General features: G+C 43.4%; 70 protein-coding genes and 1 other annotated feature (1 of these 71 cut by a window edge). All 70 genes read left to right on the forward strand.

What is annotated here, in order from left to right; all coding sequences use genetic code 11:
- Positions 1–185 precede the first annotated feature (185 nt).
- Entirely contained in the window at positions 186–647 is a 462-nt protein-coding gene (locus GC093_RS06420) for a CtsR family transcriptional regulator (RefSeq protein WP_171651054.1), read from the forward strand.
- Between the two features lie 13 nt (positions 648–660).
- Positions 661–1,176 carry a protein-arginine kinase activator protein McsA gene (gene mcsA, locus GC093_RS06425; RefSeq protein ID WP_171651055.1) on the forward strand — a complete coding sequence of 172 codons (516 nt, stop codon included), beginning with the start codon at positions 661–663 and terminating at the stop codon, positions 1,174–1,176.
- An 83-nt stretch (positions 1,177–1,259) separates the two neighbouring features.
- Positions 1,260–2,327 (forward strand): protein-arginine kinase McsB, encoded by a 1,068-nt coding sequence (mcsB, locus tag GC093_RS06430; protein ID WP_171651056.1) that lies wholly within the window; start codon positions 1,260–1,262, stop codon positions 2,325–2,327.
- A 75-nt stretch (positions 2,328–2,402) separates the two neighbouring features.
- On the forward strand, positions 2,403–4,844 hold the full coding sequence (clpC, locus tag GC093_RS06435) for an ATP-dependent protease ATP-binding subunit ClpC (RefSeq protein WP_171651057.1): 2,442 nt from the start codon (positions 2,403–2,405) through the stop codon (positions 4,842–4,844).
- 159 nt (positions 4,845–5,003) lie between these two features.
- Positions 5,004–6,371 carry a DNA repair protein RadA gene (gene radA / locus GC093_RS06440; protein WP_171651058.1) on the forward strand — a complete coding sequence of 456 codons (1,368 nt, stop codon included), beginning with the start codon at positions 5,004–5,006 and terminating at the stop codon, positions 6,369–6,371.
- A 451-nt stretch (positions 6,372–6,822) separates the two neighbouring features.
- Entirely contained in the window at positions 6,823–7,902 is a 1,080-nt protein-coding gene (gene disA, locus GC093_RS06445) for a DNA integrity scanning diadenylate cyclase DisA (protein WP_171651117.1), read from the forward strand.
- A gap of 73 nt (positions 7,903–7,975) precedes the next feature.
- Complete coding sequence (pssA, locus tag GC093_RS06450; protein ID WP_171651059.1) at positions 7,976–8,710, forward strand: CDP-diacylglycerol--serine O-phosphatidyltransferase; 735 nt, start codon at positions 7,976–7,978, stop codon at positions 8,708–8,710.
- A 180-nt stretch (positions 8,711–8,890) separates the two neighbouring features.
- A complete protein-coding gene (locus GC093_RS06455) occupies positions 8,891–9,988 on the forward strand; it encodes a PIN/TRAM domain-containing protein (protein ID WP_171651060.1) in 1,098 nt (365 codons plus the stop codon).
- A 72-nt stretch (positions 9,989–10,060) separates the two neighbouring features.
- Positions 10,061–10,759, forward strand: a complete 699-nt coding sequence (gene ispD, locus GC093_RS06460; protein ID WP_171651061.1) for a 2-C-methyl-D-erythritol 4-phosphate cytidylyltransferase — start codon at positions 10,061–10,063, stop codon at positions 10,757–10,759.
- 2 nt (positions 10,760–10,761) lie between these two features.
- Positions 10,762–11,247, forward strand: a complete 486-nt coding sequence (ispF, locus tag GC093_RS06465; RefSeq protein ID WP_171651062.1) for a 2-C-methyl-D-erythritol 2,4-cyclodiphosphate synthase — start codon at positions 10,762–10,764, stop codon at positions 11,245–11,247.
- Positions 11,248–11,309: 62 nt separating this feature from the next.
- Positions 11,310–12,767: a glutamate--tRNA ligase gene (gltX, locus tag GC093_RS06470; RefSeq protein ID WP_171651063.1), complete on the forward strand. Its 1,458-nt coding sequence runs from the start codon at positions 11,310–11,312 to the stop codon at positions 12,765–12,767.
- A 447-nt stretch (positions 12,768–13,214) separates the two neighbouring features.
- The gene (cysE, locus tag GC093_RS06475) at positions 13,215–13,874 is read left to right on the forward strand and encodes a serine O-acetyltransferase (RefSeq protein WP_376768634.1); all 660 of its coding nucleotides are present in this window, start codon (positions 13,215–13,217) and stop codon (positions 13,872–13,874) included.
- A complete protein-coding gene (gene cysS, locus GC093_RS06480) occupies positions 13,855–15,252 on the forward strand; it encodes a cysteine--tRNA ligase (RefSeq protein WP_171651065.1) in 1,398 nt (465 codons plus the stop codon). Before cysE ends, cysS begins: the two co-directional genes overlap by 20 nt.
- Positions 15,252–15,674 carry a Mini-ribonuclease 3 gene (locus GC093_RS06485; protein ID WP_171651066.1) on the forward strand — a complete coding sequence of 141 codons (423 nt, stop codon included), beginning with the start codon at positions 15,252–15,254 and terminating at the stop codon, positions 15,672–15,674. The genes cysS and GC093_RS06485 overlap by 1 nt, the downstream gene beginning before the upstream one ends.
- A 78-nt stretch (positions 15,675–15,752) precedes the next feature.
- Positions 15,753–16,502, forward strand: coding sequence for a 23S rRNA (guanosine(2251)-2'-O)-methyltransferase RlmB (gene rlmB, locus GC093_RS06490; protein WP_171651067.1), 750 nt, complete (start codon positions 15,753–15,755; stop codon positions 16,500–16,502).
- Between the two features lie 14 nt (positions 16,503–16,516).
- Positions 16,517–17,035 (forward strand): NYN domain-containing protein, encoded by a 519-nt coding sequence (locus GC093_RS06495; protein ID WP_171651068.1) that lies wholly within the window; start codon positions 16,517–16,519, stop codon positions 17,033–17,035.
- A gap of 132 nt (positions 17,036–17,167) precedes the next feature.
- Positions 17,168–17,812, forward strand: a complete 645-nt coding sequence (gene sigH, locus GC093_RS06500; RefSeq protein WP_171651069.1) for an RNA polymerase sporulation sigma factor SigH — start codon at positions 17,168–17,170, stop codon at positions 17,810–17,812.
- A 240-nt stretch (positions 17,813–18,052) separates the two neighbouring features.
- Positions 18,053–18,202 (forward strand): 50S ribosomal protein L33, encoded by a 150-nt coding sequence (gene rpmG / locus GC093_RS06505; protein ID WP_028552031.1) that lies wholly within the window; start codon positions 18,053–18,055, stop codon positions 18,200–18,202.
- A 17-nt stretch (positions 18,203–18,219) separates the two neighbouring features.
- Positions 18,220–18,420, forward strand: a complete 201-nt coding sequence (gene secE, locus GC093_RS06510) for a preprotein translocase subunit SecE (RefSeq protein WP_171651070.1) — start codon at positions 18,220–18,222, stop codon at positions 18,418–18,420.
- Between the two features lie 27 nt (positions 18,421–18,447).
- A complete protein-coding gene (nusG, locus tag GC093_RS06515; RefSeq protein ID WP_171651118.1) occupies positions 18,448–18,981 on the forward strand; it encodes a transcription termination/antitermination protein NusG in 534 nt (177 codons plus the stop codon).
- A 43-nt stretch (positions 18,982–19,024) separates the two neighbouring features.
- Positions 19,025–19,450: a 50S ribosomal protein L11 gene (gene rplK / locus GC093_RS06520; protein WP_171651071.1), complete on the forward strand. Its 426-nt coding sequence runs from the start codon at positions 19,025–19,027 to the stop codon at positions 19,448–19,450.
- Between the two features lie 176 nt (positions 19,451–19,626).
- Positions 19,627–20,319, forward strand: a complete 693-nt coding sequence (gene rplA / locus GC093_RS06525) for a 50S ribosomal protein L1 (protein WP_171651072.1) — start codon at positions 19,627–19,629, stop codon at positions 20,317–20,319.
- 48 nt (positions 20,320–20,367) lie between these two features.
- Positions 20,368–20,528 (forward strand) — a sequence feature (ribosomal protein L10 leader region).
- A 135-nt stretch (positions 20,529–20,663) separates the two neighbouring features.
- The gene (rplJ, locus tag GC093_RS06530; protein WP_171651073.1) at positions 20,664–21,173 is read left to right on the forward strand and encodes a 50S ribosomal protein L10; all 510 of its coding nucleotides are present in this window, start codon (positions 20,664–20,666) and stop codon (positions 21,171–21,173) included.
- 54 nt (positions 21,174–21,227) lie between these two features.
- On the forward strand, positions 21,228–21,590 hold the full coding sequence (gene rplL / locus GC093_RS06535; RefSeq protein WP_171651074.1) for a 50S ribosomal protein L7/L12: 363 nt from the start codon (positions 21,228–21,230) through the stop codon (positions 21,588–21,590).
- 422 nt (positions 21,591–22,012) lie between these two features.
- A complete protein-coding gene (locus GC093_RS06540; protein WP_171651075.1) occupies positions 22,013–22,609 on the forward strand; it encodes a class I SAM-dependent methyltransferase in 597 nt (198 codons plus the stop codon).
- 330 nt (positions 22,610–22,939) lie between these two features.
- A complete protein-coding gene (rpoB, locus tag GC093_RS06545) occupies positions 22,940–26,476 on the forward strand; it encodes a DNA-directed RNA polymerase subunit beta (RefSeq protein WP_171651119.1) in 3,537 nt (1,178 codons plus the stop codon).
- A 78-nt stretch (positions 26,477–26,554) separates the two neighbouring features.
- Positions 26,555–30,175: a DNA-directed RNA polymerase subunit beta' gene (gene rpoC, locus GC093_RS06550; RefSeq protein WP_171651076.1), complete on the forward strand. Its 3,621-nt coding sequence runs from the start codon at positions 26,555–26,557 to the stop codon at positions 30,173–30,175.
- A gap of 160 nt (positions 30,176–30,335) precedes the next feature.
- Positions 30,336–30,587, forward strand: coding sequence for a ribosomal L7Ae/L30e/S12e/Gadd45 family protein (locus tag GC093_RS06555; protein ID WP_171651077.1), 252 nt, complete (start codon positions 30,336–30,338; stop codon positions 30,585–30,587).
- A gap of 125 nt (positions 30,588–30,712) precedes the next feature.
- Positions 30,713–31,135 carry a 30S ribosomal protein S12 gene (gene rpsL / locus GC093_RS06560; RefSeq protein WP_171651078.1) on the forward strand — a complete coding sequence of 141 codons (423 nt, stop codon included), beginning with the start codon at positions 30,713–30,715 and terminating at the stop codon, positions 31,133–31,135.
- A gap of 45 nt (positions 31,136–31,180) precedes the next feature.
- Entirely contained in the window at positions 31,181–31,651 is a 471-nt protein-coding gene (gene rpsG / locus GC093_RS06565) for a 30S ribosomal protein S7 (RefSeq protein WP_171651079.1), read from the forward strand.
- Between the two features lie 37 nt (positions 31,652–31,688).
- On the forward strand, positions 31,689–33,764 hold the full coding sequence (fusA, locus tag GC093_RS06570; RefSeq protein WP_171651080.1) for an elongation factor G: 2,076 nt from the start codon (positions 31,689–31,691) through the stop codon (positions 33,762–33,764).
- 39 nt (positions 33,765–33,803) lie between these two features.
- Complete coding sequence (gene tuf, locus GC093_RS06575) at positions 33,804–34,994, forward strand: elongation factor Tu (RefSeq protein ID WP_171651081.1); 1,191 nt, start codon at positions 33,804–33,806, stop codon at positions 34,992–34,994.
- Positions 34,995–35,240: 246 nt separating this feature from the next.
- Positions 35,241–35,549, forward strand: coding sequence for a 30S ribosomal protein S10 (rpsJ, locus tag GC093_RS06580; RefSeq protein ID WP_005544556.1), 309 nt, complete (start codon positions 35,241–35,243; stop codon positions 35,547–35,549).
- A gap of 50 nt (positions 35,550–35,599) precedes the next feature.
- Positions 35,600–36,223, forward strand: coding sequence for a 50S ribosomal protein L3 (gene rplC / locus GC093_RS06585; protein WP_171651082.1), 624 nt, complete (start codon positions 35,600–35,602; stop codon positions 36,221–36,223).
- A gap of 22 nt (positions 36,224–36,245) precedes the next feature.
- Positions 36,246–36,869: a 50S ribosomal protein L4 gene (rplD, locus tag GC093_RS06590; RefSeq protein ID WP_171651083.1), complete on the forward strand. Its 624-nt coding sequence runs from the start codon at positions 36,246–36,248 to the stop codon at positions 36,867–36,869.
- A complete protein-coding gene (rplW, locus tag GC093_RS06595; RefSeq protein WP_171651084.1) occupies positions 36,869–37,159 on the forward strand; it encodes a 50S ribosomal protein L23 in 291 nt (96 codons plus the stop codon). The genes rplD and rplW overlap by 1 nt, the downstream gene beginning before the upstream one ends.
- A 31-nt stretch (positions 37,160–37,190) precedes the next feature.
- Positions 37,191–38,021 (forward strand): 50S ribosomal protein L2, encoded by an 831-nt coding sequence (gene rplB, locus GC093_RS06600; RefSeq protein WP_171651085.1) that lies wholly within the window; start codon positions 37,191–37,193, stop codon positions 38,019–38,021.
- Between the two features lie 39 nt (positions 38,022–38,060).
- Positions 38,061–38,342, forward strand: a complete 282-nt coding sequence (gene rpsS, locus GC093_RS06605) for a 30S ribosomal protein S19 (RefSeq protein WP_171651086.1) — start codon at positions 38,061–38,063, stop codon at positions 38,340–38,342.
- 40 nt (positions 38,343–38,382) lie between these two features.
- On the forward strand, positions 38,383–38,718 hold the full coding sequence (gene rplV / locus GC093_RS06610) for a 50S ribosomal protein L22 (RefSeq protein WP_171651087.1): 336 nt from the start codon (positions 38,383–38,385) through the stop codon (positions 38,716–38,718).
- Between the two features lie 13 nt (positions 38,719–38,731).
- Entirely contained in the window at positions 38,732–39,397 is a 666-nt protein-coding gene (rpsC, locus tag GC093_RS06615) for a 30S ribosomal protein S3 (RefSeq protein WP_171651088.1), read from the forward strand.
- 2 nt (positions 39,398–39,399) lie between these two features.
- Positions 39,400–39,834 (forward strand): 50S ribosomal protein L16, encoded by a 435-nt coding sequence (gene rplP / locus GC093_RS06620; protein WP_171651089.1) that lies wholly within the window; start codon positions 39,400–39,402, stop codon positions 39,832–39,834.
- Complete coding sequence (rpmC, locus tag GC093_RS06625; protein WP_171651090.1) at positions 39,824–40,024, forward strand: 50S ribosomal protein L29; 201 nt, start codon at positions 39,824–39,826, stop codon at positions 40,022–40,024. Before rplP ends, rpmC begins: the two co-directional genes overlap by 11 nt.
- Before the next feature lie 24 nt (positions 40,025–40,048).
- Positions 40,049–40,312 carry a 30S ribosomal protein S17 gene (gene rpsQ / locus GC093_RS06630; protein ID WP_171651091.1) on the forward strand — a complete coding sequence of 88 codons (264 nt, stop codon included), beginning with the start codon at positions 40,049–40,051 and terminating at the stop codon, positions 40,310–40,312.
- A gap of 41 nt (positions 40,313–40,353) precedes the next feature.
- Positions 40,354–40,722 (forward strand): 50S ribosomal protein L14, encoded by a 369-nt coding sequence (gene rplN / locus GC093_RS06635; RefSeq protein WP_171651092.1) that lies wholly within the window; start codon positions 40,354–40,356, stop codon positions 40,720–40,722.
- A 122-nt stretch (positions 40,723–40,844) separates the two neighbouring features.
- The gene (rplX, locus tag GC093_RS06640; RefSeq protein WP_216624528.1) at positions 40,845–41,198 is read left to right on the forward strand and encodes a 50S ribosomal protein L24; all 354 of its coding nucleotides are present in this window, start codon (positions 40,845–40,847) and stop codon (positions 41,196–41,198) included.
- A gap of 32 nt (positions 41,199–41,230) precedes the next feature.
- On the forward strand, positions 41,231–41,773 hold the full coding sequence (gene rplE / locus GC093_RS06645; RefSeq protein WP_171651093.1) for a 50S ribosomal protein L5: 543 nt from the start codon (positions 41,231–41,233) through the stop codon (positions 41,771–41,773).
- Between the two features lie 35 nt (positions 41,774–41,808).
- Positions 41,809–41,994, forward strand: a complete 186-nt coding sequence (locus GC093_RS06650; RefSeq protein ID WP_171651094.1) for a type Z 30S ribosomal protein S14 — start codon at positions 41,809–41,811, stop codon at positions 41,992–41,994.
- A gap of 31 nt (positions 41,995–42,025) precedes the next feature.
- A complete protein-coding gene (gene rpsH / locus GC093_RS06655; RefSeq protein WP_171651095.1) occupies positions 42,026–42,424 on the forward strand; it encodes a 30S ribosomal protein S8 in 399 nt (132 codons plus the stop codon).
- Between the two features lie 31 nt (positions 42,425–42,455).
- A complete protein-coding gene (gene rplF / locus GC093_RS06660; RefSeq protein ID WP_171651096.1) occupies positions 42,456–42,998 on the forward strand; it encodes a 50S ribosomal protein L6 in 543 nt (180 codons plus the stop codon).
- 55 nt (positions 42,999–43,053) lie between these two features.
- The gene (rplR, locus tag GC093_RS06665; RefSeq protein ID WP_171651097.1) at positions 43,054–43,422 is read left to right on the forward strand and encodes a 50S ribosomal protein L18; all 369 of its coding nucleotides are present in this window, start codon (positions 43,054–43,056) and stop codon (positions 43,420–43,422) included.
- 26 nt (positions 43,423–43,448) lie between these two features.
- Positions 43,449–43,946 (forward strand): 30S ribosomal protein S5, encoded by a 498-nt coding sequence (gene rpsE, locus GC093_RS06670; protein WP_094018036.1) that lies wholly within the window; start codon positions 43,449–43,451, stop codon positions 43,944–43,946.
- Between the two features lie 11 nt (positions 43,947–43,957).
- On the forward strand, positions 43,958–44,146 hold the full coding sequence (gene rpmD / locus GC093_RS06675; protein WP_171651098.1) for a 50S ribosomal protein L30: 189 nt from the start codon (positions 43,958–43,960) through the stop codon (positions 44,144–44,146).
- Positions 44,147–44,184: 38 nt separating this feature from the next.
- Complete coding sequence (gene rplO, locus GC093_RS06680; protein WP_171651099.1) at positions 44,185–44,625, forward strand: 50S ribosomal protein L15; 441 nt, start codon at positions 44,185–44,187, stop codon at positions 44,623–44,625.
- Positions 44,625–45,926, forward strand: coding sequence for a preprotein translocase subunit SecY (gene secY / locus GC093_RS06685; RefSeq protein WP_171651100.1), 1,302 nt, complete (start codon positions 44,625–44,627; stop codon positions 45,924–45,926). The genes rplO and secY overlap by 1 nt, the downstream gene beginning before the upstream one ends.
- A gap of 84 nt (positions 45,927–46,010) precedes the next feature.
- Complete coding sequence (locus GC093_RS06690; RefSeq protein WP_171651101.1) at positions 46,011–46,661, forward strand: adenylate kinase; 651 nt, start codon at positions 46,011–46,013, stop codon at positions 46,659–46,661.
- Positions 46,661–47,413 (forward strand): type I methionyl aminopeptidase, encoded by a 753-nt coding sequence (gene map / locus GC093_RS06695; protein ID WP_171651102.1) that lies wholly within the window; start codon positions 46,661–46,663, stop codon positions 47,411–47,413. Before GC093_RS06690 ends, map begins: the two co-directional genes overlap by 1 nt.
- A gap of 8 nt (positions 47,414–47,421) precedes the next feature.
- Positions 47,422–47,730: a KOW domain-containing RNA-binding protein gene (locus GC093_RS06700; RefSeq protein ID WP_171651103.1), complete on the forward strand. Its 309-nt coding sequence runs from the start codon at positions 47,422–47,424 to the stop codon at positions 47,728–47,730.
- 2 nt (positions 47,731–47,732) lie between these two features.
- Positions 47,733–47,951, forward strand: coding sequence for a translation initiation factor IF-1 (gene infA / locus GC093_RS06705; protein WP_009676800.1), 219 nt, complete (start codon positions 47,733–47,735; stop codon positions 47,949–47,951).
- Positions 47,952–48,037: 86 nt separating this feature from the next.
- Positions 48,038–48,151: a 50S ribosomal protein L36 gene (gene rpmJ / locus GC093_RS06710; RefSeq protein ID WP_003333770.1), complete on the forward strand. Its 114-nt coding sequence runs from the start codon at positions 48,038–48,040 to the stop codon at positions 48,149–48,151.
- A 16-nt stretch (positions 48,152–48,167) separates the two neighbouring features.
- Complete coding sequence (gene rpsM, locus GC093_RS06715; RefSeq protein ID WP_171651104.1) at positions 48,168–48,536, forward strand: 30S ribosomal protein S13; 369 nt, start codon at positions 48,168–48,170, stop codon at positions 48,534–48,536.
- A 21-nt stretch (positions 48,537–48,557) separates the two neighbouring features.
- Positions 48,558–48,953, forward strand: coding sequence for a 30S ribosomal protein S11 (gene rpsK, locus GC093_RS06720; protein WP_089201728.1), 396 nt, complete (start codon positions 48,558–48,560; stop codon positions 48,951–48,953).
- Positions 48,954–49,077: 124 nt separating this feature from the next.
- Positions 49,078–50,022 (forward strand): DNA-directed RNA polymerase subunit alpha, encoded by a 945-nt coding sequence (locus GC093_RS06725; RefSeq protein WP_133236160.1) that lies wholly within the window; start codon positions 49,078–49,080, stop codon positions 50,020–50,022.
- A 33-nt stretch (positions 50,023–50,055) separates the two neighbouring features.
- On the forward strand, positions 50,056–50,421 hold the full coding sequence (gene rplQ / locus GC093_RS06730; RefSeq protein WP_171651105.1) for a 50S ribosomal protein L17: 366 nt from the start codon (positions 50,056–50,058) through the stop codon (positions 50,419–50,421).
- Positions 50,422–50,552: 131 nt separating this feature from the next.
- A complete protein-coding gene (truA, locus tag GC093_RS06735; protein ID WP_171651106.1) occupies positions 50,553–51,311 on the forward strand; it encodes a tRNA pseudouridine(38-40) synthase TruA in 759 nt (252 codons plus the stop codon).
- A gap of 227 nt (positions 51,312–51,538) precedes the next feature.
- Entirely contained in the window at positions 51,539–51,976 is a 438-nt protein-coding gene (rplM, locus tag GC093_RS06740) for a 50S ribosomal protein L13 (protein ID WP_171651107.1), read from the forward strand.
- Between the two features lie 21 nt (positions 51,977–51,997).
- Positions 51,998–52,390, forward strand: coding sequence for a 30S ribosomal protein S9 (gene rpsI, locus GC093_RS06745; protein ID WP_171651108.1), 393 nt, complete (start codon positions 51,998–52,000; stop codon positions 52,388–52,390).
- Positions 52,391–52,592: 202 nt separating this feature from the next.
- On the forward strand, positions 52,593–53,285 hold the full coding sequence (locus tag GC093_RS06750; protein ID WP_171651109.1) for a phosphoadenylyl-sulfate reductase: 693 nt from the start codon (positions 52,593–52,595) through the stop codon (positions 53,283–53,285).
- A 78-nt stretch (positions 53,286–53,363) separates the two neighbouring features.
- Positions 53,364–54,542 carry a sulfate adenylyltransferase gene (gene sat, locus GC093_RS06755; protein WP_171651110.1) on the forward strand — a complete coding sequence of 393 codons (1,179 nt, stop codon included), beginning with the start codon at positions 53,364–53,366 and terminating at the stop codon, positions 54,540–54,542.
- Positions 54,543–54,616: 74 nt separating this feature from the next.
- Positions 54,617–55,369: an N-acetylmuramoyl-L-alanine amidase CwlD gene (cwlD, locus tag GC093_RS06760; protein ID WP_171651111.1), complete on the forward strand. Its 753-nt coding sequence runs from the start codon at positions 54,617–54,619 to the stop codon at positions 55,367–55,369.
- Between the two features lie 59 nt (positions 55,370–55,428).
- A protein-coding gene (gene salA, locus GC093_RS06765) for an iron-sulfur carrier protein/transcriptional regulator SalA (protein WP_171651112.1) crosses the window boundary here: on the forward strand, positions 55,429–56,320 show its 5' portion. It continues 191 nt past the right edge of the window; 892 of the gene's 1,083 nt are visible here — the first part of the coding sequence; its start codon is at positions 55,429–55,431; its stop codon lies beyond the right edge, outside the window.

Raw genomic sequence — 56,320 nt, forward strand, 5'->3', positions numbered from 1 at the left:
AGAAAGAGCCTTTTTGGACTTAGTCCAGAAGGGCTCTTTTGTTGTATCCAGGCATAAAAACCGTCACAAAGCGAACAATAAAATGAATCAAGGCCGTAGTTGCAAATTATCTGAAAACTGCTATAATGATATTAAAGTCAAAGAAAGTCAAAGTCAATTTACTTCTTGACTAGGAGGTTGAATTGATGCGTAATGTTTCTGAGGTTATCGAGCAATATCTGAAGCAAATTTTGCAGCAAAGTAATGAAGGTATTGTCGAAATCCAACGTAATGATCTGGCCGATCAGTTCGACTGTGTACCCTCACAAATCAATTATGTTATAAGCACCCGATTTACTCTCGAGAAGGGGTATATTGTCGAAAGCAAGCGCGGGGGCGGAGGGTATATTCGTATCCAAAAAATCGAATTAAATGCGCATGGTTCAGTTCTTGACCATATCTCCAAAACAATTAGTGTCCAAATCGATCAAAGCGCCTCTGATGGGCTTTTGTATCAATTGGAGGAGAGCGGTTATCTGACATCAAGAGAAGCGGCTTTGATGAAAGCAGCAGTGTCTAGAGAGGTGCTGTTTTTGAAGCTTCCATTGAGGGATGAGATTCGAGCCAGAATACTTAAAGCTATGCTAATATCCTTGTTGAGTAAATAAGGAGGGAATGTCTATGCTATGTCAGGAATGTGGAAAGAAGCAAGCAACGCTTCATTTCACGAAAATTTTAAATGGTGAAAAGACGGAATTTCACATCTGTGAATCATGCGCCCGAGAGAAGGGTGAACTAATTCCAGGTACACCGAATGGCTTTTCTATTCATAATTTATTGTCAGGGCTGCTGGATTTCGATCCCTCACATGGTACTCTTACACCAAAATCGCAGCCAGGTCGCTGTGAGCAATGCGGGCTTACTTATAGTCAGTTCAGCAAAGTGGGCCGTTTTGGCTGCAGCTCATGTTATAAGCATTTTGAAGATAAGCTGGATCCTTTGTTTAAAAGGGTTCACGGAAATACATTTCACACGGGCAAGGTTCCTAAACGCTCAGGTGGGTTAATACAACATAAGAGGGAAATCGAGACCTTGAAAAAGGAGCTCTTGCTGCGAATTCAAGGTGAAGAGTTTGAAGAAGCAGCAAAACTTCGAGATGAGATCCGTCAGCTTGAGAAAAAGGTTGCTGAAGGTTAGTTTTGTTGAATCTCTTTGAATTGCAGCCGTTCATAGGGTAAGTATATTTAAGATAGAGGTTTCTTAGGGCAAGGAGGAAACTTATGACGTCGAATACGAATCGTTTTACACAACATGCTTTGAGTGACTGGATGAAGAGTGAGGGACCTGATTCGGATATCGTTATCAGCACTAGAATCCGTATCGCAAGAAATATACAGTCATACCCATTTCCGATGCTTTCTTCTAGCCCGCAATCCCATGAGGTGTTTGAGAAGGTATCCGGAATAATGGGGAATGAAGAACTCAGCACCATTAGTAACTTTTCTTTGCTGTCACTCGATGAGTTGGATGAACTCGAAAAACGTGTGCTTGTAGAGAAACATTTAATCAGTCCTGCATTAGCTAATGAGTCTCGTAATGGTGCGGTAATATTAAGCGATAATGAATCCATTAGCATTATGGTGAATGAAGAGGATCATTTGCGAATACAATGCTTGTGTCCTGGTTTTCAGATTAATGAAGCTTGGGACCTTGCAAGCCAAATTGATGACTTGTTTGAAACACAGCTGGATTATGCGTTTGACGAAAAACGGGGGTATTTGACCAGCTGCCCTACAAATGTAGGTACGGGGATTAGAGCTTCAGTAATGATTCATCTGCCAGCCTTAGTATTAACCCAACAAATTAATCGTATTTTATCAGCAATAACTCAAGTAGGATTAGCGGTTAGAGGTTTGTATGGCGAAGGTAGTGAAGCTTTAGGCAACCTGTTTCAAATTTCTAATCAGATTACATTAGGACAATCCGAGCAGGAGATCATCGATAATTTATATGGAGTGGTCCGGCAAATTATCGAGCATGAGCGGGCAGCACGCGAGAAGCTGCAGCTCGAGACAAGGCCCAAGCTTCTGGATCGTGTTAGCAGGTCATTTGGAATCATGTCATATGCGGCTATAATGGATTCCAAGGAAGCGGCTCAGCGGCTGTCTGATGTACGGTTAGGTATCGATCTGGGTATTATAAAGAATGTTCCCATACAAGTTATGAATGAGTTGATGGTGATGACCCAACCTGGTTTTTTACAGCAGTATGCAGGAGAAAAGCTAACCGCTGAAGAAAGAGACATAAGAAGGGCGCAACTCATTCGAGAGAAGTTTACATCTGAGTAGATAACAGCATCGTATGATTGCTCATTTAAAGTCAAACGTGCTTCGATAATTTTATTCTTTATGGAGGTGTTACGCATGATGTTTGGAAGATTCACGGAACGTGCGCAAAAAGTATTGTCCTTGGCACAGGAAGAAGCCGTTCGTTTAGGTCATAATAATATTGGAACTGAGCATATTTTATTGGGTTTAATTCGTGAAGGTGACGGTATTGCTGCTAAAGCTCTTATAGCTCTCGGTTTAGGTTTGGAGAAGATCCAAGACGAAGTGGAGGCACTTATCGGTCGAGGGCAAGAACAGCCCACCAACATTGCCTACACTCCCCGAGCTAAGAAGGTTATCGAGCTTTCGATGGATGAGGCTCGTAAATTAGGCCATACGTACGTTGGAACAGAGCATATTTTGCTTGGATTGATTCGCGAAGGTGAAGGCGTTGCTGCTCGTGTATTGAATAATCTTGGTGTTAGTTTAAATAAAGCGCGTCAACAAGTTTTGCAGCTGCTAGGTAGTAGTGAAGTTGTATCAACTAACCACGGTAATAACGCTAATGTAAACACACCAACCCTTGACGGATTGGCTCGAGATTTGACTTCTTACGCTAAAGATGGAAATTTAGACCCAGTTATTGGCCGCAGTAAAGAAATTGAGCGTGTTATTCAGGTATTAAGCCGCAGAACCAAAAATAATCCGGTATTAATTGGTGAGCCGGGTGTTGGTAAAACAGCGATTGCTGAAGGTTTAGCGCAAAAAATCATTAATAATGAAATACCTGAAACATTACGTGATAAACGGGTTATGACTTTGGATATGGGATCTGTTGTGGCAGGAACCAAATACCGTGGTGAATTTGAGGATCGTCTCAAAAAGATTATGGATGAAATCCGTCAAGCCGGTAATATCATACTGTTCATTGATGAGCTGCATACATTGATTGGAGCAGGTGGAGCTGAAGGCGCAATCGATGCTTCAAACATCCTAAAGCCGGCTCTAGCTAGAGGCGAGCTTCAATGTATAGGTGCTACAACATTAGATGAATATCGAAAATATATTGAAAAAGATGCGGCACTGGAAAGACGATTCCAACCAATTACAGTGGATCAACCCTCTCCAGAAGAGGCAATTCAAATCCTACACGGGTTGCGTGACCGCTATGAAGCGCATCACCGGGTAAAAATAACGGACGAAGCTATAGAGCAAGCGGTAAAATTGTCAGACCGTTACATTACGGACCGGTTCTTGCCGGATAAAGCAATCGACCTGATTGATGAGGCGAGCTCTAAGGTAAGACTTCGCTCTTATACGGTTCCGCCTGATTTGAAAAAGCTTGAGAATAAGCTAGAGGATATCCGCAAAGAGAAGGACTCGGCCGTTCAAAGTCAAGAATTTGAGAAGGCGGCATCATTGCGGGACACGGAGCAAAAGCTGCGTGAAGAGCTGGATACCACCAAGAACGAATGGAAAGAAAAACAAGGTCGCACGGATTCTGAAGTTACCCCTGAAGATATAGCTCAGGTTGTAGCAAGCTGGACTGGCATACCGGTAGTTAAGCTGGCTGAAGAAGAGACGGCGCGTTTGCTTAAAATGGAAGAGATCTTGCATGATCGAGTTATTGGTCAGGAAGAAGCTGTGAAAGCAGTAAGCCGTGCTATTCGTCGTGCGAGAGCAGGACTTAAAGATCCTAAGCGGCCTATAGGCTCCTTTATCTTCCTCGGGCCTACCGGGGTCGGTAAAACTGAATTAGCACGCGCTTTGGCGGAGTCGCTGTTTGGTGATGACAATGCGGTTATTCGTATCGATATGTCTGAGTATATGGAGAAACACTCAACCTCTCGTCTAGTAGGGGCTCCACCGGGATATGTTGGTTACGAAGAAGGCGGACAGCTTACTGAAAAGGTTCGTCGCAAGCCATATTCTGTAGTCTTGTTAGATGAGATTGAGAAAGCACATCCAGAGGTGTTCAATATCCTGCTGCAGGTTTTGGAAGATGGACGGTTGACCGATTCCAAAGGCCGCACGGTGGATTTCCGTAACACACTTATCATTATGACTTCTAACGTAGGCGCGGACATGATTAGGAAAAATTCCTCGTTAGGTTTCACGGCTGTTCAGGATGCAGGGAAAGATTACGGTAATATGAAAGATAAAGTAATGAGTGAGCTTAAAAAGAGCTTCCGTCCGGAGTTTTTGAACCGGATTGATGAAATAATTGTATTTCATTCCTTGGAAGAGGCTCATATCGCTCAGATCGTAACCTTGATGGCAGATGATCTCCGCAAACGGTTGAAAGAGCAAGATGTTGACTTTATTCTAACCGATAAAGCTAAAGCCTTTTTGGCCAAGGAAGGATTCGATCCTACCTATGGAGCAAGGCCGTTGCGCAGAGCCATTCAGAAGCATATCGAAGATCGGCTGTCTGAGGAATTGCTTCGCGGCATGATTACCAAAGGGGATACATTAACGATTGATGAGCACGAAGGAGCTTTGACTGTAGATCGCAGTCAAGGAGTCACTAGTCCTTAACTTAACTAAAGAACAAATGAAAGCATTCTATGGCATTAGGCCATAGGATGCTTTTTTTTCCATATTCAAGGAGAAGGGTTTTCATTGCAGCTGCAAAATGGTAAACTTTGTAGGCACGCGTTAAGATTCGGAGTGAATATACAGCTGGGAGAGTTTGGAATGGCTAAGCAAAAAACGAAGTTTTTCTGCTCGGAATGCGGATTTGATTCTCCCAAATGGCTAGGCAAATGCCCGGGCTGTCAGGCCTGGAACACATTTGTTGAGGAACTGGAGACAGTTACGAAGACACAGGGGATGCAATCTTCTCTTTTACGGACGAAAGAAAAGCCTATTTCCATCATAAATATTAAAGGTACGGAAGAGCAGCGAATTCAAACACGGAATAAAGAATTAAATCGTGTGCTCGGCGGTGGACTCGTTCCTGGTTCTTTGCTTTTAGTAGGGGGGGACCCAGGTATTGGGAAATCTACATTGCTGCTGCAAACATCCTTTGATTTAACGCAGAGCAATAAAAAAGTATTATACATTTCAGGTGAGGAATCAGTCCGACAAACCAAGCTGCGCGCGGATCGTTTGAATGCAACATCGGAGCTGCTCTATGTGCTGTGTGAAACCAACTTGGAGCAGATTGAGGCTGCGATTGAAGAGGTTCAACCTGATTTTATCGTTATCGACTCGATCCAAACCGTTTACCATCCAGCTATTTCGTCGGCACCGGGCAGTGTATCCCAAGTCAGGGAGTGCACAGGTCATTTTATGCGAATTGCCAAAATTAAAGGTATTGCAACGGTGTTGGTTGGTCATGTTACTAAAGAAGGTGCCATTGCGGGTCCAAGGATGCTAGAACATATGGTGGATTGTGTCCTATATTTCGAAGGAGAAAGACACCAGTCCTACAGGCTATTGAGAGCTGTTAAGAACCGGTTCGGCGCAACGAACGAGATCGGAATCTTTGAAATGCAGGAAGGCGGATTAGTTGAAGTAAATAATCCTTCTGAGCTATTTTTGTCGGAGCGTCCGCTCGGTGTGTCAGGTTCTACGGTAGTCGCAAGCTTGGAGGGAACAAGAACTGTACTTGTGGAGCTGCAGGCTCTTGTTACTACTACTAATTTTCCTTCCCCGCGGCGGATGGCTACGGGAATTGACCATAACCGATTGGCTTTAATTATTGCGGTATTGGAGAAACGTTTGGGTATGTTTTTGCAAAACCAGGATGCCTACGTGAACGTAGCAGGTGGGGTTAAGCTCGATGAACCAGCTGTTGATTTGGCAATAGCAGTCAGCATTGCTTCTAGTTTAAGGGAGCAGCCTACACAGCCCTATGATGTGGTATTTGGGGAGGTAGGATTGACGGGTGAAGTTCGTGGTGTTTCTAGGGTAGATCAAAGGGTGAAAGAAGCAGAAAAGCTCGGTTTTCGTCGTGTTATCCTTCCAGAAAAAAGCCTCAAGGGCTGGACTCCCCCGTCTTCCATCGAAATTATCGGCGTCAGCACAGTTTCGGAAGCTTTGAAAGCTGCGTTGGGGTAATTCATATGGTTATGGTTTGATGAAAGTTGATGTAAATATACTTTTGAAAATGACTTTACATAACTAAGAGCATCAATGTAAAGCGTGTCCCGCAGGGACGAAAGCGTGTAAGAACATCTATCGAAAATCCTTCCCTACTACGGGTGTTCAGAGGGCGGAGCCCTTGGGACCCTCCCGGCGGGGAGGGTGGGGTGGGGAGTACCATGAAAAGCGTGTAAGAACACCTGCCGAACTCCTTCACCATACGGGAGTCCAGAAGGCGGAGCCCTTGGGGCCATCCCGGCGGGGAGGGTTTGGGTGGGGAAGTACCACGAAAAGCGTGAAAGAATGCCTACCGAATCTCATTTCTCAAACATGTGTCCAAAGGGTGAAGCCCTTGGGGCCCTCCCGGGTGGGGAGGGTTTGGGTGAGAAGTAACGAGGGTTTGGGTGGGGGATATGGAGGGGACAACATGAGCAAGGAAGAAATAAAACGAGACGTTATGAGTCAGTTGCTGCAAATGGTAGCGCCAGGTACTCCTTTCCGAGACGGATTGGAGAATGTTCTGCGGGCCAAAACCGGGGCTTTAATCGTAGTCGGCTACAGCCCGGAAGTAATGGAGGTCGTGGATGGAGGCTTTTCCATTAATTGCGATTTCTCTCCTAATTACTTGTATGAGTTGGCCAAAATGGATGGCGCGATCATCTTAAGTGAAGATGTGAGACGAATTCTTTATGCTAACACTCAGCTTATTCCTGATTCATCCATTTCGTCTTCGGAAACAGGGATCCGGCATCGGACAGCCGAACGGGTTGCCAAACAAACCTCCAAGCTCGTGGTGTCCATCTCGCAAAGGCGTAATGTGATTACGTTATATCAGGGAAACCTTCGATACAGTCTAAAAGATATAGGTGTCATTCTTACCAAAGCGAATCAAGCCATTCAAACGCTGGAACGTTATAAGTCGGTGTTGGATCAAGCTGTAACCAATTTAGGAGCATCTGAATTTGAAGAACTAGTTGCTTTACATGATGTAACTAACGTCATACAACGTGTAGAAATGGTGCTGCGTGTTAATGCCGAAATAAAGCGCTACATCAACGAATTGGGCACAGAAGGGCGCCTCATCAGTATGCAGCTGGAAGAATTAATCGGTAATACCGAGATGGAAGTTCAACTTTTGCTAAAAGACTATGTAAAAGAACAAAATGATGATAGAATCAAGGATATGACGAATAGTCTCAAACGTTTAGCAGCAGAAGAAATTCTTGATCATTACCATATTGCCAGGCTGCTTGGCTATCAACATACCAATAACAGTTCTGAAGAAACAGTATCTCCAAGAGGGTATCGGGTGTTGAATAAAATTCCTCGTCTTCCTGCAGTAATTATTCACAATTTAGTGGAAAAATTCGGTAGACTCCCGCATCTAATGATGGCTACAATTGATGAATTGGATGAAGTTGATGGGATTGGTGAGGTTCGTGCAAGAACAATAAAAGAGGGTTTAAAACGAATTCAAGATCAAGTACTCATTGACAGACATATTTAACTTGCATACAATCAGATGGTATCCTAATATAATAAGAGTTATTAGGGTAAAGTAAACCAGAGGTGGACAAATAATGCTAACTAAATCTCTTCCCAATCTTTTTACTGTAGGGAACTTGTTTTTGGGAATTATTTCGATCATTCTCGTTTTTAATAACAAGCCCGAGCTTGCAGCTATTATGGTTATCGTGGCTATGTTGTTGGACGGATTGGATGGTAGTGTGGCGCGTGCTCTGAACGTCCAAAGTGAGTTTGGTAAAGAACTGGATTCTTTATCCGATGTTATCTCTTTTGGTGTAGCACCAGCTTTTATTATGTATGTGGTTGCTTTTACAGAGCTTAATGCAGCCGCTGCGTGGATTGTAACCGCAATTTTCCCGATTTGCGGCGCGCTTCGTTTGGCTAGATTTAATGTTGTGGCTGGAACTCCAGGCTACTTCATCGGTCTACCTATACCGGCAGCTGGCGGTGTATTATGTACACTTGCGTTATTCCAGAAGGAATTGAATACATTTGTATTGGTTCTTAGCACCTTACTGTTATCGTATTTGATGGTAAGCACTGTGAAGTATCCTAACTTCAAAAAAATAGGGATTCCGAAAGCTGCTATCTGGATTACACCGATCGTTGTTGTTATTGCGGTTGTAGTTGCGGTTCAGTTTCCAGGGACATTATCCAAAATGATTTTTGTACCGCTGCTTCTTTATGCGCTGTACGGCTTAAAAAAAAACGTTGAACGACTCTTTACAAGACGTAAAAGAAAGAATAAGTCCATAGATGAAGTGAAGTCGGAAACGACCCCATTGTAGAGGTTACTCTAATCTAAACTTATTTATAGTTTTAGGCGAAAATGAAAAGCATTTATTTTCCTTTAGAGGAAAATGAGTGCTTTTTTTGCATTTTCTTCAAAACTGACGATTAGGCAGGAAAGATTTGGTTCATAATTGTAACGAATCGAATTTTATAATTGAAGGTATGGAGGTGATTCTATGATGAAAAGATGGTTTCAAAGTTTTTTTGCAGTTATTGGAGGCGTGTTAGGTTATGGGTGGAGTGATACCGTCGGTCGACCATTTTTTAATTTCATAGAAACGGTTTTTGGTGTGAAAGAGGTTGTAGGCCAAGCTTATTGGCTAATGCTACTCGGCGTGGTTCTCTTTTATACGCTCAGCTCTTGGGTGGTTAACTATGGATTTAAATGGATGGAGAGGGGAGAAGAGAAAGTCGCTCATGTCCCCATTACTGACCTTCTAGCAGGTACGGGAGGAATGTCAATCGGATTGATGTTGGCAGTAATGCTTTTAACCCCATTCGGACAAGCCGGGTTATTCTCGCCCTTTCTGCATGTTATTTTTACGGCAATGCTCGGTATTGTAGGGTTCCGTTTGGGCTATGCAAAAAAAGAAGAGTTTATTGTACTTCTGACAAAAACACGTTCATCCAAAGAGCGGGGGGCATCAGGTGAAGTAAAAGGGTTTGAAGAGCATAAAATTTTGGATACTAGCGTGATTATTGACGGTCGCATTGCAGATATTTGTAAAACGGGATTTATCGAAGGCACACTGGTTATTCCCGAATTTGTACTGGAGGAATTGCAGCATATTGCGGATTCATCCGATTTGTTGAAGCGAAACCGAGGACGTCGGGGGCTGGATATACTTAATAAAATCCAAAAAGAGCTGGATGTTAAGGTTTTGATTTACGAGGGTGATTTTGAAGAAATTTCTGAAGTGGACAGCAAGCTGGTGAAGCTAGCCAAAGTGCTGCAAGGTAAAGTAATCACGAACGACTTTAATTTAAATAAAGTGTGTGAACTTCAAGGCGTGTCTGTCCTGAACATTAATGATCTGGCAAATGCGGTTAAGCCTGTCGTACTGCCTGGCGAGGAAATACTAGTGCAGGTCATCAAGGATGGTAAGGAGCATGGACAAGGCGTTGCTTATCTGGATGACGGGACTATGATAGTTGTTGAAGGAGGGCGTGACTTTATCGGCACCACTCTGGATGTACTGGTTACTAGTGTGCTGCAGACATCTGCAGGTCGGATGATCTTCGCCAAACCGAAACTATTGGAAAAAGCTCTCTAAAACGTATATGATAAGAGGAGTGAACGCACTAGTCAGATCGTGCGTAGATGGTAACTGGTAGGTGGGGATGCAATGGGGAAATTGGCAGTAGTCGTTGTAGCCGCGGGGAAGGGCTCGCGAATGAGGACAGAGGAAAGCAAACAATATTTGCAATTAAGTGGGAAACCCATTCTTGTACATACATTGACATTGTTTCAGCGGATCGAACAGGTGGATACAGTTGTATTGGTGACTGGTGCAGACGATGTGGAACGCTGCAGAGGTTACATCGAGCAGTTTGCGTTAAGCAAAGTGCAACACATTGTATCCGGTGGCAAGGAGAGACAAGACTCTGTTTACAAAGGGCTTGAAGCACTGGATCCCGATGTTGAATGGGTTATGGTACACGACGGCGTCCGCCCTTTCGCTTCGAAGGAGCATGTTCTGGCATGCTGGTGCAAAGCGATAGAGGCGGAAGCTGCTGTTCTTGCGGTTCCGGTTAAGGACACGATCAAGATTGTCAACAACGAAGGAACGATTGAGTCTACGCCAGACCGGCGCAGCTTGTGGGCTATTCAAACCCCACAAGCTTTTCGTCTTTCATTGCTCAAACTTGCCTATGTACAAGCCAAGAAAGATGGCTTCACAGGAACGGATGATGCCATGCTGGTCGAGCGGATCGGAACACCGGTGCAAGTGGTGGAGTCCGATTATTATAATATTAAAATAACAACGCCGGAGGATTTACCTTGGGCAGAGTGGATTATTCAGAATGTAAGGGGAGAGAGATGACAATGATTCGAGTAGGACAGGGCTTTGATGTGCATCAACTGGTGGAAGGAAGAAAGTGCATTATTGGAGGTGTCGACATACCTTATGAAAAGGGTCTTCTAGGTCACTCCGATGCGGATGTACTTCTGCATGCAGTCAGCGATGCGATCCTTGGGGCATTAGGCATGGGGGATATCGGCAAACACTTTCCCGACACTGATCAAGCCTTTAAGGATGCAGACAGCTATCAGCTGCTGCTGGATGTTTGGAAGCTTGCGAAAGAAGCGGGTTATAAGCTAGGTAACATCGATTCCACGATAATCGCGCAGAAGCCAAAGATGGCTCCTTATATTCCAGCGATAGTACAGCGGATTGCGGAAGCATTGGAGGCAGCGCCTTCTCAGGTTAATGTAAAGGCTACAACAACGGAACAGCTGGGATTTGCTGGCCGTGGTGAAGGAATAGCTGCACAATCGGTTGTTTGTTTAATCCAAGATGTGCTATCATAACAAGAATATTTAGTTTACGGTTTATTAAAAAAGGTAGTTTAAATTAGAGGGGAGCAAGCAGTATGTCAGGTCAAATGCGTGTAAGATATGCGCCAAGCCCCACAGGACATTTACATATTGGCGGCGCACGTACGGCATTATTCGATTATTTGATCGCCCGCAAGCATGCAGGGCAGTTTATTATCCGTTTTGAAGATACCGATCAAACGCGCCATGTAGAGTCAGGAATCGGAAACCAGCTGGAAGGCTTGAACTGGCTCGGCTTGAACTGGGATGAGAGTGTTGATGTAGGCGGGCCTTACGCCCCTTATCGTCAAACAGAAAGACTGGACCTGTACCAGCCCTTTGTGGATCAACTGCTACAAAATGGCGATGCCTATTATTGCTATTGCTCAGAAGCAGATTTGGAGCAAGAGCGCGCCGAGCAGGAAGCAAAAGGTGAAATGCCTCGATATTCCGGCAAATGTAGACAGATTCAACCCGACCTGCTGGAAAAGTACAAAGCGGAAGGTCGCAAGCCTTCCATTCGGTTCCGTGTAACGGAAAACCGGGTTATTGCTTTTGATGATCGGATTCGTGAGCATGTTGAATTTGAGTCCAATGGAATCGGAGACTTTATCATCGTACGTCCAGACGGGATTCCTACGTACAATTTTGCCGTTATTCTGGATGATCATTTGATGAAAATCAACCTGGTTATTCGCGGTGAGGAGCATCTGTCCAATACACCGAGACAAATCATGATGTATGAAGCTCTAGGGCTGCCTATTCCAGAGTTTGCGCATTTATCGCTAATATTGAATCCGGACCGTAAAAAGATGAGTAAACGCGATGAGTCCATCATACAATTTATTCAGCAGTATAAAGAACTGGGCTATTTACCTGAAGCAGTGCTGAACTTCATTGTGCTGTTGGGCTGGTCGCCAAAGGGCGAAGAAGAGATTTTCACCAAGGAAGAGCTGATTGAGCAATTTGATCTGGATCGGGTTTCCAAGAGTCCGGCTGTATTCGACATGGATAAACTTAATTGGATGAATAATCATTATTTGAAAAAGGCTGAGCTATCCCGTGTTGTGGAGCTGTCTTTACCGCATCTGCAGAAAGCTGGGCTCATTCCAGAGGAGCTTGGAGCTGAGCAGCAGGAATGGGTCACTCGACTAATTGGGCTGAACCAGGAAAGAATGCAATACGCTGCCGAGATTGTTCCGTTGTCTGCGTTATTTTTCCAAGAGGATGTCTCCTATGAGGAGGAAGAAGCGAAGGCTTTGTTAACGGAAGAGCATGTTCCAGTAGTGCTGCAGGGCTTTCTTAATGAAGTGGCGCAAGCTGAATCATTCGCGGTAGAGAACATTCCTGCTATGCTAAAAGCGGTGCAGAAAGCTACCGGGTTCAAAGGTAAGCAGTTGTTTATGACCATTCGTGTTGCCCTCACCGGTCAGACACATGGTCCCGATCTGAATATGACGGTTTTCTTGCTTGGTAAAGCTAAAGTGATATCCAGACTGAATAAATTATTGTAAACCATTTGATTTTCATATAAGATTAAGAAAGTAAAATTTAGAACCGAAGGTTCTTGAAGCAAATATATGGATCGTGGCGTAGAGCAGGAGAGTACAATTGTTATTGGGTTTCACAGAGAGGATAGTCGGGAGTTACAACAGTGACCCCAAGCTGAGAGCTGTCCATTCCCTCCTAATTGGAAATGCACCTGGGAGCCGTATTGACGAGCTGCTATATGGCTTTGTTCGCAAAGCATACAGCAAGGTAGTCTTACCGAATTCGTTCACGTTACGAACGCACAAGATGGACATAGCATGCATATAGCTGCATGTCCAAGCAGAGTGGAACCGCGACTTTTCGCCTCTGCAGCCTTTATGGCTGTGGGGGCTTTTCTATTTGTTTGCAACATCTTTGCCTTATGAAAAGGAAAGAAAGTAGGAAGCAGGTGAGCTGTCTTGTTCAAGCACATGAGAGAAGATATCGCTACTATATTTGAGAATGATCCCGCCGCGCGGAGCTGGTTTGAAGTGGTGTTCACTTATTCCGGTTTACACGCCCTCTGGGCGCACCGAGTGGCTCATTGTTTATATCAGAATCGGTGGTATACAACTGCGCGGATCACTTCGCAAATTAGCCGCTTTATGACCGGCATCGAGATTCATCCAGGTGCGATTATTGGTAGGCGCTTTTTCATTGACCATGGAATGGGGGTCATCATTGGTGAAACTTGCGAAATTGGTGATGATGTTGTTTTGTACCAGGGCGTCACTTTAGGAGGAACAGGTAAGGAGAAGGGCAAGCGTCATCCAACGATCGGCAGCAACGTGGTTATTGCATCTGGGGCCAAAGTGCTTGGATCCTTTACCGTCGGTGATAATTCCCGGATCGGTTCGAATGCAGTAGTTCTTAGCGAGGTGCCTCAGAACAGCACGGTCGTAGGAATTCCCGGACGAGTGGTGAAACGTGACGGTGTTCGTGTAGGCCGGTTGGATCATAATAACTTACCCGACCCTGTAATAGATATGTTCCGTCAATTGCAGGAGCAGATTGAGGAACTGAAAATAGAAGTGGCAGCTATAAAATCCAAAAGTGGAGGTAGCCAAGAGCATGACGCTAAAAATTTATAATACGCTATCCAGAACGAAGGAAACATTTAAGACAATTGAGCCTGGAAAAGTAAAAATGTATGTATGCGGTCCAACCGTTTATGATTATATTCATATCGGCAATGCCCGTCCTATGATTTTTTTTGATGTGGTAAGACGGTATCTGGAATCGACTGGTTATGAAGTTAACTACGTAGTGAATTTCACTGATGTCGACGATAAATTGATCAAAAAAGCAGCTCAGATGGAACTGACAGTGCCTGAAGTGGCGGATTTGTTTATTCGGAAGTTTTACGAGGATACGGAAGGCTTAGGCGTTCACAAAGCAACCTTGAATCCACGAGTAACGGAAAATATCGATGAAATTATTGCCTTCATCGAAGGGCTTGCAGAGAAGGACTACGCCTATGAGAAAGGCGGCGATGTCTATTTCCGTACAACCAAATTTGCGGATTACGGCAAGCTGTCTCAACAAAATCTAGAAGAGCTGCAGTTCGGAATTCGCGTTGAGGTTGATGATCGAAAGGAGAACCCTCAGGACTTTGTGCTCTGGAAAGGAGCTAAGCCTGGCGAAATATCATGGTCCAGTCCTTGGGGCGAAGGCAGACCTGGCTGGCATATTGAATGTTCTGCAATGGTTCGCAAATATTTAGGAGATACCATTGATATTCATGGCGGTGGACAGGATCTTCAATTTCCTCATCACGAATGCGAAATAGCTCAGTCCGAATGTTTAACTGGACATCCGATGGCTAATTACTGGATGCATAACGGATATATCAACATCGATAATGAAAAGATGTCTAAGTCACAGGGGAACGGCGTTAATGTGAACCAGCTGCTGCAATCGCTCAGTCCGCAGCTCATTCGCTATTTTATGCTGTCTGCTCATTACCGCAATCCGTTGAACTTTAGCAATGATACGATCGAGCAAGCCAAGAATGGCTTGGCTCGTATTGAAAATTGCTTGGCTAATATTAAACATCGCTTGTCCGCAGCTGAAGACGGTGATACCGCTAAAGAAGTGACAGAAGCTGTAGTAGAGATTAGGGATCAATTCGAAGCCAAGATGAATGATGACTTCAATACGCCTGATGCTGTTACAGCGGTGTATGAGTTGGTCAATGCATCGAATCTTTACTTGCAGCAAGAGGTTGTTACTAGCAGCTCACTTGAGCTATTGTTAGAACAGTTCGAAGCCATGGACCGTATCCTGGGCATACTAGTTCATGTGGAAGAAGGGCTGCTTGATGAGGAGATCGAGCAGTTGATTATAGACCGGACGGAAGCGCGTAAAACGAAGAATTGGGCTCGTGCCGATGAAATTCGTGATTTGCTGACAGAGCGGGGAATTATTTTGGAGGATACACCACAGGGTATCCGCTGGCGGAGAAATTAATGAGTGAGCCATTTTCTTTGAACTCTGACCTCTTTTCCTTTCCTCCAGCAAAAGAGCCCAAGCTGCTAAACCCGATAGTACTTGCTTATATCGGTGATGCGGTTTACGAGGTATTTATTCGTCAATACGTAATATCCCAGACCAATCACCGGCCCGACCATTTACACCGTTTATCTACACAATATGTATCGGCCAAAGCGCAAGCCAAATCGCTAAAGCGATGGATGCCCCATTTAACGGATGAAGAGACGGATATCGTGAAGCGGGGGCGTAATGCAAAATCGGGTACCTCGGCTAAAAATGCCGATATTTTAGAATATCGGCACAGCACGGCCTTTGAATGCTTGATCGGTTTCTTGTATTACACTAAACAGCTGGAGAGGCTTCAGTATTTGATGATGCTATCTTTGGAGCGAGAATAATCTATAGAATCAAACGAGCGATTATGAGGAGTATAGTTTGAAATAGGTTGGAAGCAGTTATAAAAGGAGAGAACGATAATGGAGGAAGAATTAGAATTTCTAGCGGGGAAGCATTCCGTACTGGAAGCACTTCGGTCTGGAAGAACGATCAATAAAATTTGGATTGCCGAAAATGCACAAAAGCAGCTGACTCAACCCATCGTTGCAGAAGCCAAGCAAAATGGTGTCATTGTCCAATTTGCGGATAAGCGGAAGCTGGATCAAATGGTGGATAATATTCAGCATCAAGGGGTAGTTGCCCAAGTGGCGGCTTATGATTATGTGGAAGTAGAGGACATATTGGCAATCGCCCAAAGTAGGAATGAAGAGCCGTTCATCCTTATTCTGGACGAGATTGAAGATCCGCACAACCTTGGCTCGATTCTCAGAACGGCTGACTGTACTGGGGTTCATGGAGTCATTATTCCCAAACGCAGATCGGTTGGGTTGACCGCTACGGTATCCAAGACATCAGCAGGCGCTGTGGAATATGTGGCAGTGGCGCGGGTGACGAATCTGGCGCAGACGATTGAACTACTGAAAGAGCGGGGGGTCTGGATAGCAGGAGCAGATGTAGCGGCTCAGCAGCCAGTGTATCAAACAAACCTTAATATGCCGTTGGCGCTGGTTATAGGGAATGAACAGAAAGGCATGGGTAGGTTGATTAAGGAAAAATGCGACTTTTTACTGAAGCTGCCTATGTTTGGACATGTCAATTCATTGAATGCATCCGTGGCGGCGTCCGTGTTGATGTATGAAGTGGTCCGTCAGCGCTTGTCTAAGAAATAGATGGTGTTTCCGGGATGATTCAAGAAATACTTATTGTAGACGGCTATAACATTATCGGCGCCTGGCCGGAGCTACAGAAGTTAAAAGAAATCAGCTTAGAAGAAGCGCGGGACCGCCTCATTGAGCAGTTAGCAGAATACCAGTCTTTCTCTGGGGTAAAGGTGCTTCTCGTTTTCGATGCCTACTATGTTCCTGGTTTGGGGGGCAAGTATGTGCAGAGGAAGCTGCGCATTTATTATACGAAGGAGAAAGAAACCGCTGATGAGCTGATTGAGCGCTTGGTTACTGAACATATCGGGCGTCGGAAGCAGATTTATGTGGCGACTTCAGATATGACGGAGCAGCATGTAATATTTGGTAAAGGTGCTTTTCGCGTCCCAGCGAGTGAATTGTTGGTAAAGATAAGGCTATCGCGGCGGGAGATTCAGCAAAAGATCCGTGAGGACTCCCCATCTAAGAGAAATACATTCGACAGTAAGCTTAGCAGCGAGATGAAAGACTTGTTCGAAAAGTGGCGCAGAGGCCAGAAATAGTAGGTATTACAAGGTTTTACTAGTGTGAATTTGGTTGACGATGTTAGATTACATAATGTATACTGATTCTATCTTTCAAGTAGAACATAGGTATAGTTATTCGCAGTCTTGCCAGGGCCGGAGGGATTATTGGTGAGTGTCGACCTCAAAGAATTGAGAATGCATGAATATGACCTCAAGGCAGATGAAGATATTGTCGAGGCGGTCCGCGATGGCGAAAGTGACGCATTGGAGTATTTGATTAACAAGTACAAAAACTTTGTCCGAGCCAAAGCACGCTCCTATTTTCTAATAGGTGCTGATAGGGAAGATATCGTGCAAGAAGGTATGATAGGATTATATAAATCTATTCGCGATTTTCGTGGAGACAAGCTCGCTTCCTTTAAAGCTTTTGCAGAACTGTGTATCACCCGTCAGATCATAACAGCTATTAAAACCGCAACGCGGCAGAAGCATATACCTCTTAATTCTTATGTATCGCTGGACAAGCCTATTTATGATGAAGATTCTGACCGTACCTTGCTTGATGTCATTTGTGGTTCTCGTGTAACGGATCCTGAAGAATTGATAATTAATCAAGAAGAGTTTAGCGGTTTGGAAGATAAAATGGGTGAGATCCTAAGCGACCTTGAACGCAGGGTTCTTATGCTTTATTTAGATGGCCGTTCCTATCAGGAAATTGCGGTCGACTTAGACCGCCATGTGAAGTCGATTGATAATGCTCTGCAGCGAGTCAAGCGAAAGTTAGAGCGGTATTTGGAAGTAAGGGACGCATAGACAGCACCTTTCGCGCGAAGCGGGGGTGCTTTATTTTTTGTATATAGTTTATCCTTTCCTCTTAGCGTTAATACTAGAATCTGTTAGATCATGCAGATGAGCGGTTATGTTACTAGGATTATCTTGACATGAAATTGGTGCTATGCTAAAGTATTCAGGTAGCCCTAAAATTTGAGGCGTTTTTTTGCTGATCGTTTAAGGTTTTCAAAATACGAGGCTGGTCCGTAGGAGGTGTACATCATGCGGGTTATAATCACGTTAGCGTGCACGAACTGCAAGCAAAGAAACTATACGTCCAATAAAAATAAGCGCAACAATCCAGACCGCATGGAGTTGAAGAAGTTTTGCAAGTTTTGCAATGAACATACCGCTCATCGCGAAACTAGGTAGTCTTTGGAGGTGTAGTTGTGTCCTTTTTAGCTAGAATGAAGAACACATTTTCCTTTTTTACGGACAGCTGGTCTGAATTGAAAAAGGTGAAGTGGCCAAGTCGTAAAGAACTGATCAGCTATACGCTAGTCGTTCTGTTTACGGTTGTCTTTGTAACCATTTACTTCTACGTACTTGATTTGGGGATTTCTGAGCTGCTTCGTCTTATTTTTAAATAAGCGAGAGTTAGGTGGCTAATTATGGAAATGGAAAAAAGATGGTACGTCGTACATACCTATTCAGGGTATGAGAATAAGGTCAAGGCAAACTTGGAGAAACGCGTAGAGTCTATGAATATGTTGGACAAAATCTTTCGCGTTTTGGTTCCGATGGAAGAAGAGATTGTGAACAAGGACGGCAAGAAAAAAACGGTTATGCGCAAGGTGTATCCGGGTTACGTTTTGGTCGAAATGATCCAAACCGATGATTCGTGGTATGTCGTTCGTAATACACCGGGTGTAACGGGCTTTGTCGGTTCGACAGGGTCTGGATCTAAGCCGACTGCTCTGCTTCCTGATGAAGTAGAATCTATTCTCAAGCATATGGGCATGGAAGAACCAAAACCGAAGATCGACTTCGACATCAAAGATACTGTGCGTGTTATGGTAGGTCCTTTTGCGAATTTTGTTGGGTCAGTCGAAGAGATTCTTGTCGACAAGGCTAAGCTGAAGGTTCTTGTAAACATGTTCGGGCGGGAAACACCTTTAGAGCTGGATTACCATCAAGTGGAGAAACTCTAAATGCTAATAATCCGTCATACTACATGCAAGGAGGTGTCACACAATGGCAAAGAAGGTTATTAAAGTTGTTAAATTGCAAGTTAATGCTGCAAAAGCGAATCCGGCTCCACCAATCGGTCCGGCTCTTGGTCAAGCGGGTGTTAACATCATGGCTTTTTGTAAAGAGTTTAATGCTCGTACTGCAGATCAAGCAGGTTTGATTATTCCTGTTGAGATTACAGTATTTGAGGATCGTTCTTTCACTTTCATTTGCAAAACGCCACCGGCTGCTGTATTGCTCCGCGTAGCTGCAAAGATTGAGAAAGGTTCAGGCGAACCTAACAAAAAGAAAGTTGCAACTGTGAATCGCGCGACTGTTCGCGAGATCGCTGAGCAAAAAATGCCTGACCTGAACGCTGCATCCGTTGAGGCTGCAATGCGTATGGTCGAAGGTACGGCTCGCAGCATGGGCGTAACTATCGTAGATTAATACGAATCGCCGTGCTTGCGTTTCTTGACGTCGATTATGGCGTCTGGAGGTGACAACCAACTTTGCTTTGCAAAAGGTTGCGCCACAAGTGATAACTGTCATCGCTTTGCTGATGTATCAGTTGCACTTTAAGTGGGAGGATATTCCGCTAATACCACACGAGGAGGATAAACAAAGTGCCTAAACATGGTAAAAAGTATTTAGAAGCTTCCAAGCTGATCGATGCTGAAGCAGTGTATGAGCCGGCTGAAGCGATTGAGCTTGTTAAAAAATCGGCGCCTGCAAAGTTTGACGAAACCGTTGAAGTTGCAGTTCGTTTGGGTGTAGACCCAAGAAAACAAGACCAAGCTGTTCGTGGCGTTGTTGTATTGCCACACGGAACTGGTAAAACTAAACGTGTTCTTGTATTCGCAAAAGGCGACAAAGCCAGAGAAGCGGAAGCAGCTGGTGCTGATTTCGTAGGCGATCAAGACATGATCAATAAGATCCAGCAAGGCTGGTTCGACTTTGATGTTTGCGTAGCTACTCCCGACATGATGAGTGAAGTGGGTAAATTGGGTCGTATCTTGGGTGGTAAAGGTTTAATGCCGAATCCTAAAGCTGGTACAGTTACATTTGATGTAACAAAAGCAGTTCAAGAGATCAAGGCTGGTAAAATCGAATATCGCTTGGATAAGGCTGGACAAATCCATGCTCCAATCGGTAAAGTATCCTTTGATGCTGAGAAGTTGGCTGAAAACTTCCGCGCATTGGTTGATGCTTTAGTAAGAGCGAAACCTGCAGCAGCTAAAGGTGTATACCTTAAGAACATCGCAGTTTCCTCAACGATGGGTCCTAGTGCTCGCGTAAACGTTCAGAATTTTAGATAAGTTTGGCGGTTGACTTTTAAAGTTACACATGCTAACCTATCTAAGTTGACAAATGAATATGACTTACCGTAGACAGCAGGTGTTTGTTTATACAAACTTAATTTCCTGCCGAGGTGTTATGATATAAGATCGGTATCTTTGCTTTAAATCAAAGATTAAATCGTTCATCATGCCTTCGCAGTGTCTGCGAAGGCATCTTCGCATTATGCGGATGTTTCGAGACACTGGCGAATTGTTTACGAGTTAAGTATGACTTGGATTAATTAAGTTGCTTCTAAGCGGAAGCAAACTGAATTTCTTATGATGATAGCTTTCTTACGGAAGCTCTTAGGAGGTGCAAAAAAATGGCAAACGCAAAAACCCTTGAGATTAAATCTCAGCAAGTGAGTGAAGTTACTGACAAGCTGAAAGAAAGCTCATGCACAATTGTTGCGGATTACCGCGGTCTTAACGTGGCTCAAGTAACTGAGCTTCGCAAACAACTGCGTGAAGCAGGCGTTGAGTTTCAAGTATTGAAGAATACTTTGGCTAGACGTGCTACTGCGAATGCTGAGTTGAGTGCACTGGATGAGTATTTGACTGGCCCAACGGCTATCGCATTCAGTAAAGACGATATCGTAACTCCAGCTAAAATCTTAACAGATTTTGCTAAGAAGAACGATAAGCTTAGTGTTAAAGCAGGTGTAGTTGAAGGTAAAGTGGTTGGTTATGACCAAATCAAGGCATTGGCTGATCTTCCATCCAGAGATGGTTTGCTGTCCATGTTGCTCAGCGTGCTTCAAGCTCCTGTTCGCAACTTCGCCCTTGCGGTTAAAGCAGTGGCAGAAAAAGACGGCGGCGCTCAAGAAGCTTAATAGGCAATTGGTAACTGTTTCATAACAAAAAAATTAATCGGAGGTATATATACCATGAGTAAAGAACAAATCTTAGAAGCAATTAAAGGTATGACTATTTTGGAATTGAATGATCTTGTTAAAGCAATTGAAGAAGAATTCGGCGTAACTGCTGCAGCTCCAGTAGCAGCAGGCGGCGGCGCAGCTGTAGCTGAAGTTGCTGAGCAATCCGAATTCGACGTTATTTTGAACAGCGCTGGCGCTTCCAAAATCAACGTTATCAAAGTAGTTCGCGAAATCACAGGTCTTGGCTTGAAAGAAGCAAAAGACTTGGTTGACAGCGCGCCAAAAGCAATCAAAGAAAAAGTGGGTAAAGAAGAAGCAGAAGCGGTTAAAGCGAAGCTTGAAGAAGCAGGCGCTGGCGTAGAAGTTAAATAACTTCTTTTCATCTACAGACCCCTTGGAGATTAAACTTCAGGGGTTTTTTCTTTTCCACCATCCCCCCCAACCTACCCTATAAGGAATGTTCTAAGGGCTCTGACCTCTAGTTAGGTGCAAGTATAGCGCTGATGTACCTCACCCAAGGTATTGGGTATCCTGGGCGTTTTCGTCCTATTGGGACACGTTTACTGCTGCACCTTCGAGTATCAACCCAAACGATTAGTTAGTGAAACCATCATGTATGAAGCGCTAACGTTAAGCTTGTCCCGATGGGACGAAAAGTTCTCAATCATATGTGCTACTAAAAGGTACAACTAGAGTGTGTTCGCAATGATATTTCCTATGTCCAGAGAGTGAAGCCTGGAGTCCTTGCCTTCACGGAGAGTATGGGAGGGTAGCTACCAAGGAGGATGAGGTTGATGTCCGAGCACTATTATTCACAAAAACCGACTACGGCGCATAATGTTCATACAATCGAAGAAACATTGCGCGGCCGAAAATATACATTTGTGACGGATGCAGGCGTTTTTTCAAAACGAGGGGTGGATTATGGGTCTAGAGTACTGATCGAAGCCCTTGATATACCTGAGAATGCTGAAGTACTGGATGTCGGATGCGGTTATGGTCCTATTGGCTTCGCAGCTGCGGGAGTGGCGATTCGAGGGAAAGTGACTATGGTTGATATCAATGAAAGAGCAGTTGAACTGGCACGTCAGAATGCGCAGCGGAATCAAGTTGGTAACGTTGAGATTTTGCAAAGTGACATGCTGGGCGCTGTGATAAACGAGCGTTTTGATGTAGTGATAACGAATCCTCCTATCCGCGCAGGTAAAGAGACGGTCCACCGTATATTCGAGCAAGCCCATGAGGTGCTGAATTCGGGAGGGTCTTTATGGATTGTCATTCAGAAAAAGCAGGGAGCGCCATCGGCGTTTGCGAAGCTGGAAAGTATGTTTAATAAAGTAACCGAGATTACCAAGGATAAGGGCTATCGAATTATTAAAGCGGTGAAATGATTGCATTACATGACAAAAAATGTTGACTTGACTTTTCGGATGTGTTATTATAATAAAATGTCAGTATTAAAGTGGGTAATATCTCTTTAGTTTACTAAAATGTCAAGAATTATTTTCTCGGCAGGGTGAATAAAATTTAAATGTTATACGTATAATGTTTAAATTTTAAGTAAAACCTACAAGGTATGAAGAAAAATATGGTAATCTGAAATTCGATGTTTGGAAAAAGCTTCTAAAAGGAGTTTCACTTGGGCGGTATTTACTCGAGAAGGCTTCAGGAAAGAGGCTTTTATTTTGTTCTATTGAGTAGACATGAGGGGTGAATCAAAGTTGGCGGGTCATCTTGTTCAATTAGGTCGACGCAAACGCAGGTCATACGCTCGGATTCATGAGGTGTTGGAAGTTCCAAACCTTATCGAAATCCAACAAAAATCGTACGAATGGTTTTTGGAAGAAGGATTGCGTGAAATGTTTCAGGATATTTCCCCTATTCAAGATTTTACGGGGAATTTAGTATTGGAGTTCATTGATTACAGCTTAGGAGAGCCTAAGTATTCAGTGGATGAGTCCAAGGAACGCGATGTGACTTACGCAGCTCCGCTTCGTGTGAAAGTGCGCTTGATCAATAAAGAAACTGGCGAGGTCAAAGAACAGGAAGTATTTATGGGAGACTTCCCGTTGATGACGGAAACAGGAACTTTTATTATCAATGGTGCTGAACGGGTTATCGTCAGCCAGTTGGTTCGTTCTCCTAGCGTCTATTTTAGCACGAAAGTGGATAAAAACGGTAAGAAAACATACACTGCTACTGTAATTCCTAACCGCGGCGCGTGGTTGGAGTTAGAGACGGATGCTAAAGATATTATTTACGTCCGGATAGACCGTACACGTAAAATTCCTGTAACTGTTCTATTAAGATCTTTGGGTTTTGGGACAGATGCGGATATTTTGGACTTGTTAGGTGACGATGAGTATATCCGTAATACCTTGGATAAGGATAATACGGATTCTACGGATAAGGCGCTTATCGAGATTTACGAACGCCTGCGTCCGGGCGAGCCTCCTACACTGGATAATGCAAGAAGCTTGCTTGTGGCACGTTTCTTTGATCCGAAGCGCTATGATTTAGCGAATGTAGGGCGTTACAAAATCAATAAGAAGCTGCATATCAAAAACCGTCTGTTTAACCAACGGTTAGCTGAATCTTTAATTGATCCTGAAACAGGTGAAATTATTGCTGAAGCAGGACAATTGTTGGACCGCAGATTGTTGGATGATGTTCTGCCATTCTTGGAAAAGAATGTGGGCTTCAAGGAATACACAGCTCCTAACGGTATGAGTGATTTGGAACATATACCGCTGCAATGCATCAATGTGTACTCTCCTATTGAAGACGGTAAAGTCGTAAAGGTCATAGCTAATGGCAAAATCGACAAAACCGTAAAGAATATTACTCCTGCAGATATTATTGCTTCGATTAACTATTTTATTAATCTTTTACATGGTATCGGCAATACAGATGATATTGACCATCTTGGTAACAGAAGATTGCGTTCTGTTGGTGAGTTGCTGCAAAATCAATTCCGTATTGGTTTGTCTCGTATGGAACGGGTAGTTCGCGAGCGGATGTCGATACAAGACGCAAATGTTATTACGCCTCAAGCGTTAATTAATATTAGACCGGTAATTGCATCGATTAAGGAGTTTTTCGGAAGCTCTCAGCTGTCTCAATTTATGGACCAAACAAATCCGTTGGCTGAACTTACGCATAAGCGACGCTTATCAGCGTTAGGACCCGGCGGTTTGACTCGGGAACGCGCGGGCTTTGAGGTTCGTGACGTGCATCACTCTCACTATGGCCGTATGTGTCCTATTGAGACCCCAGAGGGTCCAAACATTGGTTTGATCAACTCCTTGTCTACTTTCGCAAGAATCAACGAATATGGCTTCATTGAGGCTCCGTACCGTTGGGTTGATCCGAAGACTGGGATTGTTACCGAGCAAATTGCTTATCTAACAGCAGATGAAGAAGATAATTATGTTGTAGCACAAGCGAATACGAAGCTGACGGAAGAAGGTCATCTTGCTAATGATACGGCTATCGTGCGTTTCAAGGATGATAACTTGATTCTTCCTAAAGAACGTGTTGACTATATGGACGTATCGCCTAAACAGGTCGTTTCAGTAGCTACTGCATTGATTCCGTTCCTTGAAAATGATGACTCCAACCGTGCGTTGATGGGTTCAAACATGCAGCGTCAAGCAGTACCTTTGCTTATTCCGAAGTCACCTCTTGTTGGTACCGGAATGGAGCATAAGTCAGCTAAAGACTCGGGCGTGTGTATTGTTTCCAAGGTTGATGGGGTAGTCGAAAGAGTGTCGGCTAATGAAATTTGGGTTCGCCGTCAAGCGATAGTGGATGGTAAGCTGGTTAATGGAGATTTGATCAAACACAAGCTCCATAAGTTTATGCGTTCCAACCAAGGTACTTGTATTAACCAACGTCCGATTTGCCATAAAGGGGAGCAGGTCCGTGCCGGCGATATTCTAGCTGACGGTCCTTCCACGGAAATGGGAGAATTGGCGCTTGGACGCAATGTAGTCGTTGCCTTCATGACTTGGGAAGGTTACAACTATGAGGATGCGATCTTGCTGAGTGAGAAGCTGGTTAAAGAGGATGTATATACTTCGATTCACATCGAGGAATACGAATCGGAAGCCAGAGACACTAAATTGGGTCCGGAAGAAATCACGCGTGATATTCCGAACGTTGGTGAAGATGCGCTGAAGAATTTGGACGAGCGCGGTATTATTCGCGTGGGTGCAGAGATCGGTGCGGGAGATATATTAGTTGGTAAAGTAACGCCTAAAGGGGTTACAGAGCTTACAGCTGAAGAACGGTTGTTGCATGCTATTTTCGGCGAAAAAGCTCGTGAAGTTCGTGACACATCGCTTCGTGTTCCACATGGTACCGATGGTATTGTTGTAGACGTTAAGGTGTTCACGCGCGAGAATGGCGATGAGCTTCCTCCAGGTGTTAATCAATTGGTACGTGTCTACATCGCACAAAAACGGAAAATTTCCGAAGGGGACAAAATGGCGGGCCGCCACGGTAATAAAGGGGTTATAGCGCGCATTTTACCTGAAGAGGACATGCCGTTCTTGCCTGATGGTACTCCTGTGCAGGTTGTTTTGAACCCGCTGGGCGTTCCATCCCGGATGAACATTGGACAGGTGCTGGAAGTTCACTTAGGTATGGCAGCTAAGTACTTGGGTATTCATACCGCAACACCAGTGTTTGATGGTGCTCGAGAGTATGACGTGTTTGATGCAATGGAAGAAGCCGGTATGCAGCGTAATGGTAAAACATTATTGTTCGATGGTCGTACAGGTGAACCGTTTGAGCGTGAAGTTACTGTTGGCGTCATGTATATGATTAAACTGGCGCACATGGTTGATGATAAGATCCATGCACGTTCCACAGGTCCTTACTCACTTGTTACACAGCAGCCGCTGGGTGGTAAAGCTCAGTTTGGTGGACAGCGTTTCGGTGAGATGGAAGTTTGGGCGTTGGAGGCCTATGGCGCCGCCTATACTCTGCAAGAAATTCTAACTGTAAAGTCGGATGATGTGGTTGGACGTGTAAAAACGTACGAATCCATTGTCAAAGGGGAGAATGTTCCAGAGCCTGGTGTTCCGGAATCCTTTAAAGTTTTGATAAAAGAACTTCAGAGCTTAGGTATGGATGTTAAGATACTGTCTGGAGACGAGCAAGAGATCGAGATGAAGGAAACAGACGACGAGGATGAGGTAACAAGCGATAAGCTGAATCTCAATCTTGAAGGCACGGAGTTAGGTGTAGAATAACGTGATGTTAGCTAGGCTCTGCCCCCGATAAGAGGTTTTCTTATCATATAGTACATTCTTCTTAAGGAGGGTTGCTCCTTGATGGACGTTAACAACTTCGAATTTATGAAAATTGGATTAGCTTCTCCAGAAAAGATACGTTCGTGGTCCCGCGGGGAAGTAAAAAAGCCAGAAACAATTAACTACAGAACCTTAAAACCTGAAAAGGAAGGTCTGTTTTGCGAAAAGATTTTTGGTCCAACAAAGGACTGGGAATGTCACTGTGGTAAGTATAAGCGTGTCCGTTATAAGGGCGTAGTATGTGACCGTTGCGGCGTTGAGGTAACTCGTCAAAAAGTTCGTCGCGAACGCATGGGTCATATCGAATTAGCTGCACCCGTTTCTCATATTTGGTACTTCAAAGGGATTCCAAGTCGCATGGGCTTGGCATTGGATATGTCTCCTCGTTCACTCGAGGAGATCATCTACTTTGCTTCTTATGTAGTTACGGATCCAGGAGATACACCGTTAGAGAAGAAACAGTTGTTGTCTGAAAAGGAATATCGCAGCTATCGTGAGAAATACGGCTATGCCTTCCAAGCTGGCATGGGCGCTGAGGCTGTTAAGAAGCTTCTTCAGGATATTGAGATCGAAAGAGAAGTAGAAATGCTTAAGGAAGAGCTGAAGACCGCTCAAGGGCAACGTCGTAATCGTGCCATTAAGCGATTGGAAGTTATGGAAGCATTCCGTAATTCGAAAAACATGCCTGGTTGGATGGTTCTTGATGTACTTCCTGTCATTCCTCCTGAGCTTCGTCCGATGGTCCAATTGGATGGAGGACGCTTCGCGACTTCTGACTTGAACGATCTTTATCGTCGAGTGATCAACCGGAATAACCGTCTGAAAAGACTGTTGGACTTGGGAGCACCTGATATCATTGTTCAAAATGAGAAACGGATGCTTCAGGAAGCCGTTGATGCTTTGATTGATAACGGCCGTCGCGGTCGTCCAGTAACAGGACCGGGTAACCGTCCATTGAAATCCCTTAGCCATATGCTTAAGGGTAAGCAAGGTCGTTTCCGCCAAAACTTGCTAGGTAAACGTGTTGACTATTCCGGTCGTTCCGTTATCGTAGTAGGACCTAGCTTGAAGATGTACCAATGTGGTCTTCCGAAGGAAATGGCACTTGAGTTGTTTAAACCTTTTGTTATGAAAGAGCTGGTTAATAAAGGCCTTGCTCATAATATCAAAAGCGCTAAACGTAAAGTTGAACGTGTCAGTCCTGAAGTTTGGGATGTGCTGGAAGAAGTAATTAAGGAGCACCCGGTTCTGTTGAACCGTGCACCTACACTGCATAGACTGGGTATTCAAGCGTTTGAGCCTATCTTGGTTGAAGGTCGCGCTATCAAGCTGCATCCTTTGGTATGTACGGCATACAATGCGGATTTTGATGGTGACCAAATGGCGGTTCACGTACCATTGTCCTCAGAAGCACAAGCAGAAGCTCGTGTGTTAATGTTGGCCTCTGGTAATATTTTGAATCCAAAAGACGGTAAGCCTGTTGTTACTCCTTCACAGGATATGATCTTGGGTAGTTTCTATTTAACTACTGATAATAAAGAAGCTAATGGTGCTTTGACGATCGTTCGTACTGTGCACGAAGCGGTATCCTTATACCAGCGCGGTGCTGCGTCTCTACATGCACGTATAGCTATTCCTGCCAAAGCGTTGAACAAAACAAGCTTCACGCCTGAACAGCAAGAAGCTATGCTTATTACAACCATTGGTAAAGTTATATTTAACGAAATATACCCAGAGGATTTCCCGTACATCAATGAGCCTACCAAGGCTAACTTGTTGTCAGGTGCTTCTGATCAGTATTTCGTGTTCAATAAAGGTGCGAATATTCGCCAAATCATGCTAGATTTACCTGAGGCTAAAGCTGTAGGTAAGGAGTATCTTGGGTCGATTATCGCCGAGTGTTTCCGTAAATACCATACAACCCTTACCTCTATTATTTTGGACCGTATCAAAGAGCTTGGTTTCACTTACTCAACAAAAGCTGGTATTACGATCGCAGTTTCGGACGTAAACGTACCGCCGGAAAAAGTAGCCATTCTTAAAGAATCCGATGATAAAGTTAGTGTTGTAACTAATCAGTATCGTCGTGGTTTGATTACGGACGAAGAGCGTTATGACCGTGTCATTGCGATCTGGAGTAAAGCTAAGGATGAACTCACAGATATTCTGATGAAGTCACTCGACAAGTATAACTCCATTAATATGATGGTTGAATCTAAAGCGCGTGGTAATAAATCACAAATTACACAGCTTGGCGGTATGCGTGGTTTGATGGCGAATCCGTCCGGTAAAATTATTGAGTTACCTATCAAATCGAATTTCCGTGAAGGCCTTACGGTATTGGAGTACTTTATCTCTACCCACGGAGCGCGGAAAGGTTTGGCGGATACAGCCCTTCGTACGGCGGATTCAGGTTATTTGACTCGACGTCTTGTAGACGTTGCGCAGGATGTTATCGTGCGTGATGAGGATTGCGGAACCGATAAAGGCTTTACTGTAAGTAGAATTCAAGACGGTAAAGAGGTTATTGAGGATCTATATGATCGTATTGAAGGCAGATATGCATTTGAAACGATTCGCAATCCAAAAACAGGCGAAGAAATTATTGGTCGTAATGAATTAATTGAGGCAGGAATTGCTGATAAAATCATTGAGGCTGGTATTGAAAAACTACAAATTCGCTCAGTATTGAGCTGCCGCTCTAGCCATGGTGTATGTAAGAAATGTTACGGACGTAACTTGGCAACCGGACAGCATGTTGAAATCGGTGAAGCTGTTGGTATTATAGCGGCGCAATCCATCGGAGAACCAGGAACACAGCTGACAATGCGTACCTTCCATACGGGTGGTGTAGCAGGAGATGATATTACTCAAGGTTTGCCGCGTATTCAAGAGTTGTTCGAGGCGCGTAATCCTAAAGGGCAAGCCATTATCTCAGAGCTGGATGGTATCGTTAAAGATATTCGCGAAGCCAAAGACCGTCGAGAAATTGAAGTTCTGGGTGAAGCTGAATCCAAAGTTTACGCGGTTCCTTATGGCTCCCGTGTTCGTGTTGCTCTCAATCAACAAGTTGAAGCAGGCGACGAGCTTACGGAAGGTTCAATCGATCCTAAGGAAATGTTGCGGATCAAAGGGATTCGTGGCGTGCAGAACTACATCTTGCAGGAAGTTCAGCGTGTATACCGGAACCAAGGGGTAGAAATTAACGATAAGCATATCGAAGTTATGATTCGTCAAATGCTTCGTAAGATACGTATCGTTGACGCCGGAAACACTACTTTACTGCCAGGAGCATTTGTAGATATCCACGAGTATGAAGAAGCTAATAAAGTGGCTTTATTCTCGGATCAGGAGCCTGCTGTTGCGAAGCCTGTGTTGCTGGGTATTACCAAAGCATCACTTGAAACGGATTCTTTCTTATCCGCCGCGTCTTTCCAAGAAACAACAAGAGTTTTGACCGATGCAGCAATCAAAGGCAAGGTCGATCAGCTTCTTGGCTTGAAAGAAAATGTTATCATCGGTAAACTGATTCCAGCAGGTACAGGAATGCCGAGATACCGTAACATTCGTATAACCAACCCGAATGAAGTGGGAATTGTCGAAGATTCCTTGGACATGGAACCAGTTTCAGTAGAATAAAGCTTTATAAGAAAAGCATAGTTATCGCCTTCATGAAGAGTTTATTGTGAATTCTTTATGAAGGCACGTGTTTTTCTTGACAATGGTGCTTTCATAGTGCTAATATATCGAAGTGTGCCAATTTATCAATAGTCTCCTGTCCTTTGGAGGATGTTTTTACATGTCTTATGAAAAAGTAAAACAGGCTGCGAACATAAGTACTGGCACAAAGCAAGTTGCAAAAATGGTAGAATTGAACAAGGCTTCAGAAGTTTTTGTTGCTAAAGATGCAGATCCGCGAATAACGATAAAAATAGTTAACCTCTGCAAGAAAATGGGGGTTAAAGTAACATACGTTGACTCTATGAAGTTGTTAGGTAAGGCGTGTGGTATTGAAGTTGGAGCTGCTGTAGCAGCTGTAGTAAATGAATAATGCAAATGCGTTTTTGCCGCAAAACTGCAAGGTGATGCTGGTAGAAACTTTTCCTTTGTTCATTTACGATTCGCCTGGATCTGTGGGCTTGAAATGAAGGATCAATTTCGGAAGGAGGTGGCGAAATGCCAACAATTAACCAGCTCGTTCGTAAAGGACGTCAAGCAAAGGTGGAAAAGTCGAAGTCCCCGGCTCTTCAAAAAGGTTTTAACGCTCTGAAAAGAGAATCAACCAATATCAGCGCTCCTCAAAAGCGTGGTGTATGTACTCGTGTAGGTACAATGACACCAAAGAAGCCGAACTCCGCTCTTCGTAAATATGCTCGTGTTCGTTTAACAAACCGTGTTGAGGTAACTGCGTACATCCCAGGTATCGGACACAACTTGCAAGAGCACAGTGTTGTATTGATCCGTGGAGGAAGAATCAAAGATCTTCCAGGGGTACGTTATCACATCGTGCGCGGCGCATTGGATACTTCCGGTGTTAACAACCGTAAACAAGCTCGTTCCAAATATGGTGCGAAACGTCCAAAAGCAGCGAAAAAGTAATAAGAATTTAGAAACGAATGAACTTTTTCAGAAAGGGGGATAACTATGCCTCGTAAAGGTCCAGTTACTCGCAGAGACGTATTGCCAGATCCTATTTATAATAGCAAACTGGTAACTCGTTTAATCAACCGCATTATGCTAGATGGCAAAAGAGGGGTCGCTCAGACCATTCTATACAATGCTTTTAACATGATCCAAGAACGTACAGGTAAAGAGCCTATGGAAGTGTTTGAAGCAGCTATCAAAAATATTATGCCTGTTCTAGAAGTTAAAGCACGCCGTGTTGGTGGTGCTAACTATCAGGTGCCTATCGAAGTAAGACCAGATCGTCGTACGACTTTGGGTCTTCGTTGGTTGGTAAACTATTCTCGCCTTCGTGGTGAGAAAACAATGGAAGAAAGACTGGCTCAAGAAATCATTGATGCTAGCAACAACACTGGTTCTTCCGTTAAGAAACGTGAAGATACACATAAAATGGCGGAAGCTAACAAAGCGTTCGCACATTATCGCTGGTAGAATTAAAATTCCTGATTAATTGGAAGGAGACATCCTGATGGCTAGAGAGTACTCCTTGGACAATACGCGTAATATCGGGATTATGGCGCATATTGATGCGGGTAAAACTACAACCACTGAGCGGATCTTGTACTATACTGGTATCACTCATAAAATCGGTGAAGTGCACGAAGGTGCAGCAACGATGGACTGGATGGAACAAGAACAAGAGCGCGGAATTACCATCACTTCCGCAGCGACAACCACTCACTGGAAGGGTAAACGCATCAATATTATCGATACCCCGGGACACGTAGACTTCACGGTTGAAGTGGAACGTTCTCTTCGCGTGTTGGACGGAGCTGTTGGTGTATTCAGCGCGAAAGAAGGCGTTGAGCCACAGTCCGAAACAGTTTGGAGACAAGCTGATAAATACAGCGTTCCTCGTATTGCTTATGTTAATAAAATGGACATTATCGGCGCTGATTTCTTGGCAGTTATTGAGCAAATGCGTGAGAAGCTAGGTGCTAACGCGGTTGCAATTCAATTGCCAATCGGTGCTGAGAATGATTTCGTTGGTATTATCGACTTGATCGAGCAAGTTGCCTTCATCTTCAAAGATGATATGGGTAAAGAAGTAGATAGAGTCGAAATTCCAGAAGAGTACAAAGCAAAAGCGGAAGAGCTTCGTCTTGAGCTAATTGAAAAAGTAGCTGAACTAGATGAAGAACTTACTATGAAGTACCTAGAAGGTGAAGAACTTTCTATCGAAGAGATTAAAGCTGCTCTTCGTGTAGGTACATGTCAAGTTAAAATCTTCCCTGTTGTATGTGGTTCTTCTTATAGAAATAAAGGCGTTCCGTTGATGATCGATGCTGTTGTCGATTACTTGCCGGCTCCGACTGATGTTCCAGACATTAAAGGAACTTTGGACGATGGTACGGAAGTAATCCGTAAATCTGCTGATGATCAGCCGTTCTCTGCTCTTGCTTTCAAGATCATGACGGATCCTTTCGTAGGTAAGTTGACGTTCTTCCGCGTATATTCCGGTGTGTTAAATGCTGGTTCATACGTAGTCAACTCCACAAAAGGTAAACGCGAGCGTGTTGGCCGTATCCTTCAGATGCATGCTAACAGCCGTCAAGAAATCAGCATTGTATACTCAGGAGATATTGCTGCAGCTGTTGGTCTTAAAGACACAACAACTGGAGACACTCTCTGTGATGAGAAAAACCAAGTAATCTTGGAATCCATGAACTTCCCTGAACCTGTAATTCAACTTGCTGTTGAGCCGAAAACTAAAGCCGACCAAGACAAAATGGGTATTGCATTATCCAAATTGGCTGAAGAGGATCCAACTTTCCGTGCACACACAGATGAAGAAACAGGCCAAACGATTATCGCTGGTATGGGTGAGCTTCACCTTGAAATTCTCGTTGACCGTATGTTGCGCGAGTTTAAAGTAGAAACCAATGTGGGTAAACCACAGGTTGCTTATCGCGAAACTTTCCGTCAAGAGGCAAGAGTTGAAGGTAAATTCGTACGTCAATCCGGTGGTCGTGGACAGTATGGACATTGTTGGGTTATTTTCTCTCCTCAAGAAGCCGGTGCTGGATTCTTGTTCGAGAGCAAAGTTGTCGGGGGTTCTATTCCTAGAGAATATATCGCGCCTATTCAAGCCGGTATTGAAGAATCCATGAAAAACGGCGTTATTGCCGGTTTCCCGATGGTTGATATCAAGGCAACCGTTGTTGACGGTTCCTATCATGATGTTGACTCCAATGAGATGGCGTTTAAAATTGCTGGATCGATGGCGTTGAAAGCAGCAGTAGAGAAATGTGCTCCTGTATTGCTTGAACCAATCATGAAAGTAGAAGTAACAGTTCCTGAAGAGTACATGGGCGATGTTATGGGCGACCTTAACTCTCGTCGTGGACGTATCGAAGGTATGGATGCGCGCTTTGGTGCACAAATCATCCGTGCTAAGGTGCCTTTGTCTGAAATGTTCGGTTACTCAACTACTTTGCGTTCCCGTACGCAAGGCCGTGGAGTTTACTCCATGGAAATTTCTCACTATGAAGAAGTGCCTAAGTCAATTGCAGAAGAAATTATTGCAAAACACAAAGGTGCATAATTAATAAAACGTCTATTATAATAAGGAGGCATTCTAATCATGGCAAAAGCTAAATTCGAACGTAACAAACCGCACGTGAATATCGGTACTATCGGTCACGTTGACCATGGTAAAACAACTCTTACGGCTGCTATCACAACTGTATTGTCCAAAAGATACGGTGGAGCAGCGGTTGCTTTTGATCAAATCGACAAAGCACCAGAAGAGCGCGAGCGCGGTATCACTATTTCCACAGCTCACGTAGAATATGAAACTCCTAACCGTCACTACGCACACGTAGACTGCCCAGGCCATGCTGACTATGTTAAAAACATGATCACTGGTGCTGCACAAATGGACGGAGCGATCCTGGTTGTATCCGCAGCTGACGGCCCTATGCCGCAAACTCGTGAGCACATCCTATTGTCCCGCCAAGTAGGCGTACCTTACATCGTTGTATTTTTGAACAAATGCGACATGGTAGAAGACGAAGAGCTTCTTGAATTGGTTGAAATGGAAGTTCGCGATCTTCTTAACGAATACGAATTCCCAGGCGATGATACTCCAATCATCCGTGGTGCAGCTCGTGAAGCTCTTCAAAACCCTGATGGTGCTTGGGCTGACAAAATTATCGAGTTGTTTGAGCAAGTTGATACTTACATCCCAACTCCTGAGCGTCAAACAGATAAGCCTTTCTTGATGCCTGTTGAGGATGTATTCTCAATCACTGGTCGTGGTACTGTTGCTACAGGTCGTGTTGAGCGTGGTACTATCAAGATTCAAGAAGAGGTTGAAATCCTTGGTCTTCAAGAAGAAACTCGTAAATGCGTAGTTACAGGCGTTGAGATGTTCCGTAAATTGTTGGATTCCGCGCAAGCTGGTGACAACATTGGCGCATTGCTTCGTGGTGTTGATCGTAAAGATATCGAGCGCGGCCAAGTTTTGGCTAAGCCAGGTTCAGTTAAAGCACACACTGCTTTCTCTGCACAAATTTACGTTCTAACTAAAGAAGAGGGTGGCCGTCATAAGCCTTTTTTCACAGGCTACCGTCCACAGTTCTACTTCCGTACAACTGACGTAACGGGTATCATCTCCCTTCCAGAAGGTACAGAAATGGTTATGCCAGGCGATAACATCACTGTTACTGTTGAACTAATTGCTCCAATTGCTATCGAAGAAGGAACTCGTTTCGCGATTCGTGAAGGCGGACGTACTGTTGGTGCGGGCGCGGTTGCAACTATCAGCAAGTAATATTTAATAACCAAATAAATCCCTTCATCCTTACAAAGATGAGGGGATTTATTTTTTTAGGCAATAGTCATAAGTTTCGCTTGCTTTTTGTTTTCATATTTTATATAATATTAAACGTTGGTCTGTGACGTTGCGATGATGTGAGAGGTTGCTGACACACCCGGCCCCTTTGCCATAGGGACCGAGTCAGGAGATTTTCACGGAGTATGTCCGATACTAAATTGGGCGATAGAAGGAGGGAATACTATGGCTAAGCAAAAAATTCGTATTCGTTTGAAGGCTTATGATCACAGAATCTTGGATCAATCAGCTGAGAAAATCGTAGAAACGGCTAAACGTTCCGGTGCAGGTGTATCGGGTCCGATACCGCTGCCTACGGAAAAACAAATCATTACGATTCTACGTGCGGTTCACAAATACAAGGATTCACGCGAGCAATTCGAAATGCGTACACACAAGCGTTTGATCGATATTGTTAATCCAACACCACAAACTGTGGATGCGTTGATGCGTTTGGATCTGCCGTCCGGTGTGGACATCGAAATTAAATTGTAATTCACATGTGTATAAATATATGAACGTATGAGAGAAAAGAGGTGTCAACGATGACTAAAGGTATCTTAGGAAAGAAACTTGGAATGACTCAAGTGTTTACTCCAGAAGGTTTGGTAATTCCGGTAACTGTAATTCAAGCGGGTCCTTGTACTGTTCTTCAGAAGAAGGATGCAGAAAATGATGGTTACGAAGCAATCCAAATCGGTTTTGACGACAAGAAAGAAAAAAATGCCATCAAACCTGAGTTGGGCCATGCTAAGAAAGCAGGCGCAACACCTAAGCGCTACATTAAAGAATTCCGCGGTATTCAGATTTCTGAATACGAGGTTGGCCAGGAAATCAAAGCTGACTTATTCGCAGAAGGTGAATTCGTTGATGTAACAGGCACTTCCAAAGGTAAAGGGTTCCAAGGCGTTATCAAAAGACATAACCAATCTACAGGTCCGATGGCTCACGGTTCTCGTTATCATCGTGGTCCGGGTTCCATGGGTTCTATCCAAGCGAACCGTGTTCCTAAAGGTAAAAAGCTTCCTGGACATATGGGTAATGAAACAGTTACTGTTCAACGTCTAGAAGTGGTTAGAGTTGATTTGGAGCGCAATGTTCTTCTAATTAAAGGTTCCATTCCTGGACCTAAAAATAGCTACGTTAGCGTTAAATCAACAGTAAAGTAAAACAGGAAAGGAGGATTTTCAAATGCCAAAAGTAGCAGTTTATAATGTTAGTGGCTCCCAGGTAGGAGAAGTTGAATTAGCTGATTCCGTGTTCGGTATCGAACCACATTCACACGTATTGAATGAAGCGGTATTGATGCAGCGTGCTTCCTTGCGTCATGGAACACATAAAGTAAAAGGCCGTTCAGAAGTTCGTGGCGGTGGTCGTAAACCTTGGAAGCAAAAGGGAACTGGCCGTGCTCGTCAAGGTAGTATCCGCGCTCCTCAATGGAAAGGCGGCGGTGTTGTATTCGGACCGACACCAAGAAGCTATTCTTATAAGCTTCCTAAAAAAGTTCGTCGTCTAGCGATTAAGTCTGCATTATCTTCCAAGGTAATTAGCAACGAAATCATTGTGTTGGATCAATTGTTGTTGAGCCAACCAAAGACGAAAGAATTCGCAGCAATTCTTAGCAATTTGAAAGTTGACCGTAAAGCTTTAGTTGTAACAGCTGGTTATGAAGAAAACGTAGCATTGTCTGCGCGCAATATTCCTGGAGTTAAGTTTGTTGTAGCTGATGGAATTAACGTGCTTGATGTTATGGTTTACGACAAGCTGATTATTACTAAGGATGCGGTACAGAAGGTAGAGGAGGTGTTTGCGTAATGAAAAACCCTCGCGACATTATTAAACGCCCAGTGATCACGGAACGTACTAGTGACATGATGACCGAGAAGAAATATGTCTTTGAAGTGGAACTCCGTTCGAACAAAACGGAAATTAAGCAAGCAATCGAGCAAATTTTCAAAGTGAAGGTTACTAATGTTAACACAATGAGAATGCCAGCAAAACCAAAGCGTTATGGTCGTCACTCAGGATACACATCGGAATGGAAGAAAGCGATTGTTTCCTTGAGCGCAGACAGCAAAGAACTAGAATTTTTTGAAACTGTGTAAGTCCACTTTTTGAAGTAAGGAGGGAATCCTAGTGCCAATCAAAAAATATAAACCAACATCACCAGCAAGACGTGCTATGTCGGTTTCAACGTTTGAAGAAATTACGACGTCTACACCGGAGAAGTCATTGTTGGCTCCTTTGAGCAAAAAGGCTGGTCGTAACAATCAAGGTAAAATTACGGTTCGTCACCAAGGTGGAGGACACAAACGTAAATACCGGATTATCGATTTTAAACGGAATAAAGATGGAATACCAGGTAGCGTTGCTACAATTGAGTATGATCCGAATCGTTCCGCTAACATCGCTTTGATTCATTATGCTGATGGAGAGAAACGTTATATCCTCGCTCCAAAAGGTTTGAAAGTTTCAGACAAAATCGAATCTGGCCCTGGATCTGATATCAAAATCGGTAACGCGTTGCCGCTTGAGAACATTCCAGTTGGTACTGTGATTCACAACATTGAGTTGCAACCTGGTAAAGGCGGTCAATTGGTCCGTGCAGCTGGTACAGAAGCTCAATTGCTTGGTAAAGAAGATCGCTATGTAACCATTCGTCTTACCTCTGGTGAGGTTAGAAAGATCTTGAAAGTTTGCCGCGCGACTATCGGTTCCGTTGGTAACGAAGATTATGAATTGGTTAAAATCGGTAAAGCAGGACGCTCTCGCTGGTTGGGTCAAAGACCTGAAGTCCGCGGCGTAGTAATGAACCCTAACGATCACCCACACGGTGGTGGTGAAGGCCGTGCTCCAATCGGTCGTAAGTCTCCTATGTCTCCTTGGGGTAAGCCAACTCTTGGTTACAAAACTCGTAAAAAAGGTAAAGCTTCTGATAAATATATCGTACGTCGTCGTACGAAGTAATTCATTTCTCGGAACGGTTGAAGAAGGGAGGAACGAAACATGGGTCGTAGTTTGAAAAAAGGTCCTTTCGTAGACGACTATCTTTTGAAGAAAGTTGCTGCGGTTGGTGACAGTACTACTAAGAAATCAGTGATCAAAACTTGGTCGCGCCGCTCTACTATTTTCCCGCAATTTATCGGACATACTTTTGCGGTATATGATGGTAAAAAGCACGTGCCGGTTTACGTAACGGAAGATATGGTTGGACATAAACTGGGTGAGTTTGCTCCAACTCGTACTTACAAAGGTCATGGTGACGACAAGAAAACAAGCAAACGCTAAGTTTTCGCGAATTAAGTTGTAAATGAAAGGAGGTACTTCCATGCAACAAGCAAAATCCATTGCAAGATTCGTTCGAATTGCACCTCGTAAGGCGCAATTGGTGATCGACTTGATCCGCGGTAAGCAAGTTGGAGAAGCAATCGCAATTCTGCGTCATACACCTAGATCAGCATCTCCAATCGTTGAGAAGGTTCTGAATTCTGCAATTGCGAACGCAGAGCACAACTACTCCATGGACCCTAACAGCTTGGTTATTTCTCAGGCATTTGTTAATCAGGGGCCGACAATGAAAAGATTCCGTCCTCGCGCTATGGGACGTGCGAGTCGTATCAATAAACGTACCAGCCACATTACAGTAGTGGTATCTGAAAAATAAGGAGGGATAACGTGTGGGTCAGAAAGTAAACCCGGTAGGACTTAGAATTGGGATTATTCGCGATTGGGAATCCAAATGGTTCGCAGGTAAAGATTTTGGCGACTTGTTAATGGAAGACGTCAAAATTCGTGAATACTTAAAGCAAAAGCTGAAAGATTCGGCTGTTTCTCATATTGATATCGAACGTGCAGCTAACCGTGTAAATGTTACTATTCATACGGCTAAGCCTGGTATGGTTATCGGTAAGGGCGGTTCTGAGATTGAAGTGATTCGTACTTACATCGCTAACCTGTCTAACGGTAAAAAAATTCACATCAATATCTCTGAAATCAAAAATCCTGAGCTTGACGCGATCCTTGTTGCTGAAAGCATTGCTCAACAATTGGAACGTCGTGTATCTTTCCGTCGTGCAATGAAGCAAGCTATTCAAAGAACAATGAGATCCGGAGCAAAAGGTATCAAAACATCAGTTAGCGGTCGTTTAGGCGGAGCTGAAATCGCTAGACAAGAAGGATACAGTGAAGGTACAGTACCTCTTCATACACTTCGTGCAGACATCGACTATGGTACAGCTGAAGCAGCTACTACCTATGGCCGTATCGGCGTAAAAGTGTGGATCTATCGCGGCGAAGTTCTTCCAACGGCTAAGAAAAAGGCTGTTACGGAAGGAGGCAACTAATTATGTTAGTTCCTAAACGTGTAAAACACCGTAAAGAGCACCGTGGCAAAATGCGCGGTCAAGCTAAAGGCGGAGCGGAAGTACATTTCGGTGAATTCGGTTTGCAAGCTATGGAACCTGCTTGGGTTACCAACCGTCAAATCGAAGCTGCTCGTATTGCTATGACTCGTTATATCAAACGTGGCGGTAAAGTATGGATTAAAATTTTCCCAGCTAAACCAGTTACACAAAAACCGCTTGAAGTACGTATGGGTAGTGGTAAAGGTAACGTGGAAAAATGGGTTGCTGTTGTAAAACCGGGTAAAGTAATGTTTGAGTTGGCTGGTGTAAGCGAAGAGATTGCTCGTGAAGCAATGCGTCTTGCTTCTCACAAACTGCCAATCAAAACAAAGTTTGTTAAAAGAGAAGATGTAGGTGGTGAAGCAAATGAAAGCTAGTGAATTTCGTAACTTAACCACTGCTGAGATTGAACAAAAGATTTCTGGGTTTAAGGAACAACTCTTTAGCCTCCGTTTTCAACTAGCTACCGGTCAACTGGATAATCCAGTCCAGATTCGAGAAGTCCGCAAAGAGATTGCTCGTGCAAAGACTGTTTTGCGTGAAAGAGAACTGGGAATCATTAGTTAATGAATGAGAGAGGAGGATTTTCCAATGAGTGAACGTAATGATCGTAAAACTCAAGTTGGTAAAGTCGTGAGCGACAAAATGGACAAAACCATTGTTATCGCTGTTGAAACATACAAAAAACACGATCTTTATCACAAGAGAATCAAATATACTAAGAAATTTAAAGCACATGATGAAAACAACGAAGCTAAAATCGGTGATGTTGTTAAAGTTATGGAAACTCGTCCGATTTCCAAAGACAAGCGTTGGAGATTGATCGAAGTAATAGAAAAAGCCGTAGTCGTTTAAGATATGTATGATGCATCAATTCCGGAAGGAGGGTTTAAACAATGATTCAACCTCTATCTCGTTTAAATGTGGCTGACAACTCAGGAGCTAAACAACTTATGTGTATCCGTGTGTTGGGTGGTACTGGTCGTCGCGTGGGTCACATCGGTGATTTAATCATTTGTTCCGTGAAAGAAGCAACACCAGGCGGTGTTGTCAAAAAAGGTGATGTAGTTAAGGCGGTTATCGTTCGCACTAAACGTGGAGCTCGTCGTAAAGACGGTTCATACATTAGCTTTGATGAAAATGCAGCTGTAATCGTAAAAGACGATAAGAGTCCTCGTGGAACTCGTATCTTCGGACCTGTTGCTCGTGAGCTTCGCGACAGAGAATTCATGAAAATTGTTTCTCTTGCTCCAGAAGTTATCTAATAAGAAACCGCTAAGCGGTTGAATGATATATATGATCCTTACGTATTTAGTTTTCTCGCGAAAACTAAACGTAAGCTTTCGAAGCTAACGTTCTACGAACGTTCTCAGGAGGTGGAAACTCAATGCCAAAGCAACCCAAGAAATTGGAGTCTCACAATAATAAATTGAACGTGAAAAAAGATGATACTGTGTTTGTGATTACAGGTAAAGACAAAGGCAAAAAAGGTCGTATAATCGCAGCATATCCTCGTGAAAATCGCGTGTTGGTCGAAGGTGTGAACTTAATCAAGAAGCACACTAAGCCATCACAATCGAATCCGCAAGGCGGTATCATTTCTCAAGAAGCACCAATTCACGTATCCAACGTGATGCTGATTGATCCTAAGAGCGGCCAACCTACACGTGTAGGTTACAAAGTTTTGGACAACGGTAAAAAAGTGCGTATTGCTAAAAAATCCGGTGAAGTCATCGATTAATCGTATAAGGTAGGAAAGGAGGTACATGAAACATGGCAGCAAGATTAAAGGATCGTTTTCTGAACGAGGTTACTCCTGCGTTAATTCAAAAGTTTAACTATAGTACAGTAATGCAGGTGCCTAAGATCGAGAAAGTCGTTATCAACATGGGTGTTGGTGAAGCAGTTTCCAACTCCAAAGTTCTAGATGTAGCGGTTCAAGATCTTCAGTTAATCTCTGGTCAAAAACCGGTAGTAACAAAAGCTAAAAAATCAATCGCAGGTTTTAAATTGCGTGAGAATATGCCAATCGGTGTAAAGGTAACTTTGCGCGGCGAGCGTATGTATCACTTCTTGGATAAATTGTTCAACGTGGCTCTTCCACGTGTTCGTGACTTCCGCGGAGTTTCTTCCAAAGCATTTGACGGACGTGGTAACTACACATTGGGTCTTAAGGAACAATTGATCTTCCCAGAAGTCGAGTACGATAAAGTAGATAAAGTACGCGGTATGGATATCGTTATTGTTACAACGGCTAAATCAGACGAAGAGTCCCGTGAATTATTAACTCAATTAGGTATGCCGTTTACGAAGTAATTCGGATCGGTTAAGCCCCGGAGGTGTAAAAGTAAGTGGCAAAAACTTCAATGATAGTGAAGCAGCAGCGCCCTCCTAAATTTAAGGTGCAGGCTTACACTCGCTGCGAACGCTGCGGTCGTCCGCATTCAGTTCTTCGGAAATTCAAGATTTGCAGAATTTGTTTCCGTGAACTAGCATACAAAGGCCAGATTCCTGGCGTTAAAAAAGCAAGCTGGTAAAACCCAAGTTTCGGGAAGGAGGTTTACAAAAATGGTGATGTCAGATCCAATTGCAGATATGCTTACTCGCATTCGTAATGCAAACGTAGTGCGTCATGAGACGGTAGAAATTCCTGCTTCAACGATCAAAAGAGAAATTGCTGAGATCTTGAAAAAGGAAGGTTTCATCCGTGACGCTGAATATATTGAAGATAACAAGCAAGGGATTATCCGTTTGTTCTTGAAATACGGTCCTAACAATGAGCGTGTTATCTCCGGTCTTAAAAGAATCAGCAAGCCTGGTTTGCGTGTTTATACAAAAAGTCAAGAGGTTCCTCGTGTGCTTGGCGGCTTGGGAATTGCGATTATTTCCACTTCCCATGGTGTCATGACTGATAAGGAAGCTCGTCAAACCAAAGCTGGCGGAGAAGTTATCTGCTACGTTTGGTAATACAGAACTTAAATGAACGGAGGTGCATACCATGTCCCGTATTGGTCGTAAGCCAATAACAATTCCAGGTGGTGTTAATATCACTTTGGAAAACACTCGTGTAACGGTTAAAGGCCCTAAAGGTACTTTGTCCCGTGAATTACACAAAGACATGAAGATCGTTATTACTGAAACTGAGCTTTTAGTAGAACGTCCTTCTGATAATAAACTACATCGTTCACTTCATGGTACTACAAGAAGTGTTGTTGCTAACATGGTTAGCGGTGTAACTGAAGGCTTTGTTAAAAACCTTGATTTGGTTGGTGTAGGTTACCGTGCGAATAAAACTGGCAACAAGCTAGTTTTGAACGTTGGTTACTCCCATCCGGTTGAAATTGAGCCAGAAAACGGTATTGAGTTTGAAGTTCCTACAAACACAAAAATTATCGTTAAAGGTATCGATAAAGAATTGGTCGGCGCTACTGCAGCGAAGGTTCGTTCAGTTCGTGAGCCTGAGCCGTATAAAGGTAAAGGTATCAAGTACGAAGGCGAGCGTATTCTTCGTAAAGAAGGTAAAGCTGGTAAGAAGAAATAAGTTAATCGCATAGTGCGATAGTGTTTCAGTCATGTTGAAAGGAGTGAACCTCGGAATGATTACAAAAGCCGATAAAAATAAAGCACGTCTTAAAAGACATCTACGTGTACGTAAGAAAATTCAAGGAACGGCTGAACGTCCACGCTTGAATATCTTCCGTTCGTCCAAACACATGTACGCTCAATTGATCGATGATGTGTCGGGTGTAACAATTGCTTCCGCTTCAACTCAAGATAAAGACTTGAAAGACGGAATCGGTAACGGTGGTAATATTGAAGCTGCTCGCAAGGTTGGTTCTTTGATTGCAGAGCGCGCTAAAACAACTGGTGTTGTAAAAGTTGTTTTTGACCGCGGCGGATACTTATATCACGGACGTGTGCAAGCTTTAGCTGATGCTGCTCGTGAAGCAGGTCTTGAATTTTAATAGAATTAACAAGGAGGTAAAGTCACTTGCGTATTGATCCCAATACTTTAGAGTTAACTGAAAAAGTTGTTAACATTAACCGCGTTGCTAAAGTAGTAAAAGGCGGACGTCGTTTCAGCTTCAGCGCACTTGTTGTTGTAGGCGACGGTAATGGCTGGGTAGGCGCAGGAATCGGTAAAGCTGGCGAGGTACCTGATGCAATTCGTAAAGGTATCGAAGACGCTAAGAAAAACCTGATTCATGTACCTATCGTTGGCACTACCATCCCTCACTTGGTTATTGGTAAATTTGGAGCAGGTAATGTTCTTTTGAAACCAGCTTCCAAAGGTACTGGCGTTATTGCCGGCGGCCCAGTTCGTGCAGTATTAGAACTTGCAGGCGTAGGCGACATTTTGACAAAATCCCTAGGATCTTCTAACTCCATCAACATGGTAAATGCTACACTAGAAGGCCTGCAACGTCTTAAGCGTGCTGAAGAAGTTGCAAAGCTGCGTGGCAAAACTGTTGAAGAACTGTTAGGTTAGGAGGGATACCCATGGCTAAACAATTGCAAATTACCCTCAAACGCAGCCTTATCGGTCGTCCAGAAGTACAACGTCGTACTGTTACTTCTCTTGGATTGCGTAAAATTAACCAAATCGTAACACAACAAGACAATGCAGCGATTCGCGGAATGGTTAATCAAGTAAGTCATCTAGTTGCAGTTAAAGAAGTAGAAGTATAAATAGTTTTTATCATTAAGAATTAGAGGAGGTGCAAACGATGAAATTGCATGAACTTACTCCAGCAGTTGGATCCCGTAAGGCCCGCAAACGTGTAGGTCGCGGAATCGGTAGCGGTATGGGTAAAACATCAACTCGCGGTCATAAAGGGCAAAACGCTCGTTCTGGCGGTGGTGTACGTCCTGGTTTTGAGGGAGGACAAAATCCTCTATACCGTCGCTTGCCGAAGCGTGGATTCACTAACCATTTCCGTAAGGAATTTGCAATCGTGAATTTAACTGAACTTAACAAGTTTGCTGCTGGCACGGAAGTAACGCCAGAAGTACTTCAAGAGTCCGGTATCGTCAAGAATGCAAGAGACGGCATTAAGATCTTGGGTAATGGTGAGATTACTGTTCAATTGAACGTAAAAGCTAATAAGTTCTCCCAATCTGCGGTAGATAAAATTCAGGCTGCCGGCGGTAAAACCGAGGTGATTTAATGTTTCGTACCATATCCAATATTATGAAAGTGGACGATCTTAGGAGAAGAATTCTCTTTACCTTATTGGTATTGATCGTCTACAGAATTGGTGCTTTCATTCCGGTACCTAACATCAACACAGCTATTCTTAAAGCTCAGGACCATGCCAATTCCAGTGATGTTTTTGGCTTGTTGAACACTTTCTCTGGTGGCGCATTGTTTCAGTTCTCCATCTTCGCGATGGGGATTATGCCTTATATTACTGCTTCGATCATAGTTCAGCTATTATCGATGGATGTAATACCAAGGTTTGCTCAATGGGCCAAAGAAGGAGAAGTTGGCAGGAAGAAATTAGCACAAATTACTAGGTATGGTACAATTGTATTAGGTATAATCCAAGCGTTCGGTTTGGCGATCGGATTTAATCAGATCTACGCTGGATTGGTTGTGAGTCCCAACTTTACAACTTATGCCTTAATTGCAATTGTTCTTACTGCTGGTACAGCTTTTCTGATGTGGTTAGGGGAACAAATCACTGAAAATGGTATTGGAAATGGTATTTCCATTATCATCTTCGCAGGGATTGTGGCTGCTATTCCAACTGGAATATCGCAGATCTACAAAACACAGTTTGCTGAAGCTGGAGATGCGCTTTTCTTGAATATTATTAAAATGGTGATTATTGCTGTAGTAATTATTGCAATTATTGCTGGTGTAATTTTTATTCAACAAGGTGTTCGTAAAATACCGGTTCAGTACGCAAAACGTGTGGTTGGCCGTAAGATGTACGGTGGTCAATCCACTCACATTCCGTTAAAGGTTAATGCTGCAGGCGTAATTCCAGTAATCTTTGCACTTTCGTTACTCGTGTTTCCTCCTACCATAGCTAATTTTTGGAGAGGTAATGTCGTAGCGGACTGGATCATTACTAACCTCAACTATACACATCCACTCGGGATGACTTTGTATGTGTTATTAATCATTGGTTTTACTTTCTTCTATACGTTTGTTCAAATTAACCCTGAGCAAATGGCAGATCAAATGAAGAAAAACGGCGGTTATATTCCTGGGATTCGTCCTGGTAAGACAACGGCTGTATACTTAACAAGAGTAATGACACGCATTACCTTGTCTGGAGCTATTTTTCTTTCACTGATCTCCATCCTGCCTATGATATTAGGGAAATTAGCTAACTTGCCTGCTTCGGTAAGTATTGGCGGTACTTCCCTTCTAATTGTTATCGGTGTTGGTTTGGAAACAATGAAGCAAATTGAAAGCCAATTGATCAAACGTCACTACAAGGGCTTCATTAATAAATAGCGAATAGGTTCTGGTAGTGATTTATCAACTATCGGCACCTATTGTGCTGTTAGCATCACTTGATGTGATGGGGAGGAAGTCATTATGAACGTAATCTTTATGGGGCCTCCTGGTGCAGGTAAAGGCACACAGGCGGAAAGTATCGTCAATGAGTTTCAAATCCCGCATATTTCTACGGGTGATGCGTTTCGTTTGGCAATGAAACAGGGAACGCCACTAGGACTTGAAGCAAAGAAATATGTGGATCAAGGTTTACTGGTACCAGACGAAATTACCATAGGTATTGTTAAAGAAAGACTTCAACAGTCTGACTGCGCTCCTGGTTTCCTGCTTGATGGGTTTCCAAGAACGATCTCCCAAGCTGAAGCGCTTGACGAGATTTTACATTCTATGGGTAAAAGCATAAATCATGTGGTTAACCTTAGCGTTGATCGCAATCTGTTATTGGCTCGTTTGACTGGAAGAAGAATCTGTAGAGCATGTGGAGCTACGTATCATATCTTGTTTAACCCCCCAGCAACTGAAAATGTATGTGATAAGTGTTCAGGTGAACTGTATCAAAGATCGGATGATACCGAAGAAAAAGTTGGTACTCGTCTTGATGAGTACATGAACAAGACGGCACCTTTGCTGTCGTATTATCGTGACAAAGGAAACTTGCGTGAGGTTAACGGTGAGCAAGAAATTAATACGGTTACTGCACAAATCAGTTCACTATTGCGAGGGCAAGCGTAATGATCATTTGTAAATCAGCAGCTGAGTTGGATTTAATGAGAGAAGCCGGCAGGATTGTAGCCGAAACGCATCGCTTGTTACAAAAATCAATTCGGCCCGATATTACAACCAAAGAGTTGGATCAAATCGCAGAAGATTTTATTCGCAGTCAGGGTGCAACCCCATCTTTTAAAGGCTATAACGGTTTTTCTGGCAGCATCTGTGCTTCAGTTAATGATGAATTGGTTCACGGCATCCCCAGTGGACGTAAGCTTAAAGATGGTGACATCATCAGTCTAGATATCGGTGCTAAGTACAAAGGATATCATGGTGATTCTGCATGGACGTATGGTGTAGGTGAGATTTCAGATACAGCTAAGAAATTATTAGAGGTAACTGAAAAAAGCCTGTACGATGGTCTGGCAGAAGCTAAACCGGATGCACGATTATTCACTATCTCTCATGCGATTCAAAAATGCGTTGAGGATGAAGGTTTTTCAATTGTACGAGAATATGTGGGTCATGGGATTGGCTCTGAGCTTCATGAGGAGCCACAAATTCCGAATTACGGTTTGCCAGGACGAGGACCTCGTTTGAAGCCTGGTATGGTATTAGCAATCGAACCCATGGTCAATGTCGGCGAAAGATACGTTAAGACACTGGCTGACAATTGGACGGTTGTTACAGTGGATGGCACACTGTGCGCGCATTTTGAGCATACCATCGCTATTACTCCAGAAGGGTATGAAATACTCACTAAGTCTGGATCGTAGGTGATAAAGTGAATTCGGTAAACATACCTCAGCTCGGACAAATTGTTAGGATTGCTCGTGGTAAAGATTCCGGGAAGTACGCTGTTATAATCAGCGTCGAAGACCAACGTTTCGTATGGATTGCAGACGGCGACAAACGGAAATTCGATCATCCTAAGAAGAAAAATTTGAGTCATCTCGAGCTGCTGTCAATGGTTAGCAGTGAAGTAGTGGATAGCTTGTACGAAAGCGGCCGGGTAACTAATGGTAAACTGCGGTTTGCACTCTTTAAGTATGTGGATCAAATGGAATCAGAAGCACAAGAGAAAGGAGAATGACTGTGGCCAAAGAAGATGTAATTGAAGTTGAAGGTACAGTGATTGAACCTCTTCCTAATGCAATGTTTAAGGTTGAATTGGAAAACGGTCATAAGATACTTGCTCATGTATCCGGAAAAATCAGAATGCATTTTATTCGGATCTTGCCTGGTGACAAAGTGACGGTGGAACTTTCGCCTTATGATTTGACCAGAGGCCGTATAACCTATCGTTTTAAATAAATCGGTTAAGAAGTCAGCTTGCACATCAAGCTCAGCAATCCTTACGAAGTAAGTTTTCTTCCGAAAACTCACAGGAGGTAATCAAAATGAAAGTTAGACCATCGGTCAAACCCATCTGCGAAAAATGCAAAGTCATTCGCCGCAAAGGTAACGTAATGGTAATTTGCGAAAACCCTAAGCATAAACAAAAACAAGGTTAAGGAGGTGCTTGTATAAATGGCACGTATTGCTGGTGTAGACTTACCTCGTGATAAACGCGTTGTAATCGCGTTGACTTACATTTTCGGTATCGGCACAACTACTTCCCAAAAAATCGTAGCTAACACTGGTATTAGTTTAGCTACTCGCGTTCGCGATTTGACGGAAGACGAAGTAAGTAAACTTCGTGATGCAATTGATAAAACGGTTAAGGTTGAAGGTGATCTTCGTCGTGAAATCGCATTGAACATCAAACGTTTGATCGAAATCGGATGCTATCGTGGTGTTCGTCACCGCCGCGGCTTACCTGTTCGTGGTCAACGTACAAAAACTAATGCTCGTACGCGTAAAGGTCCTCGTCGTACAGTAGCTAATAAGAAAAAATAGTAAAGGAGGTTAACACTTAAAATGGCTAAACCTAAAAAAGTTGTTCGTACCAAACGCCGTGATCGGAAAAATATTGACACTGGAGTGGCTCATATCCGCTCTACGTTTAACAACACGATCGTAACTATCACTGATCCTCATGGTAATGCAATCTCATGGGCTAGTGCAGGTAACTTGGGCTTTAAAGGCTCTCGTAAAAGCACTCCTTTTGCTGCTCAAATGGCAGCTGAGTCTGCAGCGAAAGCAGCTATGGAGCATGGCATGAAGGTAGTAGAAGTTATGGTTAAAGGCCCTGGTGCAGGTCGTGAAGCGGCTATCCGCTCTCTGCAAGCAGCAGGTTTGGAAGTAAACCTGATTAAAGACGTGACTCCTGTTCCACATAACGGTTGCCGTCCTCCAAAACGTCGTCGTGTCTAATTCAGGATTGCGAATAGTGGTATAATTATCCAATATTGGTGAATACTATTTGGATAGATATACTGCACGTTTTATGCGTCTTAAGTTATCCAGAGGGAAACGACGTTTTGAAGGAGGGTTATAAGTGATCGAGATCGAAAAGCCGAAAATAGAAACCGTATCATTGAGTGAAGATGGATCATACGGCAAATTTGTTGTTGAACCATTGGAAAGAGGCTATGGAACAACACTTGGGAACTCGCTTCGCAGAATCTTGCTGTCCTCCTTACCGGGGGCTGCTGTAACCTCCGTTCAAATCGATGGAGTTTTGCATGAGTTCTCAACAGTTCCAGGCGTAATGGAAGATGTTACGGAGATAATCCTTAATCTTAAGGGGCTATCGTTAAAGATTCACTCCGACGAAGAGAAAGTGTTGGAGATCGATGCCGAAGGTGAAGGTGCTGTTGTAGCTGGAGACATTCGCGGTGATAGTGATGTAGAAATCCTTAATCCGGATTTACACATCGCTACACTATCCTCTGATGCGCGTCTTCACATGCGTATTCATGCTAATCGTGGTCGCGGATACGTACAAGCTGACAAAAACAAAAAAGAAGAGCAATTAATCGGAGTTATTCCGATTGATTCGATCTACACTCCGATTACTCGCGTCAACTACAGCGTTGAAAACACTCGTGTCGGTCAAGTAACTAACTACGACAAACTAACCCTCGAAGTCTGGACCGATGGAAGTATTCGACCTGAAGAAGCTGTAAGCTTGGGCGCCAAGATTTTAACGGAGCATCTGATGTTGTTTGTCGGTTTAACTGATGAAGCCAAAGACGCGGAGATTATGGTTGAGAAGGAAGAAGACAAGAAAGAAAAAGTACTTGAGATGACTATCGAAGAGCTTGATCTTTCTGTCCGTTCTTACAACTGTTTGAAGCGTGCAGGCATCAACACTGTACAGGAACTGATTACGAAAACGGAAGAAGACATGATGAAGGTTCGTAATCTTGGACGAAAATCCCTTGAAGAGGTTCAAGAAAAGCTGGAAGAGCTTGGTCTGGGCCTTAGAATGGAAGATTAATCGTCTCTAATTAAGCAGAAGGAGGTTGCACAAATGGCATACCAAAAATTAGGTCGTGATTCCAGTGCGCGTAAAGCTTTATTTCGCGACTTGGTAACTGACTTGTTTATATACGAGCGCATCCAAACGACTGAAGCTAAGGCGAAGGAATTGCGTTCTATAGCAGAAAAATTAATCACATTGGCAAAACGTGGAGATCTTCACGCACGCCGTCAAGTTGCTTCCTTTGTTCGTCGTGAAGCAGCAGACGAGAATCAAGATGCAATTCAAAAATTGTTCTCTGATTTAGCTCCTCGTTACGCAGAACGTCAAGGTGGTTACACTAGAATCTTGAAGCTTGGACCTCGTCGCGGCGATGCAGCGCCTATGGTGTATTTAGAGCTTGTAGATCGTGCATAAAAGGGTAGGAAGGGTGGACGGGATCATTTTGATTCTGATGAAACCCTTTTTTTTGTAGTCTGAAGTTGACAACTGACATTTTCAAATGTGTGATAGTTGCAACGAGTGTAATGGAATTAGGGAGGTAGACCGTGAGGAACATTTGCATGACTGTCAGCTATGACGGAACGGCATACTGCGGTTTTCAAACCCAACCTAATCAGAATACTATTCAGGACGTTTTGGAGCGAGCTCTTCTATCATTGACTGGGGAAACGATAAAGGTAACATCGTCAGGCCGGACTGATGCAGGTGTACATGCACGCTGTCAAGTCATCAACTATTTCACAGCTTCAAAAATACCGGTAGAGCGATGGTGTATGGCTTTGAATACACTGTTGCCTGCAGATATTTTAGTGAGTGGAGCCAAGGTTGTGGATGATGACTTCCACTCAAGAAGAGCTGCTGTTCAGAAAACGTACCGGTATACGATTCGTTGCGGGAAACATCCAGATGTGTTCAAAAGACATTTGGAGTTTTATCATCCTACTCCTCTGAATACAGAAGAGATGAGAGCTGGACTCGAATACCTGATAGGTGAGCATGACTTCACATCCTTCTGTTCGATTCGATCTACGAAGTTGTCTAATATTCGTACGGTTTATGAAGCAAGAATGGAATGTGAGCTGCTCGACCCCATATTACAGTCCTATGCTATTCATATATATTTGACCGGTAACGGTTTTTTATACAATATGGTAAGGATCATTGCGGGAACCTTAATTCAAGTCGGAGAAGGCAAACGCTCCAGCGAGTCCGTCAAGGATATTCTGGATGCACGTAACCGTGCTAGCGCCGGACCAACAGCTATGTCACATGGATTAACGCTGTGGGAAGTATTATACAGATAAGCTATAAGAATGCTTGATTTGTAGCCGAATATATAGTACAATATCAATTGGCGTTTCTTGATCGGCTATCCCACGGCCCCGGATCAAGGCAGGGTCAAAACCAATTTTAAAATATCAATGAATGATGCAGATAGATATATGATGATGAAATGACCTATTAGTCCATCACAATTGCGTCATTTCATTAATTGAGCACCGAAATGCAAAATGTTTAGGAGGAACTATTGATGCGTACCACATATATGGCTAAGCCTAATGAAGTAGAACGCAAATGGCACATTATCGACGCAACTGACAAAACACTAGGTCGTCTTGCAAGCGAAGCAGCAAGCTTAATTCGCGGCAAACATAAACCAGAGTTCACACCTCATGTTGACACTGGGGACTTCGTTATTGTCATTAATGCAGAGAAGATCCATTTGACTGGTAAAAAATTGCAAAACAAAATGTACTACCGTCACTCTATGTACACAGGTGGTCTGAAAGTGACTTCTGCACAAGACATGATTAACAATAAGCCAGAACGTGTTATCGAACTTGCGATTCACGGTATGCTTCCTAAAAATCGTCTTGGTGACAGCATGAAAACAAAACTAAAAGTATACGCGGGATCGGAACATCCACACCAAGCTCAACAGCCTGTTGTGTATGAACTTCGCGGATAATATAAAAGGGAGGACTGTCTTGTGGCACAAGTTCAATATTATGGAACAGGCCGTCGTAAGCATTCGGTAGCACGTGTACGTTTGGTACCAGGCGAAGGCCGTATTGTAATCAACAAACGCGAGCTAGATGAATACTTCGGTTTGGAAACGTTGAAGCTAATCGTAAAACAACCTTTAAACTTAACTGAAACTTTAGGTCAATACGATGTATTGGTTATTGCTAACGGTGGAGGAATCTCCGGACAAGCAGGAGCAATCCGTCATGGTATTTCCCGTGCACTTCTGAAAGCTGATCCTGAATTCCGTGGATCCTTGAAGAAAGCTGGATTCCTGACTCGTGATCCTCGTATGAAAGAACGTAAGAAGTACGGTTTGAAAGCAGCACGTCGTGCTCCTCAGTTCTCGAAACGTTAATACTTATAAACATAAGAACCTTTCCACTATTATGGTGGAAAGGTTTTTTGTTTTTTATAACACCTTTAACTAAATGGCAAAATATAATAGTGATTAGCCTAAGAAAAAATTAATTTGACAAAAAGTCTTCGGTAGCTATAATAAACTATATATAACAAAACAGATTAATATACTCGGAATTAAAGTACAGGAGGAGAAAGTTATGAATCTATTTGAAAAGGAAAAAATGATTCAAGAATCAGCGGAAACTTTTGAAAATCAATCTCCAGAAGCTCTTATTGCATGGGCGGTAGAACAATTCCCTAACATTACATTAGCCTGTAGTTTCGGTGCTGAAGACGTCGTTCTAGTCGATATGATTCAAAAAATCAGCCCGAAAAGCGATATTTTTTATTTGGATACTAATGTCCATTTTCAAGAAACGTTGGAAACACGTGACCGTCTACAGCAACATTATGGGTTGGAATTCGTTCAGGTATTACCTAAGCTTACATTGGATGAACAAGCATCTCAGTTTGGCGAAGAACTATGGAAGAGCAATGCTAATCAATGCTGCAATATCCGGAAGGTGGATCCATTAACTGATATTTTGAAAAATTATGATGCATGGATTACTGGAATTCGCCGTGATCAAGCGCCTACTCGTGCTAATGCGAAAAAAGTTGAATATGATGTAAAATTCGGACTAGTTAAATTTAATCCATTGGCTAGCTGGACTTCTGAAGATGTTTGGGCATATATCCGCAATAATAATGTTATCTACAATCCGCTGCATGATAACCACTACCCAAGCATTGGCTGTTCTCATTGTACGCGCCAAGTTATGCCAGGAGAAGATCCTCGCGCAGGACGCTGGGCAGGGAATGAGAAGACAGAATGCGGACTTCATAAATAATAGAGGTAGTTCTTCTCGTTGCTGAAAAACTGACTTTTTGATCTCTTAATAACACTTGAAAGCGAGGGCTATTTATCCATGGCTGTAGAAACAATTCAACCACACGGTGGTGTACTAATTAATCGCATTGCTCAAGGTGAGCAGAGAGATGGTTTGTTAGAGCTAGCAAAGGGATTATTTCAATTAAAAATTAACTCATGGACGATTTCGGATCTAGATTTGATTGGGGTAGGTGCATTTTCTCCTTTAACGGGTTTCCTCGCCGAACAAGATTATACATCTGTAGTAAATAACATGCGTCTGGCTGATGGAACAGTATGGAGCATTCCCATTACATTACCTGTTGAGGCAGAGGTAGCGGACACACTGAAATTAGGTGAGCAAGTAGCTCTTGTCGGTGAGCATGATGGTGTAGTTTACGGTATATTGGACGTTCAGAGCATCTATAAGGTCGATCAAAATAACGAGGCTATAAAAGTGTTTAAAACCGATGATAACGAGCATCCTGGGGTTCAGAAGCTTCTTTCTCGCCCTAATACTAATATTGGTGGACCTATTCAAGTATTGAATCGTCCGAAACCAGAAAAGTTTGAGGAGTTTTACTTCGACCCATCCGAGACACGTCGCCTTTTTGTAGAAAATGGATGGAAATCGGTTGTTGGTTTTCAAACGCGTAATCCCGTACATCGGGCGCATGAGTATATTCAGAAGAGTGCAATGGAGATCGTTGATGCTCTGTTCTTGAATCCGCTAGTGGGAGAAACCAAATCGGATGATATTTCTGCTGATGTACGTATGCGCAGTTACTTAGTATTGTTGGAGAATTACTATCCGAAAGATCGCGCCTTCTTAGGTGTGTTCCCTGCGGCTATGCGTTATGCAGGTCCTCGTGAGGCGATATTCCATGCAATGGTACGTAAAAACTACGGATGTACCCATTTCATTGTTGGCCGTGACCATGCAGGTGTAGGCGATTATTACGGTACTTATGAAGCACAAGAGATTTTCAAAAACTTCACCCAAGATGAGCTAGGTATTACGCCTTTGTTCTTTGAGCATAGCTTCTTCTGCACCAAGTGCGGTAATATGGCTTCTAGCAAAACCTGCCCGCATGATAAGGCTGATCACTTGCATTTGTCAGGTACTAAAGTCCGTGCGTTGCTTCGTGACGGTCAATGTCCACCGCCGGAATTTACTCGTCCGGAAGTTGCAAAAGTGTTAATTGAAGGTATGAAAGAACCGGAATACCAGGTGTAGGACGAAGGTATATTTGTCCACCTCATCCCATATAGATGTTAATGAGTCTATGGGGATGTGAGGTGGATTTTTTTATGTTTAAAAGAAGAAAGAGGGTCGTTGTTTGGCTTACGATGTCCGGTAGCCTTAAATTGGTCATGACAGCTCTACTTGTAGGATTAATGCTATTTATGTTTACCTATGAGCTTCCTGCTACAAGTACATGGACGAACTGGACAATGCCGTTATCAGGTAAAAAGATTGCACTAGACCCAGGCCATGGCGGTCCTGATGGAGGTGCTGAAAGTAAGAATGGAATTATTGAGAAAGATATCAATTTGGCTATTACTTTGCATCTTCGCGATTATTTACAGGAGGCCGGAGCTTTGGTTGTTATGACTCGGGAGGAAGATAAGGATTTAGCTCAATCATCTACAAAAGGCTACAGCAAAAGAAAAACAGAAGATTTGGTTAACAGAGCACAATTTATTACACAGCAGAAATCCGATTTGTTTGTAAGTATTCACTTGAATGCTATTCCATCTGCTAAATGGAGCGGCGCACAAACCTTTTATTACCCTACACATAAACAAAGTGCAATATTAGCCTCGTTAATTCAGGATGAAGTAAAGAAAAACTTGAAAAATACAGACCGGGTCGCTAAAACAGTAGACAATGTATTTTTGCTGAAATCATTGCAAATTCCTAGTGCTTTAGTAGAAGTTGGATTTCTATCTAACCCCGCAGAAGCCAATTTACTAAATACACCGGCCTATCAGAAAAAAATCGCGGCTTCTATCTATCAAGGTATATTGAGGTACTATGCGGGGGAAAAAGTGGGTTCCTAGAGAAATTGTGATATAATAAAATGTGGCAGAAGTGATAATTTATTAGTCGAGGTGAAGATGTGCTGACGAAAGAGGAATTATTGAATGCGATACGTCATCTGCGTGATCCTGAGTTTCAATTGGATCTTGCAGAACTGCAATTTGTCCGGGATATTATGATTAAAGAAGAACGTGTTTCCGCTACTGTATTATTGTCCTTAGATGATGAAACGCATAGAAATATACTGCAAGAACAAATAACGAATGCATTCCAAAAGGCAGGGGCCAAAGAAGTTCATTTACGCTTCCGTCATTTATCCGATTTTGATAGAAATGAAGCTGTTCTTAAGCAGCAGGCACAATCAACAGAAGTACATAACGTTAAAGCTGAAGCTAGAAATATATTAGATCCATCGGCAGGAGTTCATTTTATCGCAATCGCGAGTGGTAAGGGTGGCGTAGGTAAGTCAACGGTTACTGTAAATTTAGCGGTTGCGTTAGCTAGGCTAGGAAAGAAGGTTGGGCTGATAGACGCTGATATTTATGGGTTCAGTGTTCCAGATATGATGGGAATTGATCAAAAGCCCGAGCTCATTGATAACAAGATTATACCTATAGAGCGCTTCGGCGTTAAGGTAATCTCCATGGGATTCTTCGTTGAAGAAAATACTCCCGTAATTTGGCGGGGCCCGATGCTTGGGAAAATGCTGCGCAATTTCTTCCAAGAAGTCAGTTGGGGTGATGTTGAGTATGTATTACTTGATTTGCCTCCTGGTACTGGTGATGTTGCACTAGACGTTCATCAAATGATTCCGCAGAGCAAAGAGATCATTGTTACGACTCCCCATGCTACAGCTGCTTTTGTAGCGGCCAGAGCAGGTGCTATGGCGATACACACGGAACATGAGATGTTAGGTGTCGTTGAGAATATGGCCTATTACCAGTGCGGAAAGTGCGGGGAAAAGGAATATC

It is taken from the genome of Paenibacillus foliorum (assembly GCF_013141765.1).
Lineage (GTDB): Bacteria > Bacillota > Bacilli > Paenibacillales > NBRC-103111 > Paenibacillus_S > Paenibacillus_S foliorum.

What these genes read in the sequence shown, in the direction of transcription:
- gltX (WP_171651063.1), top strand. Translation starts at nt 11,310, where the DNA reads ATGTCAGGTCAAATGCGTGTAAGATATGCGCCAAGCCCCACAGGACAT.
- rplP (WP_171651089.1), top strand. Translation starts at nt 39,400, where the DNA reads ATGTTAGTTCCTAAACGTGTAAAACACCGTAAAGAGCACCGTGGCAAA.
- rplL (WP_171651074.1), top strand. Translation starts at nt 21,228, where the DNA reads ATGAGTAAAGAACAAATCTTAGAAGCAATTAAAGGTATGACTATTTTG.
- GC093_RS06750 (WP_171651109.1), top strand. Translation starts at nt 52,593, where the DNA reads ATGAATCTATTTGAAAAGGAAAAAATGATTCAAGAATCAGCGGAAACT.
- nusG (WP_171651118.1), top strand. Translation starts at nt 18,448, where the DNA reads ATGGAAAAAAGATGGTACGTCGTACATACCTATTCAGGGTATGAGAAT.
- tuf (WP_171651081.1), top strand. Translation starts at nt 33,804, where the DNA reads ATGGCAAAAGCTAAATTCGAACGTAACAAACCGCACGTGAATATCGGT.
- ispD (WP_171651061.1), top strand. Translation starts at nt 10,061, where the DNA reads ATGGGGAAATTGGCAGTAGTCGTTGTAGCCGCGGGGAAGGGCTCGCGA.
- GC093_RS06455 (WP_171651060.1), top strand. Translation starts at nt 8,891, where the DNA reads ATGATGAAAAGATGGTTTCAAAGTTTTTTTGCAGTTATTGGAGGCGTG.
- rplR (WP_171651097.1), top strand. Translation starts at nt 43,054, where the DNA reads ATGATTACAAAAGCCGATAAAAATAAAGCACGTCTTAAAAGACATCTA.
- mcsA (WP_171651055.1), top strand. Translation starts at nt 661, where the DNA reads ATGCTATGTCAGGAATGTGGAAAGAAGCAAGCAACGCTTCATTTCACG.
- rpsJ (WP_005544556.1), top strand. Translation starts at nt 35,241, where the DNA reads ATGGCTAAGCAAAAAATTCGTATTCGTTTGAAGGCTTATGATCACAGA.
- rpsK (WP_089201728.1), top strand. Translation starts at nt 48,558, where the DNA reads ATGGCTAAACCTAAAAAAGTTGTTCGTACCAAACGCCGTGATCGGAAA.
- ispF (WP_171651062.1), top strand. Translation starts at nt 10,762, where the DNA reads ATGATTCGAGTAGGACAGGGCTTTGATGTGCATCAACTGGTGGAAGGA.
- rpsS (WP_171651086.1), top strand. Translation starts at nt 38,061, where the DNA reads ATGGGTCGTAGTTTGAAAAAAGGTCCTTTCGTAGACGACTATCTTTTG.
- clpC (WP_171651057.1), top strand. Translation starts at nt 2,403, where the DNA reads ATGATGTTTGGAAGATTCACGGAACGTGCGCAAAAAGTATTGTCCTTG.
- GC093_RS06495 (WP_171651068.1), top strand. Translation starts at nt 16,517, where the DNA reads ATGATTCAAGAAATACTTATTGTAGACGGCTATAACATTATCGGCGCC.
- rplC (WP_171651082.1), top strand. Translation starts at nt 35,600, where the DNA reads ATGACTAAAGGTATCTTAGGAAAGAAACTTGGAATGACTCAAGTGTTT.
- rpsM (WP_171651104.1), top strand. Translation starts at nt 48,168, where the DNA reads ATGGCACGTATTGCTGGTGTAGACTTACCTCGTGATAAACGCGTTGTA.
- rpsL (WP_171651078.1), top strand. Translation starts at nt 30,713, where the DNA reads ATGCCAACAATTAACCAGCTCGTTCGTAAAGGACGTCAAGCAAAGGTG.
- rplJ (WP_171651073.1), top strand. Translation starts at nt 20,664, where the DNA reads ATGGCAAACGCAAAAACCCTTGAGATTAAATCTCAGCAAGTGAGTGAA.
- rpsG (WP_171651079.1), top strand. Translation starts at nt 31,181, where the DNA reads ATGCCTCGTAAAGGTCCAGTTACTCGCAGAGACGTATTGCCAGATCCT.
- rplK (WP_171651071.1), top strand. Translation starts at nt 19,025, where the DNA reads ATGGCAAAGAAGGTTATTAAAGTTGTTAAATTGCAAGTTAATGCTGCA.
- rplD (WP_171651083.1), top strand. Translation starts at nt 36,246, where the DNA reads ATGCCAAAAGTAGCAGTTTATAATGTTAGTGGCTCCCAGGTAGGAGAA.
- rplN (WP_171651092.1), top strand. Translation starts at nt 40,354, where the DNA reads ATGATTCAACCTCTATCTCGTTTAAATGTGGCTGACAACTCAGGAGCT.
- cysE (WP_376768634.1), top strand. Translation starts at nt 13,215, where the DNA reads ATGAGAGAAGATATCGCTACTATATTTGAGAATGATCCCGCCGCGCGG.
- fusA (WP_171651080.1), top strand. Translation starts at nt 31,689, where the DNA reads ATGGCTAGAGAGTACTCCTTGGACAATACGCGTAATATCGGGATTATG.
- rpmJ (WP_003333770.1), top strand. Translation starts at nt 48,038, where the DNA reads ATGAAAGTTAGACCATCGGTCAAACCCATCTGCGAAAAATGCAAAGTC.
- GC093_RS06420 (WP_171651054.1), top strand. Translation starts at nt 186, where the DNA reads ATGCGTAATGTTTCTGAGGTTATCGAGCAATATCTGAAGCAAATTTTG.
- map (WP_171651102.1), top strand. Translation starts at nt 46,661, where the DNA reads ATGATCATTTGTAAATCAGCAGCTGAGTTGGATTTAATGAGAGAAGCC.
- rplM (WP_171651107.1), top strand. Translation starts at nt 51,539, where the DNA reads ATGCGTACCACATATATGGCTAAGCCTAATGAAGTAGAACGCAAATGG.
- mcsB (WP_171651056.1), top strand. Translation starts at nt 1,260, where the DNA reads ATGACGTCGAATACGAATCGTTTTACACAACATGCTTTGAGTGACTGG.
- GC093_RS06485 (WP_171651066.1), top strand. Translation starts at nt 15,252, where the DNA reads ATGAGTGAGCCATTTTCTTTGAACTCTGACCTCTTTTCCTTTCCTCCA.
- secY (WP_171651100.1), top strand. Translation starts at nt 44,625, where the DNA reads ATGTTTCGTACCATATCCAATATTATGAAAGTGGACGATCTTAGGAGA.
- rlmB (WP_171651067.1), top strand. Translation starts at nt 15,753, where the DNA reads ATGGAGGAAGAATTAGAATTTCTAGCGGGGAAGCATTCCGTACTGGAA.
- rpsH (WP_171651095.1), top strand. Translation starts at nt 42,026, where the DNA reads ATGGTGATGTCAGATCCAATTGCAGATATGCTTACTCGCATTCGTAAT.
- GC093_RS06540 (WP_171651075.1), top strand. Translation starts at nt 22,013, where the DNA reads ATGTCCGAGCACTATTATTCACAAAAACCGACTACGGCGCATAATGTT.
- rpmG (WP_028552031.1), top strand. Translation starts at nt 18,053, where the DNA reads ATGCGGGTTATAATCACGTTAGCGTGCACGAACTGCAAGCAAAGAAAC.
- rpmD (WP_171651098.1), top strand. Translation starts at nt 43,958, where the DNA reads ATGGCTAAACAATTGCAAATTACCCTCAAACGCAGCCTTATCGGTCGT.
- rplO (WP_171651099.1), top strand. Translation starts at nt 44,185, where the DNA reads ATGAAATTGCATGAACTTACTCCAGCAGTTGGATCCCGTAAGGCCCGC.
- cysS (WP_171651065.1), top strand. Translation starts at nt 13,855, where the DNA reads ATGACGCTAAAAATTTATAATACGCTATCCAGAACGAAGGAAACATTT.
- rplE (WP_171651093.1), top strand. Translation starts at nt 41,231, where the DNA reads ATGGCAGCAAGATTAAAGGATCGTTTTCTGAACGAGGTTACTCCTGCG.
- rplX (WP_216624528.1), top strand. Translation starts at nt 40,845, where the DNA reads ATGCCAAAGCAACCCAAGAAATTGGAGTCTCACAATAATAAATTGAAC.
- sat (WP_171651110.1), top strand. Translation starts at nt 53,364, where the DNA reads ATGGCTGTAGAAACAATTCAACCACACGGTGGTGTACTAATTAATCGC.
- rplF (WP_171651096.1), top strand. Translation starts at nt 42,456, where the DNA reads ATGTCCCGTATTGGTCGTAAGCCAATAACAATTCCAGGTGGTGTTAAT.
- rplW (WP_171651084.1), top strand. Translation starts at nt 36,869, where the DNA reads ATGAAAAACCCTCGCGACATTATTAAACGCCCAGTGATCACGGAACGT.
- disA (WP_171651117.1), top strand. Translation starts at nt 6,823, where the DNA reads ATGAGCAAGGAAGAAATAAAACGAGACGTTATGAGTCAGTTGCTGCAA.
- rpmC (WP_171651090.1), top strand. Translation starts at nt 39,824, where the DNA reads ATGAAAGCTAGTGAATTTCGTAACTTAACCACTGCTGAGATTGAACAA.
- GC093_RS06690 (WP_171651101.1), top strand. Translation starts at nt 46,011, where the DNA reads ATGAACGTAATCTTTATGGGGCCTCCTGGTGCAGGTAAAGGCACACAG.
- radA (WP_171651058.1), top strand. Translation starts at nt 5,004, where the DNA reads ATGGCTAAGCAAAAAACGAAGTTTTTCTGCTCGGAATGCGGATTTGAT.
- cwlD (WP_171651111.1), top strand. Translation starts at nt 54,617, where the DNA reads ATGTTTAAAAGAAGAAAGAGGGTCGTTGTTTGGCTTACGATGTCCGGT.
- rplV (WP_171651087.1), top strand. Translation starts at nt 38,383, where the DNA reads ATGCAACAAGCAAAATCCATTGCAAGATTCGTTCGAATTGCACCTCGT.
- GC093_RS06555 (WP_171651077.1), top strand. Translation starts at nt 30,336, where the DNA reads ATGTCTTATGAAAAAGTAAAACAGGCTGCGAACATAAGTACTGGCACA.
- rpsQ (WP_171651091.1), top strand. Translation starts at nt 40,049, where the DNA reads ATGAGTGAACGTAATGATCGTAAAACTCAAGTTGGTAAAGTCGTGAGC.
- pssA (WP_171651059.1), top strand. Translation starts at nt 7,976, where the DNA reads ATGCTAACTAAATCTCTTCCCAATCTTTTTACTGTAGGGAACTTGTTT.
- rplQ (WP_171651105.1), top strand. Translation starts at nt 50,056, where the DNA reads ATGGCATACCAAAAATTAGGTCGTGATTCCAGTGCGCGTAAAGCTTTA.